The following is a 57,671-nucleotide window of genomic DNA, read 5'->3' on the forward strand; positions in this document are numbered from 1 at the left end:
CAATATATACTGTTTATAGTTCTCATTTCGTGCCTGTTCCTAACGAGTATCATAAATTTAGCTTGATATATACTGTTCATAAAAACATTAACGGTCAAGACTATTATTCTGATTATCATAGTAGTGATGTTATTAATATAAATCAAGAAGAGTGGGTTTATAGTCCTACCCCTGAAATTGTTGGTTAATAATGGGTGCTTTAAAAGCTGTTAATTCAAGTAACGGTTTACAATCTAAGTTTGATAAATATTTAGATGGTGTTAAGATTGAAAATAAAGAGTCTGCTATAAGCGTTAATACTGCTTTAAAAGATAGTAAAACATATCAATCTTCAGTCAATAGCGGTGCTTCATTCGGTTTTAATGATATTGTAAATGCAGGTGTCGGTGCTACTGTTGCCGGTGCTGTTGCTCAACCTGTTTTAGATTGGATTAAAAAGAAGTATGACGAAAAAGCAAAAGAATTAGGTGTCGGTAAATATGCGGATACTTCTAAATCTTCTGGTGCTAGTTCAAATAATTCAAATAATTCAAATGGTTCAAGTTCTGAAACTTCGTCTGCTCCATCTGCTCCTGCTTCTCCTAGCGGTGCAAGTGGTTTATCTCCTGCTAGCTCTGCTTCAAATACTTCTCTTATTGATGTATTAAAAACATCTTCAAATAATGTCGGTTCTGTTGCTGAAGTTGTTTTATATTCTAATTCTCAAATCGTTGCTTCTCTTGAAAAATTAAATATTTCTTTTGAAAAAATGAGAGAGGTTATTGTCTTGAACGGCGAGGTTCAGCAGGCTTATAATGATGTTAATTTGCAAATGTCCCAAACTGTTCACGATGTTGAAGTCGCTTATAAAGAGCAGGGTTTGACAAATCACACTGAGCTTATGAATAAATTAGAAGAGGTTGTAAGTAAGGGTGTTCAGCTTGATACCGTCAAGGCTGACTTAAATGCTCGTATGACTGCAATAGATAATGTTAATAATCTTTTAAAATCTGATTTAGAACATTTACAAAAGGAAGTGGCTTCTAATCCTGAAACAACCAAATTTAAAGAAGATTTACTTTTAAAACTTGGCGATTTAGGTGTTACTATAAAAAGAAGTGAAAATGAAGTAGCCTTAACTGATAAAAAACTTGAAAAAGTGAATTATGAATTAACCCCTACTTCTTTTTCAGATATTCACGGAAACGATACTATAACCGCTTCTCCTCTTGAGCTTGCAACTATGAAAAATATAGGTGTTGCGACTTCTACTGCTTTGGAAAATTCAACCACTGCGGATGAATTAGGTTTGGACGATTTTAACGATAGTCTTGATTTTTCCGCTACTGATTTGTTTAAAATATTTAAGTTTAACGGCATTGCTGACAATTTAGCCGCTATTGCAAATATCAATGAAGATAGCTTTGCTTCTCATATTCCAAATGTCGATTTAAAGTGATTTGTTCAATTTATATTATATAAAATTCAACACTTTTTAAAAAAGTGTGAGTTTTATCTTCTGCAACTCCCATAAATACGATTTTAAAAAAAGAAAATTTCACACTCTGTAAAATAAACAAAAATCCCGCACTATTTCAATATTAAATAAATAGTTTGGTGGTATATATGGCACTCGGTCAAATAGGTAAAAATTCCGCTTCTGAATTTTTTGAAACTATAATATATATGACTGCTTATTCTGAGGCTCAAAAACAAATACATCATTATACAGAGAGTATTGAAAACCCTATTTTACGCGAAGCTACTGAGAGTGCTATGAATGTTGCGGTTTTCGGTGGTATTTTTATGATTATTAGATATGAAGAAGCAATTTTAGAAAAAGCTTTTGTTGTTGCTTCTGGTCTTGTTACTGTTTTGATGGGTGTAGGTAAGAAAGCAGTTGATAAATTAAAAAATGCAACTTTTAGAGGTAAAAAACTCGGGATTTTATCAAAAATTCTTGGTAATATTTCCGATGATGGTGTCGCAAAAGCTCAGGTTGTTACTACTCAATTGGGTAATTTTATGACTTCACGAAATAATCAGTATCAATCTGGTAATTTAATAGATAGCACTTTAAAAGTTCGTGAGAATGTTGTTGAAAAAGAAAGAAGTTCTTTAATGCTTGGTTCTTCGATGGCTGATAATTATGTAAATAGTCTTATGTTTAAGCTTATGACTTCTTCCTTTACTCCGAACGATGAAACAATGATTAAAAAAATATTAGGTCGTGACGCTACTACAACTTTAAATGTTGATGATATGAATAAAATAGGCTCTTTTATGTTCACTAAAGATAGCACGGGGCATATTACGGGATTAACTGAACAGTTTTTTAGTTTGGTTAACGGTTTAGGTTATTTACATAATAAATAAAAAGGGGTAAAAAATGGCTATAAACTGTGAAACTGTAGCGGCTGAAGAGTTAAAAAGATTAAGAGATATTCAGCGACTTCTTCAAGCTCTCTATAAAATCATAAACGGTTCTTTGGATGGTGTTAATTTGGAAGAGACTTTATGAAATGATTTCTGTTTTTAAAGGTTGTTGTTGTTCTGATTGTCCTGAACCTTTTGCTTTCCCTTTTAGTCAGTATTATCGTCAAAATTTAATTCATGTTCTCTACGGTTCTCGTTTTCATTCTGACTCTGATTATGGTGTTGCCGTTTATGGTTTTAATAATAAAGTTTTGTTTAGTAAAATTTATCCTTTTGGTTGTGATATTGAAAATATAATGCTTTCTTTGGCTTCTGAATATTTGCCTTCTCAGATTGATTTATATAATTCATTTTTTCCGCCTATTACTAAAACTTTTTTTTATGAAGATGATAATTGTGTAGTTTATAATTTTAGGGAAGTTGAAACAACTCCTGTCGAACTTGATGATGTTTTAAATTTTTCTTATGATGTGATATATTTTTTACATAATCGTGTTCGTGATGGTCGTATAGTTGATGTTAAATAATAAAGGATAAAAAAATGCCACGATACAAAGTCCAATTAAAACAAGGCTCCCGAACTATAGTAGAACATATTGAATGTTCCAATGTTGAAAATGTATTAGCTTTTTATCAATCTGTTTCAACTATGAAAATAACAGAGATTTTAAAAGTAGAATACGAACTGCCTGCTTCTGCTGTGATACCTCCTGATGATTTTCAATACCGTTCTATCTATAAAGGATTGATAAAAGATACAGCGACAAATAAATCTAGACAAATCATATTGCATAATATTAAATTATCTGTTAGTGAAAATGATATAGTTCCTCTTATAAGAACACATATGAAAATTGATGGTGCTTCTGTAGATAGCATTTATTGTTCACTTTTCAAAAGGTAGAAAATGGCTATAACTAGAACTGAAGTTCAAAATTATTTTACATATTTTGATATCCTTATAGATACTGACGGTAAAAGATTAAACTGTTTTAAATGTGGTAAAGATTTGAAATATATTTCAACTACAGTCGGTTACAGATGTATAAATAGTCACTCATATACTTTTGTAAATATGCTCAACACTCACGCTGAATTTATTTCTTCTTTGATAAGCAATCTTGCAGATAAAAAAGTTTGTGAAGCTTGATAGGGTGGCGAACCCTTAATAAACCTCTCTCTTTATTTTAAAGAAAAAAAATAAAGCCGCGTAGACAAAATCAAAATATTCATTTCTTTAGCATAGAAAAGTGCTACAACTCAAAAAAAAAGGGCTTTCGGGGATTTTATCCCTGAAATAGCCCTTTTTCAAAAGCACAAATTATAAGCGAATTTTTAAGTGTTATCTAAAGCCCCGTTATAGCGTAGCGATAGGGGTAACAAGCGATTAGCGCGTTAGGGATTATAGAAAAATAACAGATTTCAAGAGGTAAAATTCAACACTTTTTAAAAAACCGTGAAACGAACCCCTTTAAAACTCCCTAATATACGAACTTAAAAAATATTTATTTCACACTCTGTAAAATATTTAAAAATCCCGCACTATTGCACTATCTAAGAAGTAAAAAACCTTAGAAATAAAACAAAAGGTCGGATTTATGATTAAGCAAATTATAAATGGCAAAAACATAAAAACTGTTACTGCTAATATGTCAACGGCTGACGCTACTACTTTGAGTGCAATACTCGTTGGTAAGCTTCAAACTTGGAAATTAGAGTCAGAGGGCGGGACTGCTATAACTGTAGCAACTCCAAATTACATCCGTTTCGCTGTAGGAAAAAAAGGTATCTCGAACCGTCAATCTACGAGCGTATTTGTACCGCATATGAAAAATACAAAAACTCTTAAGGATATAGAGAGTGTTGTTATTGGTAATTGGGACGCGGATTTTCAAACTACTTCAAAATGTGAATATTGTATCGCCGTTGGCGCTTCAAGTAAAGGAATTTAAAAAAAATGAAAACTATGGTAATCAACCGTGTAAGCGGTAAAAACAATACTATTTATGTTCCTACGGACGCGACAAATGCTCAATCTTTCGCAACTACTTTTCTTGAGGGCGAGTATCAAGTTTTAAGCTTTGTTGGCGAAGCTGGTAATGATGTTGTAACTACTTGTTATGATTGTAATGTAATGGTAAAAAACACTACAACGGGCTTAAAAGCTTATTTAAGTTTCTTAGCTGCTTCTAATAAAACGGAAGAGGATATCTTTACAGCTTTAAAAGGTCTTACAATCAACGGTGTTCATGTTGATGAAATCTATATGATTTCTATGAAAAAAGTTACTTTCTAAGTCTGTTAATATGACAATAGAAATTTACGCTATTCTTGCGGGGTTGACATTGACATTTTTGACTTCATTGCTTTCTATTAGCTCTCGTTTCGTGAGATTGGAAAGTGATGTTAAAGTTTTAAAAGATGAAATTGAAGATTTCGGAACTTTAAAAGATATGATTTATCGTATCCACGCTCAAAATGATGTTCTTTTACAAATGAGAACAACTCATAATCAGTCGCAAAACTAATTTCTCCTTTTTAAATCTCATAAATGCCCTTAAAAGCACTTATGAGATAAAATAAACTTTCAATCAAAAAAACAAATTTAATCAAATTACGCTAAAACCCTTGACTTTTATTACGGAATTTCTGTGAAATAAATGGATGAAAATTGTATAATAAGCTTATGAAATATTATAGCTATGAAAATTTTAAAATTGATACAAACACTCTAATCAAAGAAGTTAAGAGCGTGGGTTTTGATGCAATAGTCGCGATTGCAAGAGGCGGTCTGACTCTTTCACATGCAATGGCAGAGGGTTTAAATATTCGTCAGGTTCAAAGTATTAAAACTGAGCTTTATGACGGAAGTATAAAGAGAGAACGCATTACAGTGTCGGGTAGATGTGAGTTTAAAGATGTTAATAGAGTTTTGGTTGTTGATGATATTTCTGACAGCGGCGATACGCTAAAAGCCGTTATGCAATATCTAAAAAGTGAATTTCAAGATATAGAGTTCAAATCTGCAACTCTTTTTTATAAAAAAACATCTATCTATGAACCGGACTTTTGGGTAAATGAAGCAGATGATTGGATTGATTTTTTCTGGGAGAGGGATTTTTTAGAGTAATTTAATTATTTCTCCAATAACCGTTTCTTTTTTTAAAATCGGTTTCGTAAATGTAGCCTGAAATGTCGATTAGTGTTTGCATATCAAATCCAAGATCAGGCATAAGACCGTGTTTTTTAATTGCGTCATGCATCAAAGAAGTTTTTTCTTGAGGATTTTTTACCCATTTTGACATATAAGAAACAAACTCTTCTTTAGTTTTAAACGCCTTTATATATCTATCCTTAAATTCTAAAACCGACGGTGCAGATAATGTTTTTGTTTCGTTGTGGCAAGTTAAACAGTTACCGTTAAAGAGCAATGAGCCTACATCGTCTGCGAAAGATAAAGCAGAGATGAAAATTGCAAGGAGAGCATATCTCATAATACTACTTTCTATGAGATTTTATCATCTCGTAAGCTTGATTTATATCTTGGGTTTTTGCGGTTGCCTCTTGCATGTAAGCATCGTCTTTACCTTGAGATTTTATAATGTCCGGATGATATTCCCTAATTAATTTTCTATATGCTTTTTTAATTGTATCCATATCGTCGTTTTCACTAACGCCTAGAAGTTTGTATGCATCATCTATATTTACTTTTGGTTTGATGTTATGCATCATCTCTTCAAACTGATCAAATATTGCATGATAAACATTCGGGTCAAATTCAAATGCCTCTGCAATAGAAGCCAACACGCTCTCTTCACCCTTGCTAACTTCTCCGTCAACAAAAGAGAGTTGGATTAAGAATCCCATAAATTGGTGCTGTTTTGCTTTATCTCTTTTGATTGCGATGTTAAGTCTCTCTGCAATCTCTTGAGTGTTATCGGAGATATCTTTTTGTTCGTTAAAAATCTCTTTAAGTATATCTCTTGTCTTTTGCGGTTCCGGAAACAGTGCCGAGATATCATCAAACATAATACCGATAAGTTCAGCTTCAAGAGCATCGACTCTCCCGTCTGCTTTTGCAACTTTTGCGACAAGTGCGACAAAAAGACCTAAATCACTATTTTGCAGGGACTCTTTAGAGATAGAAAAATTTTTAAAAGCTTCTTTGGAATAATTAGTATATTTTGAATAGCTTTTAAATATCCAGTAAAAAAATGCGCCTACAATAGCCAGTAATATTATATTTCCCATAACTCTCCTTTTATTAACTGATGTTACGCACAAATAGGAGCGAAGCCCCTTTTTGTGGCAGGGACACATTTGTCCCTTGCAACCCCCTAAAGCTACCCGCAAATGCGGGAGAGTAAGAGGTTTTTACGCACTTTTAGTGCGTAAGGTCAATTATTAATTGCATAATTATAAGAAATGGAAGCTAATAAAGAGATATAAATTCTCAGTTACTCGTAAGTTTATGGTAAACCCTTTTTGCGGTAATCTTTCCAACCCAAAAAACTTCACCCATAAAAGCTTCTTTCATATATCCGTCATTATCAAATGCGACAAGAACATCTACTATTCTGTCACCCTTGTCAAACGGTTCTACACGCATGTTATATATATTTTCTGCATTAGTGGAAAACTTTAACATTGCAGAGTTTCTATCCTTGCCTTCTAAATATGATACTAAAACATTATTTTTATCGTTATGCGCTCCCACGGCGACTAAATTATAACTTTTTTGTTTTGCATTGCAGTTGATTTTTGTATTAAGATAAGCACTAAGCGAATCATTGTCCATATATTGATCTTCTATTTTCTCCTCTTTAGAGGTCTCTTGCACTTCTTTAAACGTTAAATTGGGTCTAAGACGAGTTACCAATTTTGTTGTTTCTTCTACAAGTTTAATCTCTTTTTTTTCGTGATTAAAGGAGTAAGTCAGATGTTTTGTTTTTTTTGTAGTCTCTTTGATTTTTACAAAAGTATCGGGGATATACCTGCCGTTAATTATTTTGCCCTTACTTATAAAAGTTTCGACTCTATTGCTTAAAAGTGTTGCCGCAACACCTATTGTATAGGCTACAAGTTTTATTTCATAATTTTTACCGTCTTCTTTGAGTGTAACATCGGCATAACCGACATGGTCAAATAAGCTGACATGAACATCATATCGTGTTGAAAAATCTTGTGCAAAAATAGAGCTTATAAATAAACATGCCAATAAGATATGTTTCATACTCTACCTCCTATGTCTCTTTATTATACCTAAATTTATATTTTAATCAATATTTCCAAAATAGAAATCTACATAAAACCCTAGCTTATAATTTGGCTCATAATCATACTGCCTATGAAAACTAATAGACGGTTTAATTTCATATGTAATCCACTTGCGAAAAATATCTTGACGCCAAGAAACGGAGCTTGAGTAGTCGCTTATGCCGGAATATCGCTCTGGTGCAGCATCGCAAACATATTTTGAATTACCCCAAAACTCCTGAGAAATGCTAAATCCTTTTCTATCCGAGAGTGCCAAATAGTAAGCGAAGATTACTGCATAGTCAAACCCGTCAATAGAGGCTTGCGTCTTACGATGAAGCGTTGTTCTAAAAAGAGAGTGTTCATTTAAAATTTTATCAAAATAGATATTTGTCTCTTCGCTAAAGTCGTATTTTGATGAGTATTTAAATTGTTGTACCGGTTTAATTAACCAATTTTCATATTTAAAATCTTTACTGTATCTAGCACTTGCATAAGCAGACAAACCTTTAACGCCTAATGAGTATTTTGATCTAATATTTTTATATAAAGGTGCGAAATAGCTAACCCCTACATCCGCCCCCTTTTCTTTGTTGTTAGGTAAGGTTTTACTCAAATCATCTTCGTTTATATCGTCAACGAAAAACTGAAGGCTCTCCTGAGATCTTATAAGAGGTATTTGTGCTCTTATTCTAGGGCTAAATGAAGTTGACTCTTTTGATTGAAAAAGAGTGCCTAATCGAACTTGAATAAAACTTGCTTCACTCTCCTCTATATAAACTTCACCTTTAAAAAATTCATCAATAGATCTTTGCTCTTCAAAAAATGAATCAACTCTCTTTTTTTCTCTTTCGTCACAATATAAATCCTCATCCCCACTGCTAATCCATCTGCTGATACCTCGGTCAATACCGTCAAATATATTTATGACTTTTTTTGAAATTTTCTCCTGTTTTTCGTCAATGTACTCGACAAATGTTCTATTAGTCGTATTGCTATCCGCAACCGCATTTAAAACAAAAAATAGGTACGATACAAAAATCAAGGCACGAAACGACATAATCTTTCCTCCGCTTATGTTAATGATTATAACCTATTTTCAATGAAAATAGTAGGTATACTTTCATCTATGAAATATATAAAAGAATTAAATAACGGTGTTAAATATATGCTTGCGGCATCATTTTTGTTTGCAATTATGGGTGCATTTGCAAAACTTGCTTCACAACATATGAGCTCTTTGGAAGTTGTCTTTTTTAGGAATCTCTTCGGTGTAGTCCTGATAGGTTATGCCATATACAAAACTCCTATGAAACAAAGCGGAGGCAAGCCTTTTTTACTCTTTTTTCGTGGTTTTATGGGTTTTGTCTCTCTTCTTGCCTATTTTTATAATATCGCACATATTCCGATGGGAGATGCCGTTACATTTTCAAAAACGGCACCGATTTTTACTGCTGTTTTTGCTTGGTTATTTTTAAACGAAAAGCTCACTTTTAGTGCTTGGCTTGCAGTTTTTGTCGGCTTCATCGGAATTTTGCTTATAACTCAACCCAGCGGAATCGCCTTTAGCAAATATGATTTACTCGGGATTTTTAGCGGTATAGGTGCGGCACTTGCCTACACATCCGTAAGAGAGCTTAGAAGTTATTACGATACAAGGATGATAGTTCTCTCTTTTACATTGGTCGGAACAATAGGTCCGATTATTCTTTTTGTCTTATCAAAATATTTTTATATGACAGAGTTGGATTTTATGATGGGCGAGTTTGTTATGCCTAGCGGAGTCGTGTGGCTATATGTAGTCGGGCTTGGGATTTTAGGGACGCTTTCACAATACTATATGACTAAAGCGTATGGCGAAACAAAAGCCGGAATCGTGGGAGCCGTGAGTTACTCAAATATTGTTTTTGCTATTTTAATCGGGGTTTTTCTTGGAGATTCTTTGCCGAATTTTATAACTACATGCGGTATTATTCTTATCGTCGGTGCCGGAATAGCGGTGGCAAAAACTAAATAAGGCGGGTTTAAATTCGTAATTTAAACTCATTATGATATAATCATTTTTTATTTTTTATAAGGCAGATATATGAAACTACTCGCTGGACCTTGTGTTATAGAGAGTGAAGAGAACATCTTTAAAATCGCCAAGGCTTTAGAGATTTATCAAAATGATTCAACTATAGACTTTTATTTTAAATCCAGTTTTGATAAAGCCAACCGTACATCGCTTGATAGTTTTCGCGGTTTAGGTATAGAAGAGGGACTTAGAATTTTAGAAAAAGTCAAAAATGATTTTGGATACAAAGTAGTTACGGATGTGCATGAATCGCATCAGGTAGCTCAAGTAGCAGAAGTTGTAGATATGCTTCAAATCCCTGCATTTTTATGCCGCCAAACCGACCTGCTTGTTGCATGTGCAAAAACTACAAAAGAGGTAAATATCAAAAAAGGGCAGTTTATAAACCCGCCCGATATGAGATACTCCGTAGCAAAAGTGCTTAAAACCCGCGGTTGCGATGAGGTAAGTTATGAAAATTCCAAAAAACACGGAGTTTATCTATGCGAGAGAGGCTCATCTTTTGGCTATGGAAACATCGTTGTAGATATGCGTTCGCTTGTAATTATGAGAGAGTTTGCACCGACAATATTTGATGCGACTCACTCAGTTCAAGCACCGGGTGCGCTTGGCGGAAAAACAGGCGGAGATAGAACAATGGTGCCTTACTTGGCTAGTGCTGCGGCAGCAGTCGGAGTGGACGGTTTCTTTTTTGAAACTCATTTTGACCCAAGCATAGCACTAAGTGATGGTCCAAATATGATAAAACTAGACGAGCTAGAGGCTCTAATAACAAAGATAAAAAAGATAAGAGAGATATAACTCTCTCTTTTGAAAAAAGAGTAGCTTTAGTGACCACAGCGGTCTAAGCGAAGTAAAAGGGACTTGTTCCTTTTACGGACAAATAATAGGGAAAAGGTTCCCTTGAATTTTATGAAATAAAATATAAGGAAAAATAGATGAAGTTAATCGAAGGTAAATTAAAAGTCGTAAACGGCAAGAGAGTTGCAATAGTAAGTACGAGATGGAATCACTTTATTGTTGATAGACTAGTAGAGGGTGCAAAGGATGCATTTGCACGCCATGGCGGAAATGATGAGGATTTGACTCATGTTTTAGCACCAGGTGCATTTGAGCTGCCTATGGTGATAGACCAGCTTTTAAATAGCGGTAAATATGATGCAGTATGCGCACTAGGCGCTGTTATAAGAGGTTCGACTCCACATTTTGACTATGTTTCGGCTGAGGCTACAAAAGGAATCGCAACGGTAAGTTTAAAACATAAAAAACCTGTCTCTTTTGGACTTTTAACGACTGATACGATTGAGCAGGCGATTGAGAGAGCCGGAACAAAAGCGGGCAACAAAGGTTTTGAAGCGATGACGGTAGTAATCGAACTTTTAGATCTTTACGAGAATTTATAATGGCTACTAGACAACAAGCAAGAATGGCAGTTGTAAGCCTGCTTTATGCATTTGATTTGGGAAACGGAAACATTGCACAACATACGGACGAGATACTAGAAGAGAAAAAAATTCGCAATAAGCAAAAAGATTTTGCACTCACTCTTTATGAGGGCGTAATGCAAAATATAAAAGTTGTTGATGATGCTATAATCAAACACTTAAAAGAGTGGGATTTTGAGAGACTAGGAGCTATCGAGAGAGCAACTCTTAGACTTGCAACTTATGAGATACTTTTTGGCGAACTTGACTCTGCGGTGGTTATAAACGAAGCTGTTGAAATCACAAAAGCGTTTGGAACTGAACAGTCTCCAAAATTTATAAACGGTGTGTTAGACGCAATTTCTAAAGATAAGTAAAAAATGAAAAGATTGACAAAAGAAGAAGCGCTTTACCTCATAAAAAATGCGGATTTAAAAGAGCTGGGACGCATGGCGACTGCGCGTAAAAAAGAGCTTCATCCCGATAACATTACTACTTTTGTAGTTGATAGAAATATTAATTATACTAATATCTGTTGGGTGGATTGCAAATTTTGCGCATTTTACAGACATGAAAAAGATGCGGATGCTTATGTGCTTACATTTGATGAGATTGATGCGAAGATAGACGAGCTGCTTGAAATCGGCGGAACACAGATACTTTTTCAAGGCGGAGTTCATCCAAAACTAAAAATCGAGTGGTATGAGGATTTGGTTGAGCATATTCATACAAAATATCCGACTATTACAATTCACGGTTTTTCATCCATTGAGATAGATTTTATCGCTAAAGTCTCTCACGTAAGCGTTGAAGAGGTTTTAGAAAGGCTTCATGCAAAAGGTTTAGCTTCTATCCCCGGAGCAGGTGCCGAGATACTAAGTGATAAAGTAAGAGATATCATCGCTCCAAAAAAGATAGATAGCGATGTGTGGATAGATATACACAGAAAAGCTCATAAGCTCGGAATTATGTCGACGGCTACTATGATGTACGGAACAATTGAGAGCGACGAAGATATCGTAGATCATTTCGATATGATAAGAAAGCTTCAAGATGAAACGCACGGTTTTAGAGCTTTTATAATGTGGAGTTTTCAGAGTCAAAATACGGAGCTTTTACAACTCTTTCCTGATATGGATAAACCCTCTTCAAACCGCTATTTAAGACTTCTTGCAGTTGCCAGACTCTACCTTGACAATGTACCCAATATCCAAAGCTCTTGGGTTACACAAGGTCCTTACATAGGTCAAATGGCACTAATGTTCGGAGCAAACGATTTGGGTTCTACTATGATGGAAGAGAATGTCGTAAGCAGTGCAGGAGCTGCGTACAAGATGGCAAAAGAGGAGATGGTTCATCTAATAAAAGATATAGATGAGATACCGGCCGTACGAAATACGGCTTATGAAATTTTAGAGAAATTTGCATAAAATGAAAAAAATAGTTTTAACACTACTAATTTTAGGAAATATAATAATGGCAGCGACAATAGATAAGATAGAAGTAAACGGGGTAGATATTCCCGTTATTTTTGAACAAGACAAAAGATTGCCTCTTGTAACGATGCAGTTTATCTTTAAAAACAGTGGAAATGTAGCAGATACGACAAAAGCCGGTTTAGCAAAATTTAGTGCAAGAGTGATGAATGAGGGAACCAAAGAGCTTGGTTCAAGTGCATTTGCCGAGGCGCTTGAGAGCAGAGCCATACATATATCGGCTTCAACCGGAGTTGAGACATTTGTTATGGAAGTTGGATGTTTAAAAGAGGAGTTTGAGGAAGGACTAAAATATTTTGACCTGCTATTAAAAGACCCAAATTTAACGCAAGAGACTATAACCAAAGTAAAAACTACTACGCTGGGTTCTCTTGCAAGCAAAGAGAATGATTTTGACTATATAGCTTCAAATGAGTTAAAAGCACTTCTTTTTGAAGGCAGCGTGCTTGCAAATCCATCTTCTGGAACGGTGGAAAGTGTAAAAAGTATTGAGCTTGACGATGTTAAAAAATTTATAGCAGAAAATCTGGTTGCTTCTAAACTAATAGTAGTTGTAGGCGGAGATATCGAATCAAAAGATATAAAAGAAAAAGCGTCAAAAATCATAAAATCCATGCCTATTGGCAAAAATGGTGAAGTAAAAAACTACTCCGTTACAAAAGAGCCTAAAGAGAAGATAGTTACAAAAGAGACTGAGCAGGCTTATGTATATTTTGGTTCACCATATAATATTAGCGTTGACTCAGAAGATAACTATAAAGCAAAAGTCGCTACATTCGTCTTGGGTGCAGGCGGTTTTGGATCAAGACTTATGGAAGAGATAAGAGTTAAAAGAGGTCTTGCATACTCGGCTTATGCAAAAGTGGATATTACAAAATCAAGCAGCTATATGAACGGACATCTGCAAACAAAATTAGAGTCTCTTGAGGAGGCTAAAAAAACAGTTAAAGATGTTGTGGCACAATTTGTAAAAGGCGGTGTTACTCAAGATGAACTTGAGCAGACTAAAAAGTTTTTACTCGGAAGCGAACCTCTGAGGGTTGAGACAATGAGCCAGAGATTAAACAGAACTTTTATGGAGTACTATAAAGGTCAAGAATTAGGGTTCTCTATAAAAGAGTTAGAGCTAATTAAAAATCTGAAACTAAAGGATTTGAATGAGTTTATAAAAGCTCATAAAGAGATTTTAGAGATGAGTTTTGCGATAGTAACAAAATAGGCTTTATATAGATTGCTTCACTTTGTTCGCAATGACTGTTATTGCGAGGAGTTTACGACGAAGCAATCTATACCATAAAAAGAATTTAATAAATTATATGACAATTTGCAATATTTTTTAAAAAGTTTTTTGATTTTTTCTATAATGATGTTGTCGCCACCCAAAAGGTGGGACAAAAATTACCAACAGGAATTGAGTTAGAGGTCCCCACCTCTAGCTCTCCTTTGGTAATTATAACAAAAAAAAGGAAAATTATGGAAAATTTAGCAGATACTTTACTCACTCTTATTATTGTTGTTATGGTTTTTATGATTGGAAATCTACACTCAAGAGTAAAAAAACTAGAAGATAGTTCAAGTAAATAATTATGAAACTCCCAAAAGAGCAAGAGAGTAAGTTTAAAAAGCTGGGTATCGGCAGTTACTGCGAACTTGCTCTTATGATTCCCTCCGCTTATGAAGATTTGCGGCTTCATACCAAACTTCAAACACATACTATGCAACTCATAGATGCAACGGTAGAGTCGGTTTACAAAGCCCCAAACTCACTTCAAGTCACATTTTTTGCCCATAATTTCGGTCATACTATTACAGGTGTGATATTTCGCCCAAAACCATATATGATGCATCAATTTAGAGTCGGCGAGAGAGATTATTACTATGGAATGGTTGAGTGCAAAAGCGGTCAATGCACTATAAGTATGCCGAAAAAAGTTACAAATATAGGTGCTATAACACCAAAATATAAATCTCCTCTAAGAAGCGATGTGATGCTTCGTCTCATTCAAAGCTCCCTAACAAAAGAAAATTTAATCTCAGAGGGCTTAAGGGAGGAGATAGCAGAAGAGCTTTTAAAACTGCACTTTCCGGCTTCCCAACCTCTTGAGCTAAAAAATTTAGAACCAAAAACCATAGATGCTCTTAAATATACGGAACTCTTTACCTATATGAAACAGTTATCCAATAAAAGAAGATATTTTAAGGCTTTGACTTCTACATATAACTGTTATAAAGAGTGGGCAGAAACTCTGCCGTTTAGACTGACGGATGAACAGATAAAAGCTATTGAAGATATAAAATCAGATTTTGCCAAAGAAGTTTCAGCTAGACGGATGATAGTCGGAGATGTCGGAAGCGGAAAAACGATGGTAATCCTTGCATCCGTTGTTATGATGTCAAAGGAGCGCTCTATTCTTATGGCACCAACGACGATTTTGGCAAATCAACTCTATGAAGAGGCAAAAAAATATCTCCCGACGATGAAAATTGCACTTGTTACAAACAAAAGCAAAAATACGAATCTTGATGAGTATGACTTTATCATAGGTACTCATGCTCTGCTTTACAGAGAGCTTCCAAAAGCCTCTCTTGTTATGGTTGACGAACAACATCGCTTTGGTACACAGCAGAGAAATTTACTAGAAAAATTGGTAAGCAGCGGGGATAAAAAGCCGCACTTTTTACAGTTTTCGGCTACTCCTATTCCAAGAACGCAAGCTATGATTGAGACGGCGCATATTGATGTATCACTCATTACAACGACACCTTTTAAAAAAGACATAACAAGCAAAGTGATACATAAAAACGATTTTAAAGATTTGCTAGAACATATAAAGGGCGAGATAAGCAGCGGCAATCAAGTTTTATTGGTTTATCCGCTTGTTGAACAGAGTGAAGTTTTAGAGTATCAGAGTATCGATGAGGCAAGAGGATTTTGGGAAAAAAGATTTAGCAATGTTTTCGTTACGCATGGAAAAGATAAGGAAAAAGAGGAAGTTTTGCTGGAATTTGACAAAAAAGGAGATATCCTGATCGCTACAACCGTTGTCGAAGTCGGAATATCTTTGCCAAAACTCAGTACGGTTGTAGTTGTCGGTGCCGAAAGACTCGGACTATCTACTCTTCATCAGCTTCGCGGTCGTGTCAGCCGCACGGGGCTAAAAGGCTACTGTTTTTTATATACAAACAAAAGTTCATCAGAACGACTTGATAGATTTACGCAAACGACAAGCGGATTTGATATTGCAAATCTGGATTTGAAGTTCAGAAAAAGCGGTGATTTGTTAAAAGGACACAACCAAAGCGGAAGTCAATTTAAGTGGATTGATTTGGCAGAAGATGAAGAGATAGTAAAACGAGTGAAAAGGGATTTGATGTTTTAGATAAATATAGATTGCTTCGTCGCAGGCTCCTCGCAATGACTGTCATTGAGATTGCCGCACCTCTTACAGAGGCTCGCAATGACAGAAAAAACAGTCATTGCGAACGAACTGAAGCAATCTAAAAACTTAATTATTCAGAGAATTCTACTAGTAAAGCCCAAATCTTCCGTCATTTCTTTTGTAAAGAACACGAGTTTTGCCGTCGTTGTCTATAAAAATTTCAAATAGTTTTTTGTTCTCTTTTATATCATTTAAAACATCTTCAACTTCACGAGGTTTGTAAAGTGCAAGCTCTACCGGTACTATCTCGTCTTCCATCGCTTCACCGGCTTCATGTAGGTCTATTCCTGCGCTTGCTTCGCTTTTAGCTTCATTTATTCCGTCTTTATGATGTCCGTTATCTTTGTCATGCATACGGCGCATTGCTTTTTGAGCTCTTGCGGTTGCCAAATCTATAGCAGCGTAAAGATCTTCATCATTTTGTTTTATAACTACAGAGTTTTTATGTGCCAAGTTTATAACAAATTCTATAATAAATAGAGGTTTGCCTTTTTTTGTTTGGCTTGTTGCGATTAGATTTACGGATATTATGTCCATATTGTATTTGCTAAGTGTTTCGATGGATGAGTTCATGTGAGCTTTGATAGCATCTGTTAGTTCTACATGTCTTCCGGTTAATGATATATTCATGGTAAATCCTTTAGTTGTAAATGAGGAGTATTAGGTTTCTTTCACGGCTTAAAAACTAAATTTTAAATTATGAAAGAAATTTATTATATCATTAAATACTTTACAATATTTTACAATTTATAGTTTTTGGATAGTTCTTCTAAAGTAGTGAATAGGTTCAGCCGTGATATTTGCATCGGTTCTTACACTCACCGTTATATCCATTAATACGGAGCCGTTTTGTTCGGGAGTTATTACATTTACATAGTCTGTGCATGTTCCGACTGTTGAGTTATAAACATATCTCATAGTAACATTAGCATCGTAGATACCATCAAAGGTAGTGCTAAAACTATTTTGACATCCATTTTGTGCAATATTTAAGAGCGCCATCTCCGCACTGCTTTTTGAGTATAAAACAGCTTGTTCGTAAAGATATAAATCTGTTGTTCTTTTGCTAGTTTGGGTTGTCAGTGAAAGTGAGAGAGCCATAATAGTTGTTATTATTACTATAACGGCTATTGCCATAATCATAGCAAAGCCGCTTCTGCTTTTATGAGGATTGATTTTTAAAATATTGTTTTTTCTTTGCATAAAGAATAATCCTCCACTAAATCAGAATTTACACACACCTGTATTTTAACTATTGCACCAACCGCTTTAAATCTAAATGTACTTACATGATCCATGATTTTTACGCTTTTTGTAGTATTGGCATCATATCTCTCGCCCTTCCAAGGCTGATAATCATAATAGAGCATAAGCGTACCTGTTTTTGTAGCTGCATTGTAGTCGCTTATTCCAACGGCATAGGCACTCCACGCAAGTTGATAATATTCATAAATATTTGCACCTGTAAAATTTACTCCGCCAATTCCAGATACAAATCTTGATAAATTCGCATCTGCATTTATTGGGTGCATCACGCTGGTGTTATGATCAGTTAAAGCAGTACCGTTCCAACCATAGTTATTAATATCGCTATCGGAACCTATAAAATAGAGAGCTGCATCATTTATACCGCTGCCACCGCTAGAGAGTGCGCCTATTAGCGTATTTAAAGCTCCCGTATCGGTTCCGGGAGATACTAAAGTAGTGGCACTTGAAGGATCCAAATCAATAATCCCGCTCCAGTGAGGCAGAGTTGATGAATTTCCGCGAAGACCGTCAATGTCACCGCCAACCCATTCCAATATCGGGGCAGTACCTGCCGTATAACCTGCAAGAGCGCTAAATGTAAAATCTGTTTCCCTTGCTATTACAGAATCTTTTATGCGATACTGAAGTCTTGAAGCTATCGTCTCGACAGCTGCGGCACTATTTGATTGCAAAGCATTGTTTACACTTGAGAAGATAAAGCTTCTGTAAGCTTGAGATAAAAGTTCAACGCCAAATTTAGCAAGAATTCCCATGATTACTATAACAAAGATAAGCTCTAAAAGCGTAAAGGCATACCTACGCATCAAAATCTCCTCTTAAAGTAATCTACTTCACCGATATTGGCGCTATATGTATTTAGCAATGTGATAATGTCTCCACTTGAATTCTTTACAGTTACGGTAATTTTCTTGGTATAACCTGTTCTTGTAATACTCACATTTCTAGTATAGGTATTTTTGTAACCAGCTGCTTCCGAATTAGTGTTGTCAAATATATCTAAATAACCTGTCGTAGCAGCATTGTCTAGGTTTGGAAAAATAGTATCATTTGTATCGGCTGGGTCAATTGCCAGATTTTCCAAGCATCTTCTATGGTAGGGTTGAGCAATATGTCCAAGCCTCAGTCTGTATCTTTGGTTTGAAGCATTATTTTCACAATCGTCATTAATGTCAATAACTCTCGAATATCTGCTTAGATTGCTGTCATACATAGAATTTTTATCCCAATAGTATGATGTTGCACCTGTCAACTCTGCAGAAGCTGCAAAAATAGCCTCTTGAACTATGTTATTTTCTATACCCTTTGAGGTAACCTGAATCATCACCGGAAGAGATAGCACGGCAATAGAGATAATAACAATAGCAAATATAAGCTCTATCATAGTAAAAGCAAATCTACCAAAAGTGTTTTTTCTACTTACCACATAGTTCTCCTATTAGTTTTTACACCGCCTACGCTCTTTGTAGTTGTATTGGTTTCATGTTCACCCGTCCAGTTTCCGGCACGGTCAAACTCGACTTGAAATTCGTTTGTCGTAGCACTTGGGTTGTACTCATTTTGTATTAACCAGTTAGATGCGTTGTTATCCATACTTGTTTTGTATGGATAACCCTTGCTTCCGCTATATGTTAAATTGGTTTTAGACGGATTGGCAACAGTCGGTGCCGTCGCGCTTACCGTACCTCCGGCTCCCACTTTTTGGGTAACGGTACCTGCCGTCCCGTCAGTTGGAGTGATATGCATACCGTTTACAAACCATCTTACATCATCGGTTCTTGTAGAGTTTACTCCGTTTGGGAGCAGTGTTTTATTGCAGCCGCTCTCAAAACAGTAAGATTCAAAGTAGATGTTTGCCGTATACGGCGCATCGGTAGGCACATCAAATCTTTGTCTTGAGGCATGTGTGCGACCGAAGAGAAATGTAGCGTTGCTGTCTGCCGAATTTGTACCGTTTACAGCATCAACATCGGTTACATTCGTATCCGTAACAACTACCATGAAAGGATTTGCAACTTTTGTTACATTTCTGTCAAAATTTATTTTATAGTTAAATTGCGCCGTTCCGTTTGTATCATTGCTGTCAAACTGCGTGCTTAAAAATGGTATCGGGTACTGTGTGGTTGTTCCATTTAACAAAACTGAGCCGTTGTTGTCAGGGTTAGAGTGATACCAAATCATTTTGGTCAGCGCACCTGTAGGTGTAACTACTATCGGGTTAGTTAAGCCAAGAGTTACATTACCGTTTTTTGCATAGCACTGAGATGTGTAATTGGAGGTAATATTATTATCCGCACGCCTTGCCGAGACATTCAAATCCAGTGATGCCGAAATAGTGCGGTTTTGAGTCGTGTTGTGATCTTCAAAGTTAGAGAGATAGGTAAACCCGCTTGAACCGTTAGTTAAATTTCCGTCAATTACAAAATGATCAGGGATTACTTTGATTTGTTGTGTATACGGAGATATTAAACGGAGTGAGACACTTGTATCATCAGCGTCTACAAGTGCAAACTCCGAGCCGACTATTTCATGCATAGTTACATTAAAATCACCTACATTGCTTAATGTATAGCTATTAGTAACCGTTCCGTTAGTAAAATTAATATTCGGACTAAAGCTTATGTTCATATCTTGGCAGACTTTTGCAGGGTTGCTTATATTTACATCGACTACAAATGAAGTGTGTTCCGTTTCGTTGTAGTCTTGCGTTCCTGTTCCGCCGAATCTATTTGCACGGAAAGTTAAAGATGCCGGTGTTCCTGCCGTAAATATTTGATTTGCAACAATAGTACTGTTAAAATCGTTTGGACGGATGGCAAAGTTGTCCACCGAGCGAACTAAAGGCGTCGCTCCAAGTGTACATTCATAACATCCGTATTTATGGTCATATATCGGATCGTATCCGGGAAAGTTCGGATCTCCTCCCCCGCTATAGCCGTGATGACTCGGCTCACATGGTTGCCCGTGTTGCACTTTACATCTATCAAATGCTTCCTGATGAAACGCATCTAAATATTGAACATCCGATGAGACGCACGACGGCATTCCCGGAACTGCATTGCCTCCAGTTGAACTGTTTTGTAAACAATTCGGTCCACCCGCAATAATAAGAGCCTGATAATCAAGATATTTCATTAAAATATAAGCCTCTTTTTTGGCAACTGATGGTACGGTAAATAACGGGCTGGTACCGCTCATACTTCCTTTTGCTATTACTGCAGCCAACGGCTCTGTAGGAACTGTTTGATTATACAGTCTAGTAATCGTATTGGTAGCAGGATAATAAACATATAGAAAAACAGGCATATCGGCTGCATTATAAACAGCATTTGCCGTTAAATCGGAACCGAGATATACCGCATCAAGCGTCATATTGGTTTTGCTTGCAATCTTTGTTTTTATAACTGCTTGATAAAAAGGAGTTCCGACGGTAGATTGATAAGTATCGACAACATCTACAACACCGGGGGAATAAACAATTGGCGTTCCTCCACCGCCGCTAGCATCATCATTCTCAATTGTTCCGGTTGCAGTAGCATGGGCGGAGTCTATTGAACCAGAAGTGGTAGTCAAAAGAGTTATTGTAAAAGTCTCATTATTTTCAAAATTCGTGTCTCCTATAATCCCTACCATTGGAACAGCTATCATTCCTGCCGGTGTTCCAGATGGAAGAGTAAACGAATAAGTTGCTCCGTTAGTTCTATTGGTGTCATTGATATCTGTAGTAACATCGTTAAATCGGTACCCTATGGTTGTTGAGCTTGTTAATGAAGTGTTTAATGTAATTGGAAAACTTATAACAGTAGTTCCACTATTGCCTTCCTCAATCGATGCATTACCAATAGAAATAGCTAGAGGAGGGGTGATATTTAAAATATTAACAGTCGCAGTCGTATTTGGTAATGTGACACTTTGAGCGGAATTCGTATTATCGGTAAGATTGATACTAAACAATACATCAGAACTGATTGCCGCATCTGATTTAACAACAACGCTAAATGTTTTATTGACGGGAGCAGCATTTTTAGTAAATGTAATAGTGCCAGATGTTGCTGTAAAATTTGTTGGTGAAACAGCCGTTGCGTTTGTAGTTGTATAATTTATTACAATATCTTTCTGATTAGGAGCTACATTTATTGAAAGTGTATATGTTATCGTCACATCCCCAGAACCCTCAGTTACAGATGTGCTTAACGGTGAAAATGTTACAGTTGGGTTGTTTGATGCTCCCCACCCCGACACGGCAAACATCATAATAAGCCCAAAAACTGCAAACAATCGCACCAAAAATTTTAAAGTTTTCATCTTATTCTCCGATAAAAATATTGCCACACTCAAACTTCATTTACAGAAAATTAAATCACAACAAAAATATATATTTAACATACTACTATTATACAAACAAAAACGCTTAGTAGCCGCTTAAATGAAGTTTAGAATAGGTTTTTTGTGGTATTGATTTGGTTTGAACAAAACAGATTTTTAAAAAAAATCAGTTAATTGTGCTTGCTTTTATCTCTTTTATAAAGTTCTTAAAATCATCTATCGACTCTAAAAAGGCGTATAGTTTTTCAGAATCAATTGTAGCATATTCGTGAATTAGAAGATTTCTAAGCCCTATCATACTTATATATTTTTTTACATGCGTTGTGTTTAAAAAGTTGAATTTTCCAAGAAGTTCTATACATTCTCTATAGTTTTGAGGATTTCCAAGATTGTAATAACTTGTTATTTTACAACTAATGTCTATCATTATTTGAATGGATTCAAATAGACCATATCGGAGTTCCCATTCATAGCGTTTATTTGCAGTAATATCTTCTAGTTTAACATCCTCTTTTATATTTTCTAATATGGAAATATTTTCTTCAAGCAGTTTTAATTTTTGCAATAGTTCCATTTTTTACCCTTTCAAGGAATGCTATGTTTTGATCTTCTATGACATGTTGAAAATCCAAATAGTAATGCAGCGCATTTAGTTTAAAGTCACTGTATGCCCCAGTGTCATTTATATATACAGGTTTATGAGATTGATATATATTATATGCAAGAAGAGGAGATTTTTTATATAGATTGTTTAGTATTACTAAATCAGTTTTTAGGGCTAGTGTTGATTCTAAGTTTGAGATAATTTCACCGAGTTCAAATATATCTATATCTTTTTTGGTTTGTATAGCGATATCAATATCGCTCATATCGTTTTGTTTATTTAGAGCGTATGAACCGAAAATCAAAACATTTGTTATAAAATCGTACCGACTCAACAACTTTTGAAGTTTTAACTCTATATTCACAGATACGACCTTGCTTTTAAAACGCATAATTTTCAATCCGTTTACGGATTACACTGTTTTCTTGAAATGGACGAACTAAAAAACTCTCCAATAAAAGATAGTCTTGATTTCCAACAATATTTAACACAACTTTCCGATCCAAATCCATATAATCATGCACTATTGCATTTCTAAAGCCGAAAAAACGGCGGATTTGCACAAATTCCTCATCTTCATAAAAACCTACATTTTTAAGTATCTCGGCGCTATCATATCCGCTTGGCGGGATAATCGGAGAGTTATAATGTTGCAGCACTTTTTTGCACCTGCCAATCAGATTTTCTATCATAATCTGTAAACTCCTCACAGCTGCTCTAGTCTGCATCTCGTCTAAAGTTTCATTTTGCTTGAAGTACCGATACAGAGTATCTAAAATGGTTCTCTCTTCAATCGCTACTGCTTTGGTTCTATCCAAGAAGTTGTGAAATGTCACTTTTATCTCCTTTTAACAAGATATAGTTTTGTGCAATGGCACGCTTGAGATACGAATCAGCACTTGAGAGATCTATGATATCGACATCATACTCTTTGACTCCAAGCACATCACACACATCCATCCATGCTTTAGCCTGCATTCCCCAATGCTCTTCAGGTAATTTTTCCATTTCAAAGGCAAAATCATAATCACTTTTTGCGTGTGTTTCTCCGGAGGCACGAGAGCCGAACAAAAATGCAGTTTTTATATAAGACAGAGAATCGATTTTGTTTTTTAGCTCTGCTAAAGAGAGATTTTTTGTTGAGCCATATTTGCGATTTTTCATTTTAATCTCTCTTTATTGCTAGAGTTCTTACAATTTTGCAAGTAAGGATACTACTTTTTCAAAAAACTAGAAATTTTCTCGGCAACACAATATTCTATCGAATTATTTAAAACGACTTGAGCGGCTTTGTGGTTGTCTGTGTTAAAAACCATAGGACCGACAAAATTTACAACAGAATTTTCTATCGGTATTTGAATGAGAACAATATTTAAAATTATTAGATTGGAATTTTTATCGATATTTAGCAAATTTTGTATATTATCAGGAATTTCAAAATCGTACTCTCTTAAAATAAAAGGGTCTATTAGAGTAAACGAGATATGCTTATCGTTTACGGATTGCATTTTCATAAAAATATCGTCAATCTTTTCTAAAGTTACTTCTTTTACATCTTCAAAGCCTAAAATAGGTACGCAAACATCAAATTTCATTAAAAACCCCTGTTATTTATTTCCTTAATTGTACCACTATAAGCATAAAATATACTTAGTTTAATGAGCGTTATATAACTTTTGGATAAAATAACACCTTATTTAAAATCAGGAATTTATTTGATGAAATTAAAGAGTTATTTGGCAACAAGTTTGCTGCTGCTTCCAATGTTATTTATAGGTTGTTCAAAAGATGTTGAAGAGTATAACAAGCCGGCTGTCTATTGGTATTCTAAAATAGTTGAAAATGTATCTAAGGGAAATTTGGAAAAAGCAGATAACTACTACAGTTCACTTCAAGGTGAACATATAGGTTCACCTATGCTTCCTGAAGCTACTATGATTTTGGCAATTGCACACATGCAGCATGAAGAGTATCTCTTAAGCGAGCATTTTTTGGATGAGTATATAAAGAGATATGCAACACCTAACGAAAAAGAGGAAGCGGAGTTTTTAAAAATAAAAGCAAAATATATGGCTCTTCCAAATCCTAGACGCGATCAGGCACTTATAGATGATGCGATAGTCGAGGGTGAGGCGTTTAAAGTAAATTATCCAAGTTCTATGTATTTAGAAGTTGTAAACACAATGCTTATTCGCCTCTATCTTGCACAATTTGCGCTTAATGAAAGTATTGCCGATTTGTATGACAGGCTAGATAAACCAAGGAGTGCTAATTACTATAAAACCGTAAATCCGCAGCCTTGGATTGTCTCAAAAGAGATAGATAGAGCGGTCGCTCCGTGGTATCGCGCATGGTTTGAGGGAGACGGAACTTCAAGCTGGTATGAGTTTATGATACCTAGTACGAAAAGCGTTGTTTCAAGAAACTCTGTAAAAGAGGATGAGGTTGCAGGAGATAAAAATGAAACTAAGTGATTATAGTGAATTTCCGGCAGATATTCCCGTTATTGTGGAGGATGAGCTTTTTTTATATCCGTTTATGATTGCACCGCTTTTTTTAAGCGATGAGAGCAATATAAAAGCTGCCTCAAAAGCTATAGAAGAGAGTTCTTTGGTAATAATCTGTCCGACAAAGCCTTCGCATGAAGGTGAAAGAGGGTTTGAATCGCTTTATAACGCAGGCGTAGTAGGCTCTATAATGAGAAAAGTTTCGCTTCCTGATGGCAGAGTTAAAGTTCTTTTTCAGGGTCTTGCCCGTGCTAAAGTAATCTCTAAAGTCTCAGATAGTCCTCTTGTCGCACATGTAGATGTTATAAATGCAACAAATGTAAGCTCTTTAAAGATAGACGCGATATTAGAAATCCTTCGTGAAAAGGTTAGAACGCTTGCTGGTGTGAGCAACTATTTTCCTCCGGATTTACTTAGAACAATAGAAGAAAATCATGATTACAATCGTATAATTGATTTGATCTGCTCTACGGTAAAGCTAAAAAAAGAGCAGGCATATAAATTGTTTGTTGAATCAAATACCGAGAAGAGATTTTTAGATTTGATTGAGTATCTTATTGATGAGATAGAAGCAAATAAACTCCAAAAAGAGATTCGTTCAAAAGTGCATACTCATATAGAAAAAATCAATAAAGAGTATTTTTTAAAAGAGCAGTTAAAGCAGATTCAAAAAGAACTCGGAAGCGACACTTCAAGAGAAGAAGAGATTGAAGAGTATCGTAAAAAGCTCGAAGCAAAAAAAGAAAAAATGAGCGTAGAGGCTTACAAAGAGATACATAAGCAGATAGAGAGGCTATCTCGTATGCATCCTGACTCTTCTGATGCATCAATGACTCAAACCTATTTGGATTGGGCTTTGGAGATTCCTTTTGGACAGGAGAGTAAAAAAGAGCTTAAAATTAGTGAAGTAGAAAATCAACTAGATAAAGATCACTTCTCGCTTGAAAAACCAAAAGAGAGAATTGCCGAATTTTTTGCAGTCAAAGAGTTGATGGAGCTAAGAGGTGTAAAAGATAGTTCAGGTGCGATTATCTGTTTTTTCGGACCTCCCGGTGTCGGTAAAACATCGCTTGCAAACTCAATAGCCGAAGCTCTTAAACGACCGCTTATTAGGATAGCATTAGGCGGGCTTGAAGATGTAAACGAGTTAAGGGGGCATAGAAGAACTTATGTCGGTGCTATGCCAGGGCGAATAGTGCAAGGTCTAATCGATGCTAAAAAAATGAATCCAGTAGTAGTTTTAGACGAGATTGACAAAGTAGCTAAAACAGGAAGAGGCGACCCGACTGCGGCACTGCTTGAGGTGCTTGACCCTGAGCAAAATAAGGAGTTTCGAGACTATTACCTTAACTTCAATATTGACTTATCTAAAGTAATATTTATTGCAACGGCAAATGATGTCGGTAAAATCTCGGCTCCGCTTCGCGATAGAATGGAGTTTATAGCTATTAGTTCATATACGCCTCAGGAGAAGTTTGAGATTGCTTCAAGATATCTTATCCCTCAAGAGCTAAAAAAACACGGGCTTAAAAAGTCAGAATTAAGTATTTCAAAACCGGCTTTAAAAGAGCTAATACATAGCTACACCCGTGAAGCCGGCGTCCGTAATCTCCGCCGTCGTATTGCAGATATGTCAAGAAAAGTCGCCCGTGAAATTTTAGAGCATCCTGAGATTACAAAAGTTTCTTTGACTCTGAAAAATCTTAAAGACTATTTTGATAAAACCGTATTTGAGATAGAAAAAACAACAAAGGTTCCTATTTTGGGAGTTGTCAACGGTCTTGCATGGACTGCAGTAGGCGGGGATGTTTTAAAGATAGAAAGCATCCGCATTAAAGGTAAAGGGACAATGCAGTTAACAGGCAGTCTCGGCGATGTTATGAAAGAGTCTGCACATATAGCTTATAGCGTTGTTAAAACTCTAATAGACACTAAAAAACTTCAAATTGACGATAGCAATATTCCGCTCTCCGTAAAAGAGATGGAGGATGGTATAAAAATTGACCCGAGTGAAGTTTATAAGCGATATGATCTGCATCTGCATATCCCCGACGGTGCAACACCAAAAGATGGACCGAGTGCCGGTATAGCAATGGTTAGTGTTATATCTTCGATATTAAGTTCTAGAAAAATCCGCTCGGAAATTGCAATGACGGGAGAGGTTTCCTTAAGTGGCGATGTATTACCGATAGGCGGACTTAGAGAAAAGCTTATTGCAGCACACAAGGCTGATATGAGTAAAGTGCTTATTCCGCTGAAAAATTACGAAAGAGATTTAGAAGAGATTCCTAAAGAGGTAAAAGAGTCTTTAGAGATTATTCCGGTAACTAGAATAGAAGAGGTATTGGAGTATATTTTAGTTTAACATAATTGAACTCTCTGAATAATTATGTTTTGAGATTGCCGCGCTTGTCATTGAGGTTTCCACGCTTCGCTCGCAATGGCAAGCGAAGCAATCTAGGTTATTCTACTGAAATATAAGTGAATCTATTTTTTGTGTTAAATCACTGTTTCTTATAGGTTTCATTAAAAAGCCATTAGCGCCAAGCTCTAGTGCTTGACTTTTTTTAGTCTCATCAGTCGTTAAAACTATAACGGGAATCTGATCCATATTATTATCTGCACGAACGATTTCAAGCATTTCAAGACCATTCATTACCGGCATAATGATATCTAAAAGAATAAGATTTACATCAGGTCTCGATTTTATTTGAGCGATGGCATCGGCACCGTTTTTTGCTTCTAAAACTTCTTGAACATTTTCGTTTTTCATCAGCATAGATTTTAAGAGTTTAAGATTTATCATATCATCGTCTACTGCTAGAATTATTAATTTTTTTGACATTTTATTTTACCTTTTAAGCGTATTTAGTAAATAGAGATTTTAATAAATCTTTATTTACTTTATTATCGATGATTTCATCTACATACTCTGCATGTTTAAAGCTATCTTTTTGCATAGAGTCATCCACTAGCACGATATGAGAATTAAGTTTGTTTGAAGAACTCAGTTTTCTTATACAAGAAGATACTTGGGCTACATCTAAATTACTATACTCTTTATCAAAGAGCACGACTTTGTAAGAGTAGTTATCTATCAGTTCTTGAAAATCTATCAGCGAAGATGCAACTTCATATGTTAAGCCATCAATTCCCTCTATAATTTTTGTATAGAGTTTTGTTTCAAAAGCGCTTTTTTTGGCTATAAGTATATCCGCTCTATATTCAGGCATTATCTCCTGTTTTATGGACTCATCAAGTTTTTCTACAAGAGCCTCTTGGAAAACTTCCGGAGCATCATCCATTTCAACTATATGATCGGCTAAGAACTGATTTAAAACAGAGATAATTTCCGAACGAACCAGAGGTTTAGTTGTATACTCGTCAAGACCCGCAGCCAAGAATCTTTCTCTGTCTCCTTTAAGCGCGTTAGCCGTAAGTGCGACAATCGGTATATGAGGTTGATTGTAATCCTCTTCCCACTCTAAAATCTCTGCCGTTGCTTCAACACCGTCTAAAAACGGCATTTGAATATCCATAAAAATCATATCAAAGGTCTGATCTTTTCTTTTTTGAAATGCATCAAGACCGTTGTTTGCCAGTGTTATAGTTAGTCCCAAATCTTCAAGTGTTCGTTTAATAAGCTTTTGATTTATGATATTATCTTCGGCAACTAAGACATTTGCAACGAATTTAGATCTATTTAGATCAAATTTTTTGCGAGACTGTTTTTTAACAATCTGTGCAGCAGCATGCAATATGCTATAGTTTTCTAATGTCTGCTTTATTTTTGAGCAGTGCAGCGGCTCATAAAGAGTTTTAAATATATCTAAACCTAGAGACTCCACTTTTTTGATTAGATTAGATTTTGTTAAAACTATGACTTCTTGCGAAAGTTTAGTTATCTCGGATAGCTCCTCATCGCTTACATAGTCGTAATCGACAAATATAATATCGTACTGCGTATCTTTTTGAAGCAGCTCAATTTTGCTTATACTTTTAAATGCGCTATAACCCACTCCAAAGTAGTCAAGATACTCTCTTAGGTATTTATCTTGCTTTTTAATCTTTACCATATCACTTAAGATAAGCGCGTTTAAGTTGCTAAAACTATTTTGAGAACCTTCACTGAGTGTTTCAAGATTTTCAAAATCAAGAGTGAAGAAGAAAGTAGTACCCTCTCCGACTTGACTCTCTAAATCAAGTTTACCGCCCATTAACTCGACAAAGTTGCTTGAAATTGTAAGCCCTAGTCCCGTACCGCCGTATTTACGTGTAATTGATGTATCGGCTTGGCTAAATGCTTCAAAAATTTTAGATTTTTGTTCGCTTGTAACACCTATACCGCTATCTTGTATCTCAAATTTAACTCTTGTTTTACCGACATCGTCATTTTTGACTTTTCTAATATTTACATTGATTGAACCGGCATTGTTAGTAAATTTAACGGCATTTGAAAGAAGATTTATAATAACCTCTTTAAGTTTTGTAGGGTCACCCTTGAGCGGGAACTCAAGTTGCGGATCAATAAAACAACCAAGGTTGATATGTTTCTCGCTTGCTCTAACTGCATAAACTTCAACCGCGCTTTCAAACTCTAATATAGGGTTAAATGCAATATGCTCAATCTCAAGTTTATTACTTTCAATTTTGGAAAGGTCAAGAATATTATTGATAATTTCAAGAAGGTTTTCAGAACTTTTTTCGATAATATCAACAAATTCGCTTTGTTCCTCTTTTAAACCTGAATCTTTTAGAAGCTCGGTAAACCCGACAATACCGTTTAAAGGAGTACGAATCTCGTGTGACATATTTGCCAAGAACATAGATTTTGCTTCACTTGCTTCTTGAGCGGTAATTTTATCTTTTTTCGTCTGTTCGATAATCTGTTCAAGAAGCTCATACGCCAAGTCGGTACCTTGGGATGTTTGTAAGTCGATTTTTCTACCTTGCGAATCATAATCCTGCGCAACTTTTTTTAGGACATTCTCAAGGTGTTTAATGTTGGTAGCGGTTTCAGTCGATAACACATAACCGAGGAATGCAAGAATAATAGAGATAAGCCATACCGCAAATGTGATTATCAGTACTTGAAGAGAATTTGTTTGTACGTTCTGAGCTTTGCCGTTCATGGTTTTTAAAAGTAGATTCTCTGCTTCTGAGATAATGTTAATCTTCTCGGTTATCATAGCAAACCAGATACCTGAGGATGTAGTATATGCGCCGCTTGCGGAATTAGACATAATAGCAGTTCTTTCGCTATTTATATCTTGTAGTAGGCCTAGATACTCTTCCGTTTTAAGGATAGCGTCTAATTTTTTTAACAGCTCTTTATTTTGGATGCTATCGTAACGGACCGAATCGGCTTTACCGATAATAGTAATCCATTTGCTTAAATCTTCTTCGGTTAGTTTTGTCGAGTGAGAGATATTGTAAGACATATATGCTCTCTCGATACCTGAGTACTCTTTAGCGTTAACTATCGAGATATATAACGAATATAGCTCGCTTATCTCTTTGTCTACTTGACTATCCGTAACCTGAGTAAGCTGCTTAATAAGCTTTGCTTGTATCGGGTTATACACGGTTGAAAATATTTCATCGAATGTAATCTTTTTTTCATCGATAAGCGCTCTTGTTGATTTGATTTTTGCTATAGATGAAGTGACATCGTTTACATTTGATTCTAGCGTACTTTTATTTTCAGGGTTGATATCTAATGTTTTTTTCCTTTGAGCATGCTCTATATATTTTAAAATTTTCTCATCAACGACTTTTCTTTGCTCATGCAACGATTTTAGAGTATTGGCAGCTGCCTCGCTTCCAAGATACATAGCACTCATACCGCGTTCTCTTGCGATATTTGTTACTATATCGTTTAAGTATGTGTTTAGCTCCAATTTGTCTTGTAGCCCTTGTGCCGCTTTATATGCCATAAATGAACTATAAACATAATAGCTTGTCATAGTAAAGAGTATGATAATCGGTAAGAGACCGATCAGTCTTAATCTGTTTTTTAAACTGAGTTGCATTATTTATCCTCTGCTTTGGAGATTAGATTTAGTTTTAAAGTTATATTTTTAACAAAACTCTCAGCACTAGCTGCATCCGTAGAGTTAATAATAGCTTCTAGAGCATTATCAAAATCATGAATTCTCATATTTTCACTCATTCCTTTTAGTTTTATGGCAATATCTTTGCACTCTTTTAAATCATTTTTTTCAACAGCGATACTCATTGATTTAGAGAGATCTTTTGCCTCAATTAAGTAGTCTTCAAAGAGTTCATTGAAGCTATCTATATCCAACCCTATATCATGGGCTATCTGTTTTTTATTGTAATTCATAACAAGATCAGGAATTTTTTCTTGAACAATCTCTTGGGCGCTTTCTTCAATATCGTCAGCCGAATTATCCAACACTGATAAATCTTCATCGTTAACATCAATTTCATTTATAGTGATTTTAGGTTTTAAAAATTCATCATCTGCGAGTTCAGGAATCTCTATGGAATCAGGAACCTCTGAATCGTCAATTTTCATAATTGGTACATCTTGAGCTAGTTTGTCATTTTTAAAAGATAAAACAAACTCGTCTTCACTCTTTTGTGTCTCTTTTTTAGCAATAATGGGTTCTGCCGCTACAACATCTTTTCTGGACAGCTTATCGATTATTCTATATAGCCTATCTAGGTTTGTTTTGATTTCGTTGTTATCGTTTGATGTGTTTATTATTGTTAGCGCATCCAAAGCATCTTCTACCCTTAAGTTTGCGGCAACTCCTTTTAATTTATGTGACTGTGATTTTAAACTACTTAAATTTCCGTTTATAGCATATTCGTACAGCTTCTCTTTGAAACTATTTGCTTGAGCAATAAAATCTTGAATAAACTCCTCAACCAAATCAATCGGTAAGCCGAGATCATGCGATGCTACCCGCGGATCATATATATAGCTTGAAAAAGGAGCTTCTTCCGTCTTCTCTTTCTCTTTGCTTATCTTTTCTATTTCGACGATAGGCGCCGCTTTTGGTTCTTCAACTTTTTCAATTACGGGTTTAGCTATCGGTGCTTGTGGGATACTCTTTTTTTCTATATCAAAAGTCGTATCCTCATAAACATCTTTTATTATATTCGGACTTAACCTGTCATAAGCAGGAGCAGACTCTGCTAGTTTAGTTGACGGCGATACGGTTTTTGGCACAGGTTTGTTTAGGATGTCTGCAGAAATTTTTTCACTCTGTTCGTTTGATAGAAGTTTAATACCTAAGAGGTTGACGATATATGCTTTTTGCGACGGGTTGTCAACTAGATAAATTGTTTTGATCTCTATGCCGCTACTATAATTTTTTCCTTTAACGCGAATTATAGCTTTTGCTTCCGCGGCATTATCGCTGCATGTAATGTAATCAATCCAATGTACATGTTTAAAATTATGGATAAAGCCGGGTGTTTTTACAAATAAGTCTGCAAACTCTGCCGCTTCCGTGTAGAGATCCACAAGGTTTGAGAGACCGAGAGTTTTTAAATCTTCTTCGTCAATTCCTAAAAACTCTTTTTTGTGATTATAGATTAACATTCGAGTCCTTTAATTTGCCCCGACGGCTTGATGAAGTTGTTTTTCGCTATCTTCAATATTCTTTCTCGCAGAAGGCTTGCTCACCGAGATAAATCCAGTTATTCGTTCTTGTTTGTCAAAGATTGGAGCGATTTCAATGTCTACCCAATAGTAACGACCGTCCTTGCGAAGATTTTTAAGCATCCCGTTCCATACTTGACCGCTATTTAAAGCTTTCCACATCTTTTCAAATGTTGTTTCCGGAACGTCAGGATGTTTTATTATGTCATGATTACTGTTTATGAGCTCATCAACAGTATAACCGGATATCTCACAAAATTTTCTATTAACAAAAGTTATATTACCCTTTAAATCCGTCTGGCTAATAGCTACTTTGCCTTCAAAAAGATACTCTTCATTTTTTGGTACGATTTTGTTCATAAAAAACCTTTGTATAATATATTCAATGTCATAAAATCTACTAAATATAGCATTAATAGTTTGAAAAAAAACTTATTTATAAATGTTCTTTATTATTTTTGCATCTTTTGTGCTCAAAATAGCACTTATTTCTTCAATAGTTACTTTTTTTAGCGCATCAAATGTACCGAAATGGTTGATTAGTTTAATGATTTTTGCTTGAGATATTCCACGTAGTGTTAAAAGTTTACTCTCTTGATCTATCTTTAGCTTTGTTTTTTTATGAAAATTTATAGCGCATCTGTGTGCTTCGTCTCTTAATCTTTGCACCCATTGGAGTCTTTTATCGCTATTTTGAAGTTTAAAAACATCATCTTTTGTATGTACGATGTCATTTGCTTTGCCTTTTGCACGATGAGCTTTTGCATCAATCTTCTCTTTTGATATTGCTATAACATCTAAAAAAACTCCGTTAGAATCCAAAATTTCAAGCGCAAGATTTAAAAGTGCACTTCCACCGTCAAGTATCCATAAATCGGGAGGAGAATTTTTAGAAAAACTCTCAACCCTTCTTGTTAGTGTTTCTCTCATTTGCGAATATTCATCTTTTGCCTCAAGATGGTAAGTTCTATAGCTTTTTTTATCAAATGCTCCGTTTTCATAAACCGCCATGGCTCCCACGGTTGCCATTCCTGCCATATGAGAGTTGTCAAAGACTTCTACCCGCTTTGGAATTCGCTCTAAAGAGAACAACTCTTTTATTTCGCCGATTATCTCACCGCTGTTTTGCTTAATCTCTTTTTTTAGAAGTTCTGCCGCGTTTAGCAAGGCTAAGTCGATAAGTTGCTTTTTATTGCCTATTTTAGGTACTTTTATCTCTGCTTTTTTTCCAAAAATGGTCGTTAAATACTCTTCTATCGTATCTTTGCCGTCAAACTCTGAAGCTACCAATATCGGTGCCGTGATAGGCGGTTTGCCGTTTGAGTAAAAATCCATCAAAACTCTTTGATACAGTTCATCCTCGTCATACCCCTCATTTAGCTGTATATAGTCGTGAGAAGAGGAGATAATTCTGCCTTCACGCATAAATATCCTAACGACTACCGCTCTGCTTTGTGTGTTTTGCAGGACAAATATATCGTAATTCTCACTGCTCGCAAAATCTATCTCGCTTTTAATCTCTGAACGGTTTATGCGTTCGCATCTGTCTCTAATCTCGAGCGCTTCTTCAAACCTGAGATTTTCGGCATAAAAGTGCATCTTCTCTTCCAGTTTGCTAAGCAGTGTTTTTTTATTTTGAATCAGCTCTTTTGCTGTGTCAAGCTCTTTTTTGTATATTTCATCTGAAATTTCCAGTTCACATGGTCCAAGACATTTGTCTATTTGATAATAAAGACAGAGTTTTTTTGATTTTAACGATCCCTTTTTTTGCACAAGGCGGCATATTTCATAAACTGAGTCTAAAATATCTCTAGCACCAACGGAGTAGGGACCGTAGTATTTAATATTTGGAGATTTTATGATTTTTCTCGTTATTTCAAATCTCGGGTACTTTTGGGAGTTGTCTATATAAATGTACGGATATGTTTTGTCGTCGCGAAGCAAAATATTGTACTTGGGCATAAGCTGTTTTATAAGTGAATTTTCCAGTATCAATGCGTCATGCTCAGAGTTCACGACTATATAATTCATTGATATAGTCTGAGAAATCATCTTTGTAATTCTGCTTGATAGATTTGAGTTTGGTTTTAACTCCGGTGTAAAATTAAAATAGCTTTTTACTCTTTTTGCCAAACTCTTTGCTTTTCCGATATAGAGCAGATGACCGTCTTTGTCGAAATATTGATATATTCCGGCGCAATCGGGTAGTTGTTTTACGGTTTGTTCAAGCGTCATGACGATTCTTAATGATATTTTGAATAGTGTGAATGAGCGAATTTAATTTTTCATCGTGTATATTTATATCAAAATTACCCGTTGAACGCTCTTTATAAACTTGTTTTATCTCTGTTGACTCTTCTTTGTTTTTTTTTGGAGAGTGCGTTACAAAAGCTTTTATATCGTCAAATAAATTCTCATCACACTCTTTGCACTCTTGGGGCATATAAAACTTTAAAGCACTTTTAATGCTTTGTATATTATTATCAAACTCTTGTTTCCCAACGGGATGATTAAATACAAAAAATAGAGTTCTGTTTTTGATGTAGATGAAGTTAATCATTTTTTGTACGGGCGGCGTAAACATAGATTGCACTATTTTTATACATTTATAATAAGATAGTTTAGAGAATTGAGGTCTGCTTTGAATGGAATTTATAATTTGACTAGCGTTTTTCATCTAGTAATTATAGCAATGTTTTTATTAAGTTTTAGTGGATGTGGACGCAAGGGTAATCCATATTATTTAGAAGATGCGCCCGAAGGTGATAAAAATGTAAAATTTTTTATCAAAAAGCCAAGCGGTGACAACAATGAAAGCAGCAGTGGAAATAGATGAAATATGATGTAATAATTGTAGGTGCAGGTGTAGCAGGACTTTATGCCGCAATGCATCTGCCTCGTGATAAAAAAGTTCTTATTATAAACAAAAGAGAGACTTTTAAATGCAACAGTTTTTATGCTCAAGGCGGTATTGCTTTAGCTATCGATAAAGATGATATCCCTCTGCATGTAAAAGATACGCTTGAAGCAGGTGCAGGGCTTTGCGATGAAGAGGCGGTAAAAGTTTTAAGCGAGAGTTCAAGAGGCATCATTGATGATTTGATAGCCCGCGGATTTGAGTTTGATAGAGATAAAGACGGAAAACTATTATACACGAAAGAAGCTGCCCACTCAAAAGAACGCATACTTCATGCAGGAGGGGACGCAACCGGTAGATATATGCACTACTTTTTGCTGGAACAAAATCCTCATCCTATGCTTACCGATGCCAGAGTGGTAGATTTGCTTATAAAAGACGGCGAGTGTTACGGGGTAACGGTACTTGATCACAGAGAGAGCAGAAATATATATGCCGATAATGTAATCATTGCCAGCGGCGGAGTAGGCTCACTGTATGCATATCATACAAATGCGCCATGTATAAGTGCCGATATGCAGGGTCTTTGCGTTATGAAAGGCATAGAGCTTGCCGACATGGAGATGATGCAGTTTCATCCGACAGTATATGTAGATAACGACTCTGCTCAAAAATTGCTTCTAACGGAGGCTCTAAGGGGTGAGGGTGCTACCGTTGAAGATGAAAATGGAAGAAGATTTTTGTTTGATTATGATGAGAGAGGGGAGCTTGCTTCAAGAGATATAGTCAGCAAAGCGATATATGATCATAATAAAAAAACAGGATTGCAGACATATTTATCGTTTAAAAACTTTGACCATGTCTACTTTACAAAAAGATTTCCAAACCTTTATAAAAATTTACAGCTTCTGGGGTTTGATGTACCAAAACAGAGAGTTCCAATCTCTCCGGCTTTTCACTATGCAATCGGGGGAATTAAAACAGATGTAAACGGTGCCGTGCCGGGTGTCAAATCTCTTTATGCGATAGGAGAAGTTGCATCTACGAAAGTTCACGGTGCAAATAGACTTGCTTCTAACTCTCTTTTAGAGGGTCTTGTATTTGGCAAAAGGGCTGTTGAAGATATTTTAAAGAAGCCGCATGTAAAAAAAGAGATTAAGTTTGAAGTAAGCGATGAGGTGATGAGCCTCAAAGAGGATAAAGAGAAAAAAAATCTTCTTAGAAAAATCATGTGGGAAAATGTCTCGATTGTTAGAACAAAAAAAGGTTTAAATAGTGCATTGGATCAAATCAATGCTCTTTTAAGTGAAAAAGTAGGCAAACTTCTTAAATTTCGCCTACTCACGGCAAGAGAGATTGTTCTTGCGGCACTTTCTAGAGAGAAGTCCATAGGAGTACATTACAGAAGTGAAGATTGATCCTTTTTCTCATGATATTCGCCGGCGATTTTGAGCAAGAAAGGAACACTCAAGTTGAGTATAAAAGCAGTTAGTGAGATTAGGAGTAAATCGTCACTTGTGATGAGTTTCATCGAGAGTGCCGCCATAGCAACCAAAAATGTTACTTCCGCTCTTCCTTGCATCGCAATCCCGATGAGAGATGCAGAATGCCATGGAAGTTTATTGATATAGTATGCCGTGAGTGCAGCAGCGATAAATTGTGCTACAAATAAAACAAATGCTAAGATACAAGCGTTGAAAAGCACACTCAGCAGGAGTGAAAAACTTCCTATCTCCATCTGTAATCCAATGCTAATAAAAAAGATTGGAGCGAAAAAATAGAGAGTTAAAAAACGTAACTTTTCAATAGCTTCATGAAAGACCTTATCCCCGTCATTTTGATTTTCAAAATGATCTTTGTTGATAATTAAACCCATAAAATAAGCTCCCAATGCCACACTCGTAGCAAAATACTCTGCTATAAATGAACCTAAAAAAGCCAAAAATATCATGATTATAATAGCGGCATTGGTTTCTTGTTTACCCAAAAATTGGGTAGCTCCTAGATGTGAATAGATACTGTTTTTTGTTCTAGTAATGAGATTTAGGAGTGCCCCACTTTTTTTAAGAGATGTCGTTGGATGAAAGAGAAAAAATAGATAGGCGATAAGTGCCATTACACCACTAAAAAAGAGAAAATTTGAAAGAGGCGAAAGAGCTAACACTGCGATAGCTTCAAGTGAGATGCCAAGTGATGATGAGGCTTGCAAAGAGACAAGAACGCCTCCCAGAACTCCCCATAAAATGAGTGAGAGTACATCATCAGTCAATGCGGCAGCTACGATGATGGGTTGAAGTTTTGCTTTGGCACTAAAGGAGAGTGTATTGAGAGTCAAAAATGCAATTCCTATGGAAGTAGGAGCAAATGCCATCGCAAAAACAATAGCCTTGATAGTATCGCCGCTGAGAAAATATTCTGTCAAATAGATCATTGCGAAGGGTAAAATAACACCGGCTAGAGCGATTTTCCACCCTTTCTTAACTCCTTGTGCAAATCCTTCGAGGTTTTCTTCCAGACCAAGATAAAAAAATAAAAAGATAGTTCCTATGAAAGCAAAAGTCTCAATCGTTGCCGAATGAGGCGAGAGGAGATGAAAATTGACTGCTATAAGCCCTCCGATAAGATAAAAAAGAACATCGGCAATTCCCGTTTTTTTGGATATCCAAAGGGAGCCGATAATAATAATAAGCAGATAGAGCAAGATATGGGTTGTAATCATTTCCATAAGTAAAAAGCCTTGATTTATGTAGTTAGATTATGACTTAAATAAGTTTATAGTATCCTTTTAGCCTCTGCTTATATTAAACAAAATAGATTCTTAATTTAATTTATTGTATTCTTTTATCATTGAAAGGATGAAATCCTTCTTAAAGCCATTTTTTTGGCACTTCAAAACACACTTATTAAAGGTATTAAAATGACAAATGTTAGCATTATAGTTTTAGATTTTGGCTCTCAATATACCCAGCTTATAGCTCGTCGCTTACGAGAAGATAAAATTTATTGCGAAATTCTTCCTTACCATACAAAAGTTGAAGATATAAAAGCAAAAAACCCAAAGGGCGTTATTCTTAGCGGCGGACCCTCTTCGGTTTACAACAAAGATGCATATGTGGTGGATCAAGGTGTTTATCAAATGGGAATTCCCGTGCTTGGTATCTGTTACGGTATGCAGAGAATTGCAGTGGATTTCGGCGGTAGCGTAATTCGTTCAAATCACCATGAGTACGGCAAAGCGGAATTAACTATAAACAACTATGAGAACAGCTGTTCACCTCTTTTAAAAGATTGTGACGACGGGCGAATCGTTTGGATGAGCCATAGCGATAAAGTAGATATCCTTCCTGAAGGTTTTTCTCCGATTGCCACATCTGCAAACTCTCCTTATGCGGCTATTGCCGATGAGAAAAGACGCATATACGCAATGCAGTATCATCCTGAAGTTCAACACTCCGAAGAGGGTTATTTGATGCTTCGCAACTTCGCAAGAAATATTTGCGGTGTTACGGAAAAGTGGAAAATGGAACACTTTTTAAAAGAGCAGATTAAAATTATTCGCGAAAAGGTAGGAACGGGAAAAGTTCTTTGCGGACTAAGCGGCGGAGTTGACAGCTCGGTAGTTGCCGCTATGCTTTATGAAGCAATCGGTAATCAGCTCGTACCAGTATTTGTAGATAACGGGCTGCTTAGAAAAGGCGAGAGAGAGCAGGTTGAAGAGGTTTTTAAAATCAATCTAAAAGTTCCGTTGGTCGTCGTTGATGCCAGAGAGAGCTTTTTAAGCAAGCTTGCGGGTGTAAAAGACCCTGAAACAAAACGAAAAATCATCGGGCATACATTCATAGAAGAGTTTGAGAAAGAGGCTAAAAAGCATGACGGTATTAAGTTTTTGGCTCAAGGCACGCTTTATCCCGATGTTATAGAATCTGTTTCGGTTAATGGTCCCTCAGAGGTTATAAAATCTCATCATAATGTCGGCGGCCTGCCTGATTGGATGGATTTTGAACTGATTGAGCCGCTTCGCGAACTCTTTAAAGATGAGGTGCGCAAAATCGGTTTAGAACTTGGTCTTCCCGAGTCAATGATAAACCGCCATCCGTTCCCCGGACCGGGTTTGGCGATTAGAATTATGGGTGATGTAAACGAAGCTGATTTAACGCTGCTTAGAGAAGCTGATGTTATCTTGCTTGATGAGTTAAAAGCAAGCGGATATTACGCAAAAACTTGGCAGGCGTTTGCAGTTCTGCTTAATGTAAAATCAGTCGGAGTTATGGGCGATAACCGTACATACGACAATACCGTTTGTGTTAGAGTTGTTGAAGCGGTTGATGGAATGACAGCAACATTTGCACATCTTCCGCATGACCTCTTAGAAAGAATCAGCAGAAGAATCATCAATGAAGTTGACGGAATTAACCGTGTTGTTTATGATATAAGCTCAAAACCGCCCGCAACAATCGAGTGGGAATAAAATTAAGAAAAATTTCGGTTCATCTTGCAATGATTTAGGCAAAGAGGTAGTTCACTATCTCATAGCCTAAAAACATTACAACCTAAACCAAACTTTTTATAATTTTGCACAAATAAAATTGGAAATAAGTATCATATGTCAAAAAAAGTCTATCTTTTCGCTACTTCTAAAAGCGAACATGCAATAAATATAAAATCTTTAGATGTCAGGTTTTTAAAGCCAGACATTGATTTTTCAAAATATAACTATCTGATTATAACATCAAAACAGACCGTAAAGGCGCTAGAACAGTATGATAAAAAAGATTTCATAAATATTCCCGCACTTTGCGTATCCGTTAAGACGGCAAATGCATATAAAGGGTTTGGCGGTAAAATTTTGGCTATCGGTGACGGTTACGGCGATAATCTGGTAGAAGATATAAAAAAATTTTCAAAAGATACAAAATGGCTCTATCTTAGAGCAGAGCTTATAGCCTCTGATTTTGTTCAAAGAAGCAAAGATGAGGGCTATCTTATAGATGAAGAGATTCTTTATGTGAGTGAGTGTTCACAAGAGATTTTAGATGTAAGAGTGAATGATGACTCTACCCTTATTTTTACATCTCCTTCATCAATAGAGTGTTTTTTAAAAAATAATTCCATACATCCCGATGCTAAAATCATTGTAATCGGTAAAACAACGGCTAATCTTTTACCCAATGGAGTAAAATATGTGATTAGCGAAAAGACTTCTATTGAGAGCTGTATCGAATTGGCTTTAGAAATAGAGTAGAATTTTTGCAATAATCTGATGTTATACGCTAAATGAGCAATACCCAAAAGTGAGGGCACACGAGCCCATTTAGCGGCAGGGACAAATGTCCCTTGCAACCCCCTAAAGCTACGAAAAACATGTTTTTCGAGAATTTCAAGGTATTTTACGCTCTTTTTAAAAAAGCGCGTAAGGTCAGTAACGATTTACAAATAAAATCAAGAAATATTTTGTATAATAGTAATAACAGTCTGGGTGGTTCGATATATCGCACAATGAGGGTTCTACATTTTCACATAGCGAACTAGTAGGATTTTCGTGTGCCGGTGCTATCGTTTGAGATATGTTAACTCTGTCGAGATAATGCCGCCGTTAGAGAATTCTCTCTTCGCCCAAATACGGCTTTTTAGAACCAAGCCAAATGCGAGACGGCTACTCGGGCTGCTTTATAAAGATATCTGCTTAGTCTATTTTGATGGGTTGAGTAGATATTTTTTAATTAATTTACGGAGCATTGATGAAAATTTTAATTTTAGGCAACGGCGGTAGAGAGTATTCAATAGGTCGTGCAATTTTAAACGAAAAAGAGGCGCATGAACTTTTTTTTATGCCCGGAAACGGCGCAACAAGCAATTTGGGAACAAATCTAAATATCAAAGATTATAACGAATTGGCAGAATTTGCTAAAAGCAATGATATAGAATTGACTATTGTAGGACCTGAGGCTCCGCTAGTGGAGGGTGTCGTCGATATTTTTAAAGCGCACGGGCTTACAATATTCGGACCTAGTAAAAAAGCGGCACAGCTAGAAGGTTCAAAAGTTTATATGAAAAACTTTTTAGCAAAATATAATATCCCGACAGCGCGCTATATAGAGACATCATCCATAGAAGATGCGTTTAAATTTACGGATAAACTCACTGCTCCTATTGTTGTAAAAGCGGACGGTCTTTGCGGCGGCAAGGGTGTTATCATTGCGCAGAGCCACGATGAAGCAAAAATTGCAATTTCTGAGATGTTAAGTGGAAAAAGCTTTGGTGATGCCGGACTAAAAGTTATCGTAGAAGAGTTTTTAGACGGTTATGAACTTTCCATGTTTGCAGTTTGCGACGGTGAGGACTATATACTTTTACCGGCTGCACAAGATCACAAAAGAGTTATGGACAATGACCAAGGACCAAATACCGGAGGAATGGGTGCATACGCGCCGACTCCATTGGTTGATGAAGTGCTTTATCAAAAAGTCAGAGAGAGAATTATCCGTCCAACTTTAGACGGTATGAAAAAAGAGGGTGCTCCTTTTGAGGGTGTGCTTTTTATCGGTATTATGGTCGTAAAGGGCGAGCCTATTACTTTAGAGTTTAATGTTCGCTTCGGAGATCCTGAGTGTGAAATACTTATGCCGCTTATGACTTCAAGCGTTAGCGATATGTTTTACAAGGCTGCTACAAATAGACTCGGCGAGATAAAAGTAGAATTTTCTAAAGAGTTTGCAGTAGGTGTTGTTATGGCGAGTGCAAATTATCCATACTCAAGTTCAACACCTGCCGAGATAATCTTAGATAAAGTTTATCATGAAGAGGTAGAAAAATATACGCATATCTCTTATGCGGGCGTGAGTATGATTGACGGTAAGCTTTATGCAGACGGCGGCAGAGTTTTAGTCTGTGTCGGGGTTGGCAACAGCATAAAAGAGGCAAGAGACAGAGCCTATATGAGATGCGGGCAGGTTCATTTTGCCGGTAAAAAACTCCGAACAGATATAGCTTATCAAGCATTATAAAAAGAAGTAAAGTGAACGAAGAGATTCAAAATATCCTTCATCGCGAGGGAATGACATTAGCAACGATTAAAAAGAGAAGCATGGCTTTTTTTATAGACGAGATGCTACTTTCATTTTTGCTTATTATAGCATTGGGGGACTCTTTTTTTGAAGCTAAAACGGTTGAAGAGATGATTTTGCTTACAAATACATTTGTTTTAGAATATATGGCTATGAAAATTGTTTATCAAGCTTTTTTTGTTATGCAGTACGGTGCAACTTTAGGCAAAATTGCTATGAAAATAAGGGTAATAGAGATTAAAACGCTTCAAACACCGAATGTTGTCGTTGCACTAAATCGTTCATTTGTAAGGATAGTAAGCGAGATGTTATTTTATCTTGGATTTTTATGGGGCATTATGGACCCGGATAGGCAGACTTGGCACGATAAAAGTGCCAAAACTTTGGTTATAGATGCTTAAGTTATTTATATTTTTAATTATATTTGCCGTATATGCAGCCGGTGATAATAGAGTTGAAATATATGCAACAAAAATGGATACGAAAGATAATATTATTACCGCTGAGGGAGAGGTGGTTATAGTATATCAAGACTATTATTTAAGTGCAAAACGAGCGATATACGATAGAAACAGCGGTGAATTAGAGCTTTTTGAAAATATTCGTGCTTCTCAGGGAGTGAATATTAAACTGCTCGGAGAGTATGCTAAATTAAATATAGCCGAGAAAGAGAGAACATTTAAACCGTTTTATATGTTAGAGAAAAAATCAGATGTTTGGTTAAGCGGTGTTAAAGGTTATGCAAAAGATACAGATATAAATGTAAAATCAGGTCTTATGAGCGGGTGCGATCCAAATAATCCGCTTTGGAAAATGGAATTTACATCATCAGATTACGATACGGATACAATGTGGTTAAGTCTCTATAATGCGAGAATTTACATATATGATATCCTTGTTTTTTATACTCCATATTTCGGATACTCTTTAGATACGACTAGACGAACAGGTCTTTTGCCTCCGATGGTCGGACTCTCTAGTAAAGAGGGTTTTTTCTATGAGCAATCACTCTACATAGCTGAACAAAATTGGTGGGATTTAGAGCTAAGACCTCAGATAAGAAGTAATCGCGGTTCCGGTTTATACTCTACATTTAGATTTGTTGATAGTGAAATTTCAAAGGGCTTCTTAACCGCCGGTTATTTTAAAGAAAAAGAGGAGTACTTTCTTGAAAATAAGTTGGGAAATCAAGAACATTACGGTTTTAAGTTCCTCTATGAAAACAGCGATGTCATAAATCAGTGGTTTAATACAAATTTTAAGGGTCAATCAGGTTTATATATGGACATTGTCAATATGAACGATGTTGATTATATTAACCTTTCTTCGCATGATACGACAAAAAATGCTACGGCAAAGCAGTTACTCTCAAGAATAAATCTTTTTTATAATACCGATAATGACTATTTCGGGGCATATTTTAAGCATTATAAAGATTTAACGCTAGATAGCAACGAAAAAACTCTTCAAAATCTTCCGGCGCTCCATTATCATAGATATCTTGATACACTGCTTGATAATCATTTGTTGTATAGCACGGATATAAAGAGTAACAATTACTATAGAAATGTCGGCAAAAGTGCTGTTCAAACCGATTTAAATATCCCTTTGACTCTTCAAACATCACTTTTTGACGAGTCTTTAAATATTGCGTATAAAACAAATTTATATGTACAGCACACAAGTTTTAAAGGTGAAGAGGAGAGCCTTCGGGTACCGGCTGGAGAGTATGACAGCGGTGTTTTTGCAAGAAACTATCATGCCGTATCCGCATCATCACAACTAACCCGTGCTTTTGATGAAGTTACACATGTTATTGATTTCGGTACACAGTATCAAGTAGCAGGAACCGAGTTCGAGGACGGTTATTATAAAAAACAAAAAAATTACTGTTCCAAATCTAGTAATAGATTTGACCCGATATGTGAATTTTATAATATTAAAGATATTGAAGAGAATTTACAACTATACTTTTCACACTATCTGCATGATATTTCAGGAAAACAGCTGTTTTACCATAGACTCTCACAAAATATTATATACAAGGAGACCGGTGGGCAAACGAGTGAACTAGAGAATGAGTTAGACTATCAGATAAGCAATCATTTAAATTTTTATAACAATATGTTTTATAACTATGATGAGAACGGTTTTTCTAAAAATTTCAATAAAATAGCATATACGGATGATAGTTTTAATATTGGCTTAGCTCATATGTATAAAAACAGTTTTGTCGATATAGAGCCCCAAACTAGTTATATGACATCAAGTATAAGATATAGTTATAACAAACACTACTCTTACAGCTTCAGATATGATTATGATTTAGAAAGAAAAGATAAAAAAGGTTTTGAGATTGGATTTTTATACCAAAAGAAGTGTTGGGATTTTGGGCTTACATATCTTGAAAATAATAGACCGATTCTTAATCAATACGGTCAGTCTGATTCAATATATGACAGGTATGTTTACATAACGATAAGACTCAAACCGATAATGGCACCTGATAGCAGATTGTCAGGTTTTGTATATAGACTTCCTGATAAATCAGAAGCAAAATAAAAGCATAAAAATAGAGAAAATATTAGGAGAAGAAGATGAAGTATGATGTTAAAGTAGATTTGAAAAATAGAAGTGAAGAGTATTCATTTGGTGAAGTTGCAAAGCAGGCAAACGGCTCGGCTTGGGTAAAAAGCGGCAATACCGTTATATTGGCGACGGTTGTAATAGACGAGACGGAAATAGTAAAAGACGATTTTCTTCCTTTAACGGTTCAGTATATTGAAAAAACATACGCCGCAGGCAAAATCCCGGGCGGATTTTTTAAACGCGAAACAAAACCGAGTGATTTTGAAACTTTGACTTCTCGCATAGTCGACCGTTCTCTTCGCCCGCTTTTTCCAAAAGGATTTGGATATCCGACGCAGATTACAATTATGACGTTTAGTGTCGATAAAGAGTCTGATTTGCAAGTTTTGGCACTAAGTGCCGCTTCTGCCGCTTTGTTCGTGAGCAATATTGATATAAATACATCTGTATCCGCAGTAAGAGCCGCAAAAGTTGACGGAGAGCTTATACTAAATCCGACACTATCTCAGCTCAACAACTCTACGCTAGATCTCTATCTATCGGGAACAAAAGATGATCTTTTGATGATTGAGATGAGAAGCATGGGAGGAGAAAAAGTAGATAGCAGCTTGGTTATCGACCCTTTAATGGATCCGACGGTTAGCGCTCCGATTATAACAATGCATGTCTCAAATGCAGTGAATGAAGATGAATTGATAACTATCTTTGAAAAAACCCAGCAGCTGCTTTTTGAAAATAATGCCAAATATGAAGAAGCGTTTGGGGCATTTAAAAAAGAGACGATGGAGATGGAGTGCAAAGCGCATGTCATAAATGAAGAGATGGTTAATTATGTACGAGAGCACCACTTTTTAGATATAAAATCTGCAATGAACCAAATGGCAAAATCAGAACGCTCGACGGCTCTAAGACAACTCAGAAAGAAGATAATGCTAAATAAAGAGCATTGGGATGAAGTTGAGTTAAAAGATGCGATTGAAAAAGTAAAAAGAGAGCAGGTAAGGGCTCAGATTTTAAATGAGAGAGTTAGAGCCGACGGCAGAGCGTTAAATGAGATTAGACCGATATCAATCAGTACAAATGTACTTCCGAGTGCGCACTCATCTTGTCTTTTTACCCGCGGGCAGACTCAAGCGTTGGTTGTTCTTACAATGGGCGGACCAAAAGATGCGCAAATGTTTGAAAATCTAACGGATGAGGGAACTCAAAATGAGAACTTTATGGTTCATTATAACTTCCCGGGATTTAGCGTTGGTGAAGCATCTCCGATTATGGGAACAAAAAGAAGAGAGCTAGGGCACGGAAATCTTGCAAAAAGAGCGCTAGAGCCGATAGTAAATCTTAACGGACAAACAGTTCGTTTAGTTTCTGAAATATTAGAGTCAAACGGCTCATCTTCAATGGCTACTGTTTGCGGCGGATATATGGCGCTTCGTGCGGCCGATATCGATACAAGTGATGTTGTTGCCGGAATTGCTATGGGTATGGTAAGTGATGGCGATAAGTATGCAATACTTTCAGACATTATGGGACTTGAAGATCATGACGGAGATTTAGATTTTAAAGTGACAGGCTCAAAAGATGGCATTACTGCTATGCAGATGGATATCAAGCTTGGCGGAATTAGTTTAAATGTTTTAAAAGAGGCACTTTATCAGGCTAAAGAGGGCAGAGCTCATATTATAGATATTATGGTTGAAGCAGAAAAAAAGATAAAGTTTAACGACGGTGTTTTACCGAGTACAGACTTTTTTCATATAAATCCAAGTTTTATCGGTGATATTATCGGTCAAGCAGGAAAAACTATTCGTGAAATAATCGAAAAGTTTGAAGTTGCAATCGACATAGATAAAAAAGACGGAAAAGTAAAAGTTACCGGCAAGAGCAAAAGCGGCGTAAAAGCTGCAAGAGAGCATATAGAAAAAATCGTAAGTGTTCCAAAAGTTGCTAAGATAGAGTATAAAGTCGGCGACAAATATAAAGGCATAGTTAAGAAAATAGTTGATTTCGGAGCTTTCATAGAACTTCCCGACGGAACTGACGGACTTATTCATATCTCTAAAATATCTGATCAAAGAGTAGATAAAGTAAGCGATGTAGTAAAAGAGGGTGATGAGATAGATGTTGAAATTTTAGAGTTTAAAGGTAACAAGATTTCATTAGGTCGCGCATAAATAGCGCTATCTATAGATTTCAACTAGTTTTTATCATTTTTTCTGTAAAATCCCAAATCAGATTTTAGTAGGGAAACTTTTGCATTTATGTAGAAGTTGCTATATCCATAATGGATATGGTTACGCTAGCCGAAAAAGTTTGTAATAATTTTATTGGAGAAACTTATGAAAAAAATTCTTTTCTTAATGGTAGCTTTAGCTACTGCTGCTTTAGCTGCTGACGGTGAGGTTGCAAACCAAACTCTTAAAGCTTACTCAATGATCGCTGCAGGTCTTGGTCTTGGTCTTGCTGCTCTTGGTGGAGCTATCGGTATGGGTAATACTGCTGCTGCAACAATCGCAGGAACTGCAAGAAATCCAGGTTTAGGTGCTAAACTTATGACAACTATGTTCATTGCTCTTGCGATGATCGAAGCTCAAGTTATTTACGCACTTGTAATTGCTCTTATAGCACTTTACGCAAACCCATATTTAGGTTAATTATATCTAAATAGTTAAAGCACCTTTTAGGTGTTTTAACACAACCTCTTTAAATGTCTTATGCGACCGTGGTGGAACGGTAGACACACTACCTTGAGGTAGTGCTCCAAAGCATTGTGAAAGTAGAAGAAAAAGTAAAAAAAGCGGACGTGGTGGAATGGTAGACACACTACCTTGAGGTGGTAGCGCATTACGTGTGTGGGGGTTCAAATCCCCCCGTCCGCACCATTTAATTCCCTATAATACGGGCTTTCAACAATAAATAAAAAAACAAAAAAGTAATTGTATTCTCACGGACAAATTTGTTTTTCTTATATTCAATCAATTTTTTTTCAAATCAATTCGTTTTTCTAACTTGTCAGAATGTAAGCTTATTGACAGTCTTATTGCACACTTTTATTGCACAATTATGAAAATATTTTTGATTTTCAGTGATTTAATTGCACAATAAATTAAGTTTCATTTAATAACAATAATGAGTTTGTACTTAGTTTAAAGAAGTATGAATATCAATAATACTATTTGTATGAGATTCATATTTTGCCAATTCTCCGAGTATAAATTCTTCAAATCTATCTTTTGTAGAGTTCTCCACTAAATTATCTTGATAAAAAGAACAGTCTTCAATCCTCTCATTCATTTCACCTATTAGATATGAATAATCACGACTATTATTTTTACCTATAACAATGCATTCGTCTCCTTCTTCAGAGCGATTATTGAACTCTAAAAAATTAACTATTTCTTTATAACTATTTTTCATTCTTTCGAATAGTAAAAATAAATTGGTTTCTTCCCATTTTTTAAGTATTAAAGAATTTTTATTATCATCAAAGTAGAGAGTAGTTATTTCTATTCCTCTCCCAGTTTCAATATCTATGTTGTAAGTGTTAATTCCCATTTATTATTCCTTATAATATTTTTATAGCTCTAAACATATTCTTTAAATATGTTTTTAATGCCGTTATGTATGATATATTCTTCTTCATAAAAGAATTCAAGTAAATTATTATGAACGTGATTAACAAACAACATATATTTTTCATTCATATTTTCTTTAAGATACTCAAGTTGTTCTTCATCTTCATCCACAAAATAATGAGCTATATTTTCAAATTCTATGATATTACTATCAACTTCATCATTAATTATTTTTGAGTGAATTTCAATATCAATATTTTCACCATTGTGCTCAAATTGAAAATTTGTTTTTACATAAGGAGTTTCTTCATCTCCTACAAATACATTGAACGATAGCATATAATTCCTTTTAGTTAATTTTACAATTCTATTCTGCTTGAGGTAATTTGAATATTTTCTACAATATAAACTTCTGTTTCAATAGCATTTAATTTGTCATCAAAAAATATGGCATAGTTATCACCATCACCAACAGAACTTTTATAGATAACTCCATCAAAGCCACAATGTTTAATAAGTTCGCAAAGGTATTGACTTGATAAATATTTTAAATGTGCTTCTCTTGGTAAAATTGGCTTTGAAAGTTCGTCACCTAAATGCGTTAAAAATTCCAAATCTGCTATTCCACCTTCGGGAAGTTTGAACGGGGAGATAATCTTTCTCGGATTCCTTAAATCAGCAAAAATAAGTTTTTCAGATGATTGAAAGCTTGCGACTGTAATTGAATCTTTTTTATGAGGTCTTATTTCTGCAATGGCAGTTTCTTTATTTGAAGCTGTATATAAATAAGAAATTCCTAAAGGGTTTGCACGTCCCGCACTTGCAATTTTAACAGGAGGCTTGCCCATATCTTTTTTATTAATACTATCAATATCAATATTGATTCTTGCACGATAAAAAAGTTCTGGAACTTCGTTTTGCGGTAAAATTATATAGTTTAGAAGTGTTTGTAAATGCTCATAATCTGGTGATTTTTGTGGAAAAAAACGATTCACATGTTTAAGCTCTTCCTTAAATTCTTTCCAATTCAGTATTTTAGTTTCATTTTCTTGTTTAGTTGGAATATATAATCCACTCATATTTTCTTGAAGGATGTCTTCTAATAATTTTAAAGTTGTTTCATCATTTAACTGTTGAAATAAGTTCCAATCATTTTTTAATAATGATGAAATTAATGAACCTTCTTCGTTTGATAGTTCATATCTTTCCAATAGTGGTTCAATATAGGCACTTAATATTTCTGTATTTATTAAAGAAGTATCTGATGTATGACAAAAATCACATTCACCTTTAGAATGTGATTTTCCCTCAATAATAGCACTAAGAAAATTATCATTAAAACAATTTGAACAACAAAGCATTTATTGCTCTAGTAAGTATTTTGATATTAACTCTAAGTGATGTTGCATAGATAGTTTTTTTGCATAACCAAGACCTGGAAAATGGGCTTCTTCAAAAAAGTTTTTAAATTGTTGATAAGCTTCTGTTTTTAATATCAATGAATTCTCTTCTTCGACAGCTTTAACTAACTTTTCTAAAGCTTCTAGAAATTTTCCTGCTGGGTCTGTTGGTGTATCCACTCTATCTGAAACAAAATGACGAATATACATATCTTCATCTTCTTCTAAATATGTTAAATGAAGTGCAATAGCATATGCAGGACCGCCACTTTCTGAATAATCATCTCCTACTATTAGAAAATCTCCAAAGCCCTCCATCCCTTCATCATCATATGTAATATGCAAATCTGAAAAATGTTCTTTATGAGGGTAGTCTCTATTTTTATTCTTTTTGAATCCATCACGTATTAAAATTCTCGGGATACCATTTTTTTTAAATTGCTTTTGATACAGCTTCCCTGATTGAGCATCCATAAAAATATGTTTATTGATATTCGAAAAACTTTCTGTAAGCTCAGCTAGTTCTTTAGCTTTTGGATATCCATTATGAATAATCACAATAGATTTATCTAAATTATCATCTATGAAATCTTTAACTTCCAATAAATTACTTTCAGCATCTACAATATATGCAATACTGTATTTATCATATTCACGTAAAATTGTGTTAATCGTATTATCAAATATTGGGAGGGAATTACTTTTAAAGTCACCATACTTAGGGTTAATCACTAAAATAAATTCTGTATTTTCTTTTTTTAGGGATTCTATAGCTTTATTTAAAGGTGCAAAGTTTTTTTTAACAGGCTCTATAATAGGTACCATTGCCGATTTAGTTATAAGTTTGGCATTTTCTCTGAGTAATATTAATTCGTTCTGCTTACCTCTAAGATATGGATGATACATTGTAATCCTTTTTGTTAAAAATAACATTCATCTTTTGATTTAATAGATATGAAAAATCTTTTTGTTCTTCCATGGATAAGTCTGATTCTAATACTGCGATTTTTAGAGAATTAGGAAATAAGCTTATTGTGCTAATGAAATTCTTGTGATTTTTACGTTCTTTAAAAGTTCTTAACATTTCTTTATGAATAATTTCAATAGGTAGCTTTATAAATAATTCTTTGCAAGCTGAATAAATTTTTGTATTTGGTAAGTCAGGAACAGAATTATAGAATTTCTGAATGATTTGTAGATATTCATTTTTACGTAAAAGATTAAACATAGATTCTTTATTAAGTCTATTCAAACCAGATTTAGCTTTGCGTATTGTCCTTAGCGTGTATTTATCTGTTAATATAATTATCCCTACTGATTCATCAATCAAAGATTTGATTTCATCTATTTTTGATTCTACAGAAACCACATTCACATATTCAAAAACTTTTTTATAGTTTTCAATTTGGCTTTCAAGTCGCTCAAAATTATCTAGTTCCGTTTTAATTTCATATACATGTGAAGTTCCATTAAATATGACAACATCAGCTTTAGATGTTTCAACACGCAATTCCGTAAATAAAGAAGAAGAGTTTATAGAATGTCGTCCTATTAAGATTTTTTGGGCGATAGCATTCTTGAAAATATATTCATTTCGATATGTTTTTAAAAGTTGTTTATAAGAGCTTTCAAAAAAATCTTTTAGTGTAATATTCTGATAAATTTTATCAAGCATATTAAACTCATCAAAAAATTTCACCAATCGCCCAGAATGATGATTGTAAAAAAAATCTCTTAAAACATTGGATGTAAAAAGGTAAGATAATGCTATATTGTTTTTTTGCACAACCCAACCCCTTGTTCTTTTTTATATTTTACCATTATTTTTCAAAAGCCTCTTTTAAAACTGCTTGTATTTGAGCTATTGATTTGAGTATCCAGTTCATCACAAATTTTAAAAAGATTTTCTATTTTTAAATTCACTTTCTACGATGTCATTTTGATATTCTAATATATTCTGAATAGAGTTTAATATAATATTCTCTCTAATATATTAATATTCGAGATGTCACTAACAAGTTTTTTTATATTTGTGCTCATGGTAATTCCTCTCCATGTATGTCTCTATGTAGTTTTTTAAGAATTTGTATAGTATTAATAAGTTCTTGTTTATATATAGGAACTTTCATAGTATCATGAGATAAAGGATTTAGTAATAGCCTTGTGAATTCATCTAATGATTCTAATGTTTGTTTTAAATCTTGAATCTTTTTCTTTTTAAAATTTTGAAATATTTTTAATTCATTTCTCATAAAAACTAAAATTTCATCTTTTTTAGGGTTGTCGTTTAATTCATCATCAATAAAGTCTTTAAATTCTCTTTTCTCAATTAATATTTCTATAGCATCTAGTATCTCTTTATACTTTCCAATATTATTATCAGCTTTAGCTTGAGTAAGCATATCTTTAAACTTAGTAAATTCTTCATCTTGATTAAATACTATATCTGTTAAGTGATTTTGATTGATATACTTTAATAGTCTTTCAGCTTCTTTTCTTAAATAGTTAGCACATGCTGGATAATCGTGTTTGACTAAATAATATTCAGCTTTAATAAAATAATCTTCATGAGGGATAATTAATGGCTTTTCAATGCTTGCAGAATCATTAACATACATTTCAAAATACTTCCATTTATTTCGTTGAATAGTATCAAATTTATTTTTAGCCATTTGAAAAAAAGCTTTATCATGCGTGAGTATAATGAATTGAAAATTTTTAAAATTATCATCATTTAGTAAAATATTCAATACTGTATCACGATTGGACATATCAAGCGATACCAGTAAGTCGTCAAGAACCAATATTTTTAACTCACTATCTTTTAGCTTTATTTGACTAATTGCTAATCTTACTGAAAGTGCAATTGCTGTTAATTTAGCCTCATTAAAATAACTTTGTGGTCTATGAACTGGTAGCATCTCGCCACTACTTTTCTTGACTGTAATAACTAATTTAATTTTAGGTTTTAACAATACTTGTTTGTCATATTTTCCATTAATAATTTCTACTTTTATCTTGATATCTTTAAAATTAAATTTTATTAAATAAGTATTTGTAGGTAAATTTATATCTTCTACTTTTGATCTCAGCAAGCTATTAAATTGAGCTAATTTCGATATTAAGTTGATGTAATCAGTTTTTTCTACAATCTTTCTAGGTTTATGTTTATTTAGCTCAAGTATTTCATTCCATAAATTTCCAAGATTAACACCATCTTTATCCAATATATGAAATATTTCATATTCAAATAAAGAGAATAAATCAATATGTTCTTTATGTAAAAAATTAAAAAATCTAAATAAATATTTATAGTTAATAAAATCACTAGCTAAATTGGCATTTGCAATAATTTTATCTTCTTTATTTGTATCTATTGTGTTTTTTGAAATAGTAAAATATTTGTTGTCTGCGTGTGGTTTTTGTAAAGAAATTTTTACAAATGACTTTTCATCATCATCTTCATGAATATTTACTAGAGATTTTTCATTTTCATTCTCTTGTGTTGATTGAGTAAAGTATTCCTTGATTTTTATATCATTCTTGAAACTACTTTGTAATAATGTGTATAATGACCAATATACTGTGCTTTTACCACTCCCATTCTCACCATAAATTAAAATATTTTTATTTTCAAATTCTAAGGAGTCTGTGTCTAAAAAAAATTTAAAAAACTTAATATCAAGTGTATTTATTTTATACATACTAAACCTTCTTGATATAGCTAATTATCTCTTTTAATTCTGTGTCAATTAGCATTAAGTTATTACGAATTTTATTATAAGGTTCTTTGAGTGTGCTAAATGTTTGATTGATGATCTCTATCTTTTCGGAAAGCTTTTTATCTTCAATACTTTTATATTCTTTTGATACATAAGAGACAAATTCAAGATTTTTATTTGAAAAATCATTACTAAAATATAGCTCATATACCATCGCATCTAATATTTCTTCAAAACTTTCTGTGATATGTTGATTTGACACATATTCATTAATTGGCTCATTCAATGAATTTAAACACACTATATAATCCACTAATATTTCGAAAGGCTTTGTATTGTCAATTTTTTTTATTGGTATATCTAAGATAGGCTCTTTATCAACTTGATAGTTATCTCCTTGCATTTTACCCTTATATTTGAGCCAAAAGGCTATTAATTTAGAATTTAAAATTGCCGTTAAGTATTTCAAACTAATTCTTTTAGATTTTATTACATAAAATGCTTGATTTACATAGCTATCAAAATCAACATAGGTAAAAACTGGTCTATTAACACATTTTCTTAGTGATAATATTTTTTCGTCTTTAAAAAAATATTCATTTCTAGCTCTATGAATACCATACGGTTTATTGTCTGAAGTTATAATTTTTTTAAATTTATCTAAATGTATTTTTAAATTTGAATATGAGTTCATACTATCTGCTCTTTTAAAACTACTATCAGTGTATATTATCCAATATTCATTCTCTATGTTAGATTTATATCGTCCTATTTCTTTTGAAGTATATAGAGGTTTAATTAAAGATAATTCCTTAGCAGAGAGGTTTAAATTATTTTTCTCTTCTGTCGTTAGGTTAAATATACCTTGATTGAGTTCAAAAGTATTTCCTAAAGTTTCAAGAGATTGTTTTGTTACATTGTCATTTGGTGTTACTATTCCTTGCGCCACCTCTTCTTTTTTATCTAAAATAAAATTTCTATTACTTTCAATTTTGTCTAAAATAGAAGATATGTCTGATTCTAGAAATGTGATATTTTTATCAATTAAATCTTTTTTAATAATGACAGAATTATATATGGAGAATTTAAGATTATATTTTTTTCTTAAAAACTTTGATAATTCATTTTTTGACAAATTTTTGTTTATGACTTTAGAATAATTACAGGTATATTTTTCATTACTAATGTTTTTTTGTAAAAACATTATCATTGTTTGTATTCCAGCAGTATCAAAAACTTTATAATCCCCAAAATCGATAAACTCTTTAATGACAGATGAATTTAAAAGTTTATTCCGAAATTTTGAGGCTCCAAAATTACTAATCCAGTTATTTGTTGCTATGAAAGACAAAATACCATTTGGTTTTAATAAGTCAATTCCTTTACAAGCGAATAGATACCAAAGATCCATTTTTCCTTGATAGCATTCTAAAACCTTAGTTCTATTAAAAGCTGACTTATTAGTATATTCCTTAATATATGGTGGATTGCCAATTATTACATCAAAACCTTTATTATTTAATACTTCAGCAAAGTACAGTTTATAAAAAAATAGTTCTGTTGTTGGTCGTTTTTTTACTAATTCCGTTAAAGATATATCTTCATTTAATTTTTGAATTATGTCCGTTTGTTTTTTGTCAAAACCGAATAAATTTATATTATTTAACTGACTTTTTAATTCTTCATTGTGTTTATCAAGTTTTTTATTTAGTATATCATCGATTTTATGCTCTATACTTTCTTGTATTTTTGTTTTTTCTGAGTTAGTATGAGCATTATAAAATTTGTGTAATAGTATTTGAATTTCATCAATTATAGTCTCATCGGTAGAAAATAATGAGTTTGAATCTTTTTCCAGTGGGTCAAATCCATGAATTGTTTCTAGCAAGCTATTTCCAACCATTATTTTATAAAATAAATTTGGTAAAGGTGTTGGTTCCTCTTCATCAACTACGATACTTAACCAAAATCTTAATTTCGCGATTTCTACCGCACTTTGTTCTATATCTATTCCATAAATACTATTTTCAATCACTTTTCTTTTTAGTTGTCCAATATTAGCTGTTTTATCAATATTTGAAAGAACAGAAACTATTTCATGTAACATACCCATAGGAAAAGCACCTGAACCAATAGCTGGGTCTAAAACCTTTATATTGAATAATTGGTTTTCTATTGCTTTTGCATTTTTTCTAATAAAAGTATTATCTGTACTTTGATTAAAGACCAACTCTTCAATAGCTGTTATATCGTCAAAATAATTTAATAGATAGTTTATAATTGACTTTTGACACATATAATGAACTATTTCTCTAGGAGTATAATAAGCACCCTTATCTTTTCTATCTTCAAGTAAATCTTCAAATACACGACCAAGCATTTCAGGGTCAATTGCTATTTCACTATCGTCAGGAGAATCCTCTATAATTGTAAAATTATAACTATCAAAAATTTCAAATATATCTCTAAAAAGAGAGTTGTCTAATATGATATTTAAAGTATCAAATTCATCTTTACTAAATAATCCACCATTTAAAAATGGCATTTTACATTTTAATTTTTCAAAGTAATCGTTTTCTCTTTTTTCATTCAGTGCTTCAAAAAATATAGGTTGTAAAATATCCATATAATAGTTATCGTATTGTATGTATTTATCATATTCATTGTTAAAACATTTTGTTAAGAACTTTTTATCTCCATTTTTCCAGTTGTCATCACTTCCTAACCAACCTTTTTTTTCTAAAAAGTATAAAAATACAATTCTCCCCAAAAGTTTTTTCGTAAATAATTTTAATTTAATTTCACTCCCAAAATAAGCCATTTGAGGATTTAGATAATCAGATATTTCAAAGTATAATTCTTTATATTGTTTGAAAAATTCTTTTGATACTTTTTCAACCCCAAAAGCATCTTGCAAGACTTCTATACTTGGATGTTTTAAATCATTTAATTGAGAATATGCTGTTTTTGTAGCAATATCTTTCCCAAGCACATAGGTATATCGCTTTAGATTTGACACTTGTTGCTTATTATCTTCATCATAGCTAAATCGTATAAAAGAAAGTCTAAATATTTCATTTTTTAAAGGATTATAAAAGATTGCTATTGCACCATCAAGAAGTTCGTCTTCAACTCTTTTTTTTAGTATTGTATTTAAAGACACCCTATTATTTTCGATATCTACTTTTTCAGTTGATAGGAATTCAAAAAAACCTATTTCTTTTCCATCATCAAGTGCAACTTGCCCTAAAAATTTATATTTTTGAATATTTTTTTGTTCTACTTCAGTATCTGGAATTTGGTAGTCAATATCATTCTCTTCAAATCCGTAAAACTTATCATAGATAAACTCTATAAAATTTTCTTTGCTATAACTTGATTGTAAAAATTTTTTAATATCCAAGGCTTGTCCTTTTAATGCTAAACAAATGTTTCACTTAAAATAATATCCATATTAATTTTAAATTTTTGTTGCTCTTTTTTTGTTTCAAATAAACTATATTTGTCTTGTAGTTTATTGATTTCTTTAGCTATTTCATAATCTTGATATTTTTTAGAAATAGAAATTACTTCCTTACTAAGATTTTGTAATTTACCATCTCTAATTGTTTTTGTAAAAATATTAAATGTTTCTTTCTCAATAAACTCTTTATCTATCCAAGATTTAAACAACTTAATAGCTTGTTTATCAAACTTGTGTTCAACTCGTATATTTGTAGTTTGATGGGCGATACCATTTAATTCTTTTTCATAAAATTTCATAGCAGTTTGAACATGCTCATAGTGATAATTTTGTATAGGTAATATAGCCACTTCTTTTCTATCAGTTTTTAATTCTGTCGCCATTTGAATAAAATTTACTGCTTCACATTTTTCATTATTAACTTTGTAGTAGTTCTTTGATTCATAGTTCTTTATAAAAACAAATGAAGCCTCTTTTACATTTTCTATGTCTCTTTGAACTCTGACTTTTTTAGGTAATTTATATAGTGCATTGAATTTTTTAGGATTTGCTTC

The 57,671-nt window shown here is 34.3% G+C and carries 58 protein-coding genes and 1 tRNA gene (2 of these 59 running past the window's edge); 30 read left to right on the plus strand and 29 right to left on the minus strand.

What is annotated here, in order from left to right:
* From PHQ93_RS06170 to PHQ93_RS06220, 11 genes are all read left to right on the plus strand, one after another.
* Window positions 1–188, plus strand: partial view of a hypothetical protein gene (locus PHQ93_RS06170; protein WP_299942194.1) — the end only. The gene continues 382 nt to the left of window position 1, outside the view; 188 of the gene's 570 nt are visible here — the last part of the coding sequence; the start codon falls outside the window, past its left edge; its stop codon occupies window positions 186–188.
* Between the two features lie 2 nt (window positions 189–190).
* A complete protein-coding gene (locus tag PHQ93_RS06175; RefSeq protein ID WP_299942196.1) occupies window positions 191–1,438 on the plus strand; it encodes a hypothetical protein in 1,248 nt (415 codons plus the stop codon).
* Between the two features lie 167 nt (window positions 1,439–1,605).
* On the plus strand, window positions 1,606–2,355 hold the full coding sequence (locus PHQ93_RS06180) for a hypothetical protein (protein WP_299942198.1): 750 nt from the start codon (window positions 1,606–1,608) through the stop codon (window positions 2,353–2,355).
* A 13-nt stretch (window positions 2,356–2,368) separates the two neighbouring features.
* Window positions 2,369–2,500: a hypothetical protein gene (locus PHQ93_RS06185; protein ID WP_299942200.1), complete on the plus strand. Its 132-nt coding sequence runs from the start codon at window positions 2,369–2,371 to the stop codon at window positions 2,498–2,500.
* 1 nt (window position 2,501) lies between these two features.
* Window positions 2,502–2,942: a hypothetical protein gene (locus tag PHQ93_RS06190; RefSeq protein ID WP_299942202.1), complete on the plus strand. Its 441-nt coding sequence runs from the start codon at window positions 2,502–2,504 to the stop codon at window positions 2,940–2,942.
* 14 nt (window positions 2,943–2,956) lie between these two features.
* Window positions 2,957–3,319, plus strand: a complete 363-nt coding sequence (locus tag PHQ93_RS06195) for a hypothetical protein (RefSeq protein ID WP_299942203.1) — start codon at window positions 2,957–2,959, stop codon at window positions 3,317–3,319.
* Between the two features lie 3 nt (window positions 3,320–3,322).
* Entirely contained in the window at window positions 3,323–3,565 is a 243-nt protein-coding gene (locus PHQ93_RS06200; RefSeq protein ID WP_299942205.1) for a hypothetical protein, read from the plus strand.
* A gap of 499 nt (window positions 3,566–4,064) precedes the next feature.
* Window positions 4,065–4,367 carry a hypothetical protein gene (locus PHQ93_RS06205; protein WP_299942207.1) on the plus strand — a complete coding sequence of 101 codons (303 nt, stop codon included), beginning with the start codon at window positions 4,065–4,067 and terminating at the stop codon, window positions 4,365–4,367.
* Window positions 4,368–4,372: 5 nt separating this feature from the next.
* The gene (locus tag PHQ93_RS06210; protein ID WP_299942209.1) at window positions 4,373–4,711 is read left to right on the plus strand and encodes a hypothetical protein; all 339 of its coding nucleotides are present in this window, start codon (window positions 4,373–4,375) and stop codon (window positions 4,709–4,711) included.
* Window positions 4,712–4,721: 10 nt separating this feature from the next.
* Window positions 4,722–4,943: a hypothetical protein gene (locus tag PHQ93_RS06215; RefSeq protein ID WP_299942211.1), complete on the plus strand. Its 222-nt coding sequence runs from the start codon at window positions 4,722–4,724 to the stop codon at window positions 4,941–4,943.
* A gap of 158 nt (window positions 4,944–5,101) precedes the next feature.
* The gene (locus PHQ93_RS06220; protein WP_299942213.1) at window positions 5,102–5,545 is read left to right on the plus strand and encodes a phosphoribosyltransferase; all 444 of its coding nucleotides are present in this window, start codon (window positions 5,102–5,104) and stop codon (window positions 5,543–5,545) included.
* 1 nt (window position 5,546) lies between these two features.
* On the opposite strand, the gene PHQ93_RS06225 is transcribed toward PHQ93_RS06220, so the two are convergent.
* The 4 genes from PHQ93_RS06225 to PHQ93_RS06240 form a co-directional block, all read right to left on the minus strand.
* Complete coding sequence (locus PHQ93_RS06225; RefSeq protein WP_299942215.1) at window positions 5,547–5,909, minus strand: cytochrome C; 363 nt, start codon at window positions 5,907–5,909, stop codon at window positions 5,547–5,549.
* Between the two features lie 4 nt (window positions 5,910–5,913).
* Window positions 5,914–6,666, minus strand: coding sequence for a DnaJ domain-containing protein (locus PHQ93_RS06230; protein WP_299942217.1), 753 nt, complete (start codon window positions 6,664–6,666; stop codon window positions 5,914–5,916).
* A 202-nt stretch (window positions 6,667–6,868) separates the two neighbouring features.
* Entirely contained in the window at window positions 6,869–7,648 is a 780-nt protein-coding gene (locus PHQ93_RS06235) for a DUF3108 domain-containing protein (protein WP_299942219.1), read from the minus strand.
* A 42-nt stretch (window positions 7,649–7,690) separates the two neighbouring features.
* A complete protein-coding gene (locus PHQ93_RS06240; RefSeq protein ID WP_299942221.1) occupies window positions 7,691–8,731 on the minus strand; it encodes a hypothetical protein in 1,041 nt (346 codons plus the stop codon).
* Window positions 8,732–8,773: 42 nt separating this feature from the next.
* Between PHQ93_RS06240 and PHQ93_RS06245 the strand changes: the two genes are divergently transcribed.
* The 7 genes from PHQ93_RS06245 (at window position 8,774) to recG (ending at window position 16,048) form a co-directional block, all read left to right on the plus strand.
* Window positions 8,774–9,688: a DMT family transporter gene (locus tag PHQ93_RS06245; RefSeq protein WP_299942223.1), complete on the plus strand. Its 915-nt coding sequence runs from the start codon at window positions 8,774–8,776 to the stop codon at window positions 9,686–9,688.
* 69 nt (window positions 9,689–9,757) lie between these two features.
* Window positions 9,758–10,549: a 3-deoxy-8-phosphooctulonate synthase gene (kdsA, locus tag PHQ93_RS06250; RefSeq protein ID WP_299942225.1), complete on the plus strand. Its 792-nt coding sequence runs from the start codon at window positions 9,758–9,760 to the stop codon at window positions 10,547–10,549.
* Window positions 10,550–10,686: 137 nt separating this feature from the next.
* Window positions 10,687–11,151 carry a 6,7-dimethyl-8-ribityllumazine synthase gene (gene ribH / locus PHQ93_RS06255; RefSeq protein WP_299942227.1) on the plus strand — a complete coding sequence of 155 codons (465 nt, stop codon included), beginning with the start codon at window positions 10,687–10,689 and terminating at the stop codon, window positions 11,149–11,151.
* Window positions 11,151–11,549 carry a transcription antitermination factor NusB gene (gene nusB / locus PHQ93_RS06260; protein ID WP_299942229.1) on the plus strand — a complete coding sequence of 133 codons (399 nt, stop codon included), beginning with the start codon at window positions 11,151–11,153 and terminating at the stop codon, window positions 11,547–11,549. Before ribH ends, nusB begins: the two co-directional genes overlap by 1 nt.
* Window positions 11,550–11,552: 3 nt before the next feature.
* A complete protein-coding gene (locus PHQ93_RS06265) occupies window positions 11,553–12,602 on the plus strand; it encodes a dehypoxanthine futalosine cyclase (RefSeq protein ID WP_299942231.1) in 1,050 nt (349 codons plus the stop codon).
* Window positions 12,603–12,648: 46 nt separating this feature from the next.
* On the plus strand, window positions 12,649–13,887 hold the full coding sequence (locus PHQ93_RS06270; protein WP_299942233.1) for a pitrilysin family protein: 1,239 nt from the start codon (window positions 12,649–12,651) through the stop codon (window positions 13,885–13,887).
* 367 nt (window positions 13,888–14,254) lie between these two features.
* Window positions 14,255–16,048, plus strand: coding sequence for an ATP-dependent DNA helicase RecG (recG, locus tag PHQ93_RS06275; protein ID WP_299942235.1), 1,794 nt, complete (start codon window positions 14,255–14,257; stop codon window positions 16,046–16,048).
* Between the two features lie 147 nt (window positions 16,049–16,195).
* Here recG and raiA read toward each other — a convergent pair whose 3' ends face one another.
* The 10 genes from raiA to fliW form a co-directional block, all read right to left on the minus strand.
* Complete coding sequence (gene raiA, locus PHQ93_RS06280) at window positions 16,196–16,738, minus strand: ribosome-associated translation inhibitor RaiA (protein ID WP_299942237.1); 543 nt, start codon at window positions 16,736–16,738, stop codon at window positions 16,196–16,198.
* Between the two features lie 117 nt (window positions 16,739–16,855).
* Window positions 16,856–17,311, minus strand: a complete 456-nt coding sequence (locus PHQ93_RS06285) for a hypothetical protein (RefSeq protein ID WP_299942239.1) — start codon at window positions 17,309–17,311, stop codon at window positions 16,856–16,858.
* Window positions 17,287–18,180 (minus strand): type II secretion system protein, encoded by an 894-nt coding sequence (locus PHQ93_RS06290; protein ID WP_299942241.1) that lies wholly within the window; start codon window positions 18,178–18,180, stop codon window positions 17,287–17,289. The genes PHQ93_RS06285 and PHQ93_RS06290 overlap by 25 nt, the downstream gene beginning before the upstream one ends.
* Window positions 18,180–18,800: a type II secretion system protein gene (locus PHQ93_RS06295; RefSeq protein ID WP_299942243.1), complete on the minus strand. Its 621-nt coding sequence runs from the start codon at window positions 18,798–18,800 to the stop codon at window positions 18,180–18,182. The genes PHQ93_RS06290 and PHQ93_RS06295 overlap by 1 nt, the downstream gene beginning before the upstream one ends.
* The gene (locus PHQ93_RS06300; RefSeq protein WP_299942244.1) at window positions 18,794–21,679 is read right to left on the minus strand and encodes a Calx-beta domain-containing protein; all 2,886 of its coding nucleotides are present in this window, start codon (window positions 21,677–21,679) and stop codon (window positions 18,794–18,796) included. The genes PHQ93_RS06295 and PHQ93_RS06300 overlap by 7 nt, the downstream gene beginning before the upstream one ends.
* Window positions 21,680–21,866: 187 nt before the next feature.
* On the minus strand, window positions 21,867–22,274 hold the full coding sequence (locus PHQ93_RS06305) for a HepT-like ribonuclease domain-containing protein (protein WP_299942245.1): 408 nt from the start codon (window positions 22,272–22,274) through the stop codon (window positions 21,867–21,869).
* Window positions 22,243–22,668 (minus strand): nucleotidyltransferase family protein, encoded by a 426-nt coding sequence (locus PHQ93_RS06310; RefSeq protein WP_299942247.1) that lies wholly within the window; start codon window positions 22,666–22,668, stop codon window positions 22,243–22,245. The genes PHQ93_RS06305 and PHQ93_RS06310 overlap by 32 nt, the downstream gene beginning before the upstream one ends.
* A 16-nt stretch (window positions 22,669–22,684) precedes the next feature.
* Window positions 22,685–23,140 carry a DUF86 domain-containing protein gene (locus PHQ93_RS06315; RefSeq protein WP_299942249.1) on the minus strand — a complete coding sequence of 152 codons (456 nt, stop codon included), beginning with the start codon at window positions 23,138–23,140 and terminating at the stop codon, window positions 22,685–22,687.
* Window positions 23,115–23,468: a nucleotidyltransferase family protein gene (locus PHQ93_RS06320; RefSeq protein WP_299942251.1), complete on the minus strand. Its 354-nt coding sequence runs from the start codon at window positions 23,466–23,468 to the stop codon at window positions 23,115–23,117. The genes PHQ93_RS06315 and PHQ93_RS06320 overlap by 26 nt, the downstream gene beginning before the upstream one ends.
* 50 nt (window positions 23,469–23,518) lie before the next feature.
* Complete coding sequence (gene fliW / locus PHQ93_RS06325; protein ID WP_299942253.1) at window positions 23,519–23,899, minus strand: flagellar assembly protein FliW; 381 nt, start codon at window positions 23,897–23,899, stop codon at window positions 23,519–23,521.
* Window positions 23,900–24,022: 123 nt separating this feature from the next.
* Between fliW and PHQ93_RS06330 the strand changes: the two genes are divergently transcribed.
* Window positions 24,023–24,778: an outer membrane protein assembly factor BamD gene (locus PHQ93_RS06330; RefSeq protein ID WP_299942255.1), complete on the plus strand. Its 756-nt coding sequence runs from the start codon at window positions 24,023–24,025 to the stop codon at window positions 24,776–24,778.
* Window positions 24,765–27,176: an endopeptidase La gene (gene lon / locus PHQ93_RS06335; protein ID WP_299942257.1), complete on the plus strand. Its 2,412-nt coding sequence runs from the start codon at window positions 24,765–24,767 to the stop codon at window positions 27,174–27,176. The genes PHQ93_RS06330 and lon overlap by 14 nt, the downstream gene beginning before the upstream one ends.
* A gap of 102 nt (window positions 27,177–27,278) precedes the next feature.
* Here lon and PHQ93_RS06340 read toward each other — a convergent pair whose 3' ends face one another.
* The 6 genes from PHQ93_RS06340 to PHQ93_RS06365 form a co-directional block, all read right to left on the minus strand.
* Window positions 27,279–27,656 (minus strand): response regulator, encoded by a 378-nt coding sequence (locus PHQ93_RS06340; RefSeq protein ID WP_299942259.1) that lies wholly within the window; start codon window positions 27,654–27,656, stop codon window positions 27,279–27,281.
* 13 nt (window positions 27,657–27,669) lie between these two features.
* A complete protein-coding gene (locus PHQ93_RS06345; RefSeq protein ID WP_299942261.1) occupies window positions 27,670–30,843 on the minus strand; it encodes a nitrate- and nitrite sensing domain-containing protein in 3,174 nt (1,057 codons plus the stop codon).
* On the minus strand, window positions 30,843–32,387 hold the full coding sequence (locus tag PHQ93_RS06350; protein WP_299942263.1) for an Hpt domain-containing protein: 1,545 nt from the start codon (window positions 32,385–32,387) through the stop codon (window positions 30,843–30,845). Before PHQ93_RS06350 ends, PHQ93_RS06345 begins: the two co-directional genes overlap by 1 nt.
* A gap of 9 nt (window positions 32,388–32,396) precedes the next feature.
* The gene (locus PHQ93_RS06355; RefSeq protein WP_299942264.1) at window positions 32,397–32,807 is read right to left on the minus strand and encodes a PAS domain S-box protein; all 411 of its coding nucleotides are present in this window, start codon (window positions 32,805–32,807) and stop codon (window positions 32,397–32,399) included.
* A gap of 72 nt (window positions 32,808–32,879) precedes the next feature.
* Window positions 32,880–34,682 carry an excinuclease ABC subunit UvrC gene (gene uvrC / locus PHQ93_RS06360; protein WP_299942266.1) on the minus strand — a complete coding sequence of 601 codons (1,803 nt, stop codon included), beginning with the start codon at window positions 34,680–34,682 and terminating at the stop codon, window positions 32,880–32,882.
* Window positions 34,672–35,124 (minus strand): hypothetical protein, encoded by a 453-nt coding sequence (locus PHQ93_RS06365; RefSeq protein ID WP_299942268.1) that lies wholly within the window; start codon window positions 35,122–35,124, stop codon window positions 34,672–34,674. The genes uvrC and PHQ93_RS06365 overlap by 11 nt, the downstream gene beginning before the upstream one ends.
* Between PHQ93_RS06365 and PHQ93_RS10735 the strand changes: the two genes are divergently transcribed.
* Window positions 35,107–35,283 carry a lipoprotein gene (locus PHQ93_RS10735; protein ID WP_367278378.1) on the plus strand — a complete coding sequence of 59 codons (177 nt, stop codon included), beginning with the start codon at window positions 35,107–35,109 and terminating at the stop codon, window positions 35,281–35,283. The genes PHQ93_RS06365 and PHQ93_RS10735 overlap by 18 nt on opposite strands.
* Window positions 35,280–36,722 carry an L-aspartate oxidase gene (gene nadB, locus PHQ93_RS06370; protein ID WP_299942270.1) on the plus strand — a complete coding sequence of 481 codons (1,443 nt, stop codon included), beginning with the start codon at window positions 35,280–35,282 and terminating at the stop codon, window positions 36,720–36,722. The genes PHQ93_RS10735 and nadB overlap by 4 nt, the downstream gene beginning before the upstream one ends.
* On the opposite strand, the gene PHQ93_RS06375 is transcribed toward nadB, so the two are convergent.
* Window positions 36,704–38,029, minus strand: a complete 1,326-nt coding sequence (locus tag PHQ93_RS06375) for a cation:proton antiporter (RefSeq protein ID WP_299942272.1) — start codon at window positions 38,027–38,029, stop codon at window positions 36,704–36,706. The two genes, nadB and PHQ93_RS06375, sit on opposite strands and share 19 nt — an antisense overlap.
* A gap of 192 nt (window positions 38,030–38,221) precedes the next feature.
* On the opposite strand from PHQ93_RS06375, the gene guaA reads away from it, so the two are divergent.
* The 8 genes from guaA (at window position 38,222) to PHQ93_RS06415 (ending at window position 47,839) form a co-directional block, all read left to right on the plus strand.
* Window positions 38,222–39,772, plus strand: a complete 1,551-nt coding sequence (gene guaA, locus PHQ93_RS06380) for a glutamine-hydrolyzing GMP synthase (protein WP_299942274.1) — start codon at window positions 38,222–38,224, stop codon at window positions 39,770–39,772.
* Between the two features lie 135 nt (window positions 39,773–39,907).
* Entirely contained in the window at window positions 39,908–40,546 is a 639-nt protein-coding gene (locus PHQ93_RS06385) for a uroporphyrinogen-III synthase (protein WP_299942276.1), read from the plus strand.
* A 496-nt stretch (window positions 40,547–41,042) separates the two neighbouring features.
* The gene (gene purD / locus PHQ93_RS06390; protein WP_299942278.1) at window positions 41,043–42,308 is read left to right on the plus strand and encodes a phosphoribosylamine--glycine ligase; all 1,266 of its coding nucleotides are present in this window, start codon (window positions 41,043–41,045) and stop codon (window positions 42,306–42,308) included.
* Window positions 42,309–42,319: 11 nt separating this feature from the next.
* On the plus strand, window positions 42,320–42,769 hold the full coding sequence (locus tag PHQ93_RS06395) for an RDD family protein (RefSeq protein WP_299942280.1): 450 nt from the start codon (window positions 42,320–42,322) through the stop codon (window positions 42,767–42,769).
* Window positions 42,762–44,930, plus strand: coding sequence for an LPS-assembly protein LptD (locus PHQ93_RS06400; protein ID WP_299942282.1), 2,169 nt, complete (start codon window positions 42,762–42,764; stop codon window positions 44,928–44,930). Before PHQ93_RS06395 ends, PHQ93_RS06400 begins: the two co-directional genes overlap by 8 nt.
* A 35-nt stretch (window positions 44,931–44,965) precedes the next feature.
* Window positions 44,966–47,131, plus strand: a complete 2,166-nt coding sequence (locus PHQ93_RS06405) for a polyribonucleotide nucleotidyltransferase (RefSeq protein ID WP_299942284.1) — start codon at window positions 44,966–44,968, stop codon at window positions 47,129–47,131.
* 165 nt (window positions 47,132–47,296) lie between these two features.
* Window positions 47,297–47,611 carry a F0F1 ATP synthase subunit C gene (locus PHQ93_RS06410; protein WP_299942286.1) on the plus strand — a complete coding sequence of 105 codons (315 nt, stop codon included), beginning with the start codon at window positions 47,297–47,299 and terminating at the stop codon, window positions 47,609–47,611.
* Window positions 47,612–47,754: 143 nt separating this feature from the next.
* Window positions 47,755–47,839 (plus strand) — tRNA-Leu (locus tag PHQ93_RS06415).
* Window positions 47,840–48,098: 259 nt separating this feature from the next.
* On the opposite strand, the gene PHQ93_RS06420 is transcribed toward PHQ93_RS06415, so the two are convergent.
* The 8 genes from PHQ93_RS06420 to PHQ93_RS06455 all read right to left on the minus strand — a co-directional run.
* Window positions 48,099–48,512, minus strand: coding sequence for a hypothetical protein (locus PHQ93_RS06420; protein ID WP_299942288.1), 414 nt, complete (start codon window positions 48,510–48,512; stop codon window positions 48,099–48,101).
* A 29-nt stretch (window positions 48,513–48,541) separates the two neighbouring features.
* On the minus strand, window positions 48,542–48,871 hold the full coding sequence (locus PHQ93_RS06425; RefSeq protein ID WP_299942289.1) for a hypothetical protein: 330 nt from the start codon (window positions 48,869–48,871) through the stop codon (window positions 48,542–48,544).
* A gap of 20 nt (window positions 48,872–48,891) precedes the next feature.
* Window positions 48,892–49,893 carry an RES domain-containing protein gene (locus tag PHQ93_RS06430; protein WP_299942291.1) on the minus strand — a complete coding sequence of 334 codons (1,002 nt, stop codon included), beginning with the start codon at window positions 49,891–49,893 and terminating at the stop codon, window positions 48,892–48,894.
* Window positions 49,894–50,838, minus strand: a complete 945-nt coding sequence (locus PHQ93_RS06435; protein WP_299942293.1) for a sce7725 family protein — start codon at window positions 50,836–50,838, stop codon at window positions 49,894–49,896.
* Window positions 50,819–51,718, minus strand: coding sequence for a sce7726 family protein (locus PHQ93_RS06440; RefSeq protein ID WP_299942295.1), 900 nt, complete (start codon window positions 51,716–51,718; stop codon window positions 50,819–50,821). Before PHQ93_RS06440 ends, PHQ93_RS06435 begins: the two co-directional genes overlap by 20 nt.
* 250 nt (window positions 51,719–51,968) lie before the next feature.
* Window positions 51,969–53,636: an AAA family ATPase gene (locus PHQ93_RS06445; protein WP_299942297.1), complete on the minus strand. Its 1,668-nt coding sequence runs from the start codon at window positions 53,634–53,636 to the stop codon at window positions 51,969–51,971.
* 1 nt (window position 53,637) lies between these two features.
* A complete protein-coding gene (locus PHQ93_RS06450; protein WP_299942299.1) occupies window positions 53,638–57,057 on the minus strand; it encodes an Eco57I restriction-modification methylase domain-containing protein in 3,420 nt (1,139 codons plus the stop codon).
* Window positions 57,058–57,074: 17 nt separating this feature from the next.
* Window positions 57,075–57,671, minus strand: the final stretch of a protein-coding gene (locus PHQ93_RS06455) for a helicase-related protein (protein WP_299942300.1). The gene runs 2,586 nt beyond the window's last position; only the last 597 of its 3,183 coding nucleotides appear in the window; its start codon lies beyond the right edge, outside the window; it ends in the stop codon at window positions 57,075–57,077.

This window comes from Sulfurimonas sp. (assembly GCF_028714975.1).
In the GTDB taxonomy this organism is placed as follows: Bacteria; Campylobacterota; Campylobacteria; order Campylobacterales; family Sulfurimonadaceae; genus Sulfurimonas.

Excerpts from the sequence above, each read along its gene's own strand:
- PHQ93_RS06175 (WP_299942196.1), top strand. The coding sequence starts at position 191 with ATGGGTGCTTTAAAAGCTGTTAATTCAAGTAACGGTTTACAATCTAAG.
- PHQ93_RS06180 (WP_299942198.1), top strand. The coding sequence starts at position 1,606 with ATGGCACTCGGTCAAATAGGTAAAAATTCCGCTTCTGAATTTTTTGAA.
- PHQ93_RS06185 (WP_299942200.1), top strand. The coding sequence starts at position 2,369 with ATGGCTATAAACTGTGAAACTGTAGCGGCTGAAGAGTTAAAAAGATTA.
- PHQ93_RS06190 (WP_299942202.1), top strand. The coding sequence starts at position 2,502 with ATGATTTCTGTTTTTAAAGGTTGTTGTTGTTCTGATTGTCCTGAACCT.
- PHQ93_RS06195 (WP_299942203.1), top strand. The coding sequence starts at position 2,957 with ATGCCACGATACAAAGTCCAATTAAAACAAGGCTCCCGAACTATAGTA.
- PHQ93_RS06200 (WP_299942205.1), top strand. The coding sequence starts at position 3,323 with ATGGCTATAACTAGAACTGAAGTTCAAAATTATTTTACATATTTTGAT.
- PHQ93_RS06205 (WP_299942207.1), top strand. The coding sequence starts at position 4,065 with ATGTCAACGGCTGACGCTACTACTTTGAGTGCAATACTCGTTGGTAAG.
- PHQ93_RS06210 (WP_299942209.1), top strand. The coding sequence starts at position 4,373 with ATGAAAACTATGGTAATCAACCGTGTAAGCGGTAAAAACAATACTATT.
- PHQ93_RS06215 (WP_299942211.1), top strand. The coding sequence starts at position 4,722 with ATGACAATAGAAATTTACGCTATTCTTGCGGGGTTGACATTGACATTT.
- PHQ93_RS06220 (WP_299942213.1), top strand. The coding sequence starts at position 5,102 with ATGAAATATTATAGCTATGAAAATTTTAAAATTGATACAAACACTCTA.
- PHQ93_RS06225 (WP_299942215.1), bottom strand. The coding sequence starts at position 5,909 with ATGAGATATGCTCTCCTTGCAATTTTCATCTCTGCTTTATCTTTCGCA.
- PHQ93_RS06230 (WP_299942217.1), bottom strand. The coding sequence starts at position 6,666 with ATGGGAAATATAATATTACTGGCTATTGTAGGCGCATTTTTTTACTGG.
- PHQ93_RS06235 (WP_299942219.1), bottom strand. The coding sequence starts at position 7,648 with ATGAAACATATCTTATTGGCATGTTTATTTATAAGCTCTATTTTTGCA.
- PHQ93_RS06240 (WP_299942221.1), bottom strand. The coding sequence starts at position 8,731 with ATGTCGTTTCGTGCCTTGATTTTTGTATCGTACCTATTTTTTGTTTTA.
- PHQ93_RS06245 (WP_299942223.1), top strand. The coding sequence starts at position 8,774 with ATGAAAATAGTAGGTATACTTTCATCTATGAAATATATAAAAGAATTA.
- kdsA (WP_299942225.1), top strand. The coding sequence starts at position 9,758 with ATGAAACTACTCGCTGGACCTTGTGTTATAGAGAGTGAAGAGAACATC.
- ribH (WP_299942227.1), top strand. The coding sequence starts at position 10,687 with ATGAAGTTAATCGAAGGTAAATTAAAAGTCGTAAACGGCAAGAGAGTT.
- nusB (WP_299942229.1), top strand. The coding sequence starts at position 11,151 with ATGGCTACTAGACAACAAGCAAGAATGGCAGTTGTAAGCCTGCTTTAT.
- PHQ93_RS06265 (WP_299942231.1), top strand. The coding sequence starts at position 11,553 with ATGAAAAGATTGACAAAAGAAGAAGCGCTTTACCTCATAAAAAATGCG.
- PHQ93_RS06270 (WP_299942233.1), top strand. The coding sequence starts at position 12,649 with ATGGCAGCGACAATAGATAAGATAGAAGTAAACGGGGTAGATATTCCC.
- recG (WP_299942235.1), top strand. The coding sequence starts at position 14,255 with ATGAAACTCCCAAAAGAGCAAGAGAGTAAGTTTAAAAAGCTGGGTATC.
- raiA (WP_299942237.1), bottom strand. The coding sequence starts at position 16,738 with ATGAATATATCATTAACCGGAAGACATGTAGAACTAACAGATGCTATC.
- PHQ93_RS06285 (WP_299942239.1), bottom strand. The coding sequence starts at position 17,311 with ATGCAAAGAAAAAACAATATTTTAAAAATCAATCCTCATAAAAGCAGA.
- PHQ93_RS06290 (WP_299942241.1), bottom strand. The coding sequence starts at position 18,180 with ATGCGTAGGTATGCCTTTACGCTTTTAGAGCTTATCTTTGTTATAGTA.
- PHQ93_RS06300 (WP_299942244.1), bottom strand. The coding sequence starts at position 21,679 with ATGAAAACTTTAAAATTTTTGGTGCGATTGTTTGCAGTTTTTGGGCTT.
- PHQ93_RS06305 (WP_299942245.1), bottom strand. The coding sequence starts at position 22,274 with ATGGAACTATTGCAAAAATTAAAACTGCTTGAAGAAAATATTTCCATA.
- PHQ93_RS06320 (WP_299942251.1), bottom strand. The coding sequence starts at position 23,468 with ATGAAAAATCGCAAATATGGCTCAACAAAAAATCTCTCTTTAGCAGAG.
- fliW (WP_299942253.1), bottom strand. The coding sequence starts at position 23,899 with ATGAAATTTGATGTTTGCGTACCTATTTTAGGCTTTGAAGATGTAAAA.
- PHQ93_RS06330 (WP_299942255.1), top strand. The coding sequence starts at position 24,023 with ATGAAATTAAAGAGTTATTTGGCAACAAGTTTGCTGCTGCTTCCAATG.
- lon (WP_299942257.1), top strand. The coding sequence starts at position 24,765 with ATGAAACTAAGTGATTATAGTGAATTTCCGGCAGATATTCCCGTTATT.
- PHQ93_RS06340 (WP_299942259.1), bottom strand. The coding sequence starts at position 27,656 with ATGTCAAAAAAATTAATAATTCTAGCAGTAGACGATGATATGATAAAT.
- PHQ93_RS06345 (WP_299942261.1), bottom strand. The coding sequence starts at position 30,843 with ATGCAACTCAGTTTAAAAAACAGATTAAGACTGATCGGTCTCTTACCG.
- PHQ93_RS06350 (WP_299942263.1), bottom strand. The coding sequence starts at position 32,387 with ATGTTAATCTATAATCACAAAAAAGAGTTTTTAGGAATTGACGAAGAA.
- PHQ93_RS06355 (WP_299942264.1), bottom strand. The coding sequence starts at position 32,807 with ATGAACAAAATCGTACCAAAAAATGAAGAGTATCTTTTTGAAGGCAAA.
- uvrC (WP_299942266.1), bottom strand. The coding sequence starts at position 34,682 with ATGACGCTTGAACAAACCGTAAAACAACTACCCGATTGCGCCGGAATA.
- PHQ93_RS06365 (WP_299942268.1), bottom strand. The coding sequence starts at position 35,124 with ATGAAAAACGCTAGTCAAATTATAAATTCCATTCAAAGCAGACCTCAA.
- nadB (WP_299942270.1), top strand. The coding sequence starts at position 35,280 with ATGAAATATGATGTAATAATTGTAGGTGCAGGTGTAGCAGGACTTTAT.
- PHQ93_RS06375 (WP_299942272.1), bottom strand. The coding sequence starts at position 38,029 with ATGGAAATGATTACAACCCATATCTTGCTCTATCTGCTTATTATTATT.
- guaA (WP_299942274.1), top strand. The coding sequence starts at position 38,222 with ATGACAAATGTTAGCATTATAGTTTTAGATTTTGGCTCTCAATATACC.
- PHQ93_RS06385 (WP_299942276.1), top strand. The coding sequence starts at position 39,908 with ATGTCAAAAAAAGTCTATCTTTTCGCTACTTCTAAAAGCGAACATGCA.
- purD (WP_299942278.1), top strand. The coding sequence starts at position 41,043 with ATGAAAATTTTAATTTTAGGCAACGGCGGTAGAGAGTATTCAATAGGT.
- PHQ93_RS06400 (WP_299942282.1), top strand. The coding sequence starts at position 42,762 with ATGCTTAAGTTATTTATATTTTTAATTATATTTGCCGTATATGCAGCC.
- PHQ93_RS06405 (WP_299942284.1), top strand. The coding sequence starts at position 44,966 with ATGAAGTATGATGTTAAAGTAGATTTGAAAAATAGAAGTGAAGAGTAT.
- PHQ93_RS06410 (WP_299942286.1), top strand. The coding sequence starts at position 47,297 with ATGAAAAAAATTCTTTTCTTAATGGTAGCTTTAGCTACTGCTGCTTTA.
- PHQ93_RS06420 (WP_299942288.1), bottom strand. The coding sequence starts at position 48,512 with ATGGGAATTAACACTTACAACATAGATATTGAAACTGGGAGAGGAATA.
- PHQ93_RS06425 (WP_299942289.1), bottom strand. The coding sequence starts at position 48,871 with ATGCTATCGTTCAATGTATTTGTAGGAGATGAAGAAACTCCTTATGTA.
- PHQ93_RS06430 (WP_299942291.1), bottom strand. The coding sequence starts at position 49,893 with ATGCTTTGTTGTTCAAATTGTTTTAATGATAATTTTCTTAGTGCTATT.
- PHQ93_RS06435 (WP_299942293.1), bottom strand. The coding sequence starts at position 50,838 with ATGTATCATCCATATCTTAGAGGTAAGCAGAACGAATTAATATTACTC.
- PHQ93_RS06445 (WP_299942297.1), bottom strand. The coding sequence starts at position 53,636 with ATGTATAAAATAAATACACTTGATATTAAGTTTTTTAAATTTTTTTTA.